This window comes from Streptomyces sp. NPDC053426, from assembly GCF_055585405.1.
Window position 1 is genome coordinate 7,688 of record NZ_JBVJKE010000013.1, and the last position, 57,014, is coordinate 64,701.

Annotated in this window: 53 protein-coding genes (1 of these 53 cut by a window edge); 41 read left to right on the forward strand and 12 right to left on the reverse strand. The window is 72.6% G+C overall.

Annotated features, from left to right (window positions below; all coding sequences use genetic code 11):
• Positions 1 to 448: 448 nt before the first annotated feature.
• A complete protein-coding gene (locus ACZ62B_RS25285) occupies positions 449 to 1,471 on the reverse strand; it encodes a LacI family DNA-binding transcriptional regulator (RefSeq protein ID WP_469692190.1) in 1,023 nt (340 codons plus the stop codon).
• 94 nt (positions 1,472 to 1,565) lie between these two features.
• Between ACZ62B_RS25285 and ACZ62B_RS25290 the strand changes: the two genes are divergently transcribed.
• The 17 genes from ACZ62B_RS25290 to ACZ62B_RS25370 all read left to right on the forward strand — a co-directional run bounded on the left by ACZ62B_RS25290 (position 1,566) and on the right by ACZ62B_RS25370 (position 18,643).
• On the forward strand, positions 1,566 to 2,825 hold the full coding sequence (locus tag ACZ62B_RS25290; protein ID WP_344560513.1) for an MFS transporter: 1,260 nt from the start codon (positions 1,566 to 1,568) through the stop codon (positions 2,823 to 2,825).
• Between the two features lie 9 nt (positions 2,826 to 2,834).
• Entirely contained in the window at positions 2,835 to 4,196 is a 1,362-nt protein-coding gene (gene pafA, locus ACZ62B_RS25295) for a Pup--protein ligase (RefSeq protein WP_004933460.1), read from the forward strand.
• A gap of 137 nt (positions 4,197 to 4,333) precedes the next feature.
• Complete coding sequence (locus ACZ62B_RS25300) at positions 4,334 to 5,335, forward strand: FKBP-type peptidyl-prolyl cis-trans isomerase (protein ID WP_344560514.1); 1,002 nt, start codon at positions 4,334 to 4,336, stop codon at positions 5,333 to 5,335.
• A gap of 61 nt (positions 5,336 to 5,396) precedes the next feature.
• Entirely contained in the window at positions 5,397 to 5,768 is a 372-nt protein-coding gene (locus tag ACZ62B_RS25305; RefSeq protein ID WP_030835713.1) for an FKBP-type peptidyl-prolyl cis-trans isomerase, read from the forward strand.
• 123 nt (positions 5,769 to 5,891) lie between these two features.
• The gene (locus ACZ62B_RS25310; protein WP_344560515.1) at positions 5,892 to 6,845 is read left to right on the forward strand and encodes a helix-turn-helix transcriptional regulator; all 954 of its coding nucleotides are present in this window, start codon (positions 5,892 to 5,894) and stop codon (positions 6,843 to 6,845) included.
• Between the two features lie 18 nt (positions 6,846 to 6,863).
• Positions 6,864 to 7,859: a helix-turn-helix transcriptional regulator gene (locus ACZ62B_RS25315; RefSeq protein ID WP_344560516.1), complete on the forward strand. Its 996-nt coding sequence runs from the start codon at positions 6,864 to 6,866 to the stop codon at positions 7,857 to 7,859.
• 41 nt (positions 7,860 to 7,900) lie between these two features.
• Positions 7,901 to 8,194 (forward strand): hypothetical protein, encoded by a 294-nt coding sequence (locus ACZ62B_RS25320; protein ID WP_030835703.1) that lies wholly within the window; start codon positions 7,901 to 7,903, stop codon positions 8,192 to 8,194.
• A gap of 10 nt (positions 8,195 to 8,204) precedes the next feature.
• Positions 8,205 to 8,399, forward strand: a complete 195-nt coding sequence (locus ACZ62B_RS25325) for a hypothetical protein (RefSeq protein ID WP_344560517.1) — start codon at positions 8,205 to 8,207, stop codon at positions 8,397 to 8,399.
• A gap of 234 nt (positions 8,400 to 8,633) precedes the next feature.
• Entirely contained in the window at positions 8,634 to 8,915 is a 282-nt protein-coding gene (gene tatA, locus ACZ62B_RS25330) for a Sec-independent protein translocase subunit TatA (protein ID WP_073933654.1), read from the forward strand.
• 92 nt (positions 8,916 to 9,007) lie between these two features.
• Positions 9,008 to 9,877 carry a twin-arginine translocase subunit TatC gene (tatC, locus tag ACZ62B_RS25335; protein WP_344560718.1) on the forward strand — a complete coding sequence of 290 codons (870 nt, stop codon included), beginning with the start codon at positions 9,008 to 9,010 and terminating at the stop codon, positions 9,875 to 9,877.
• 31 nt (positions 9,878 to 9,908) lie between these two features.
• Positions 9,909 to 10,799: a diacylglycerol kinase gene (locus ACZ62B_RS25340; protein WP_344560518.1), complete on the forward strand. Its 891-nt coding sequence runs from the start codon at positions 9,909 to 9,911 to the stop codon at positions 10,797 to 10,799.
• 7 nt (positions 10,800 to 10,806) lie between these two features.
• Complete coding sequence (locus ACZ62B_RS25345; protein ID WP_344560519.1) at positions 10,807 to 13,665, forward strand: DEAD/DEAH box helicase; 2,859 nt, start codon at positions 10,807 to 10,809, stop codon at positions 13,663 to 13,665.
• A 385-nt stretch (positions 13,666 to 14,050) separates the two neighbouring features.
• Complete coding sequence (locus ACZ62B_RS25350; protein WP_344560520.1) at positions 14,051 to 15,658, forward strand: ATP-binding protein; 1,608 nt, start codon at positions 14,051 to 14,053, stop codon at positions 15,656 to 15,658.
• A complete protein-coding gene (locus ACZ62B_RS25355) occupies positions 15,655 to 16,062 on the forward strand; it encodes a roadblock/LC7 domain-containing protein (RefSeq protein ID WP_030225334.1) in 408 nt (135 codons plus the stop codon). Before ACZ62B_RS25350 ends, ACZ62B_RS25355 begins: the two co-directional genes overlap by 4 nt.
• Positions 16,059 to 16,469: a DUF742 domain-containing protein gene (locus ACZ62B_RS25360; protein ID WP_073933659.1), complete on the forward strand. Its 411-nt coding sequence runs from the start codon at positions 16,059 to 16,061 to the stop codon at positions 16,467 to 16,469. The genes ACZ62B_RS25355 and ACZ62B_RS25360 overlap by 4 nt, the downstream gene beginning before the upstream one ends.
• Positions 16,450 to 17,070 carry a GTP-binding protein gene (locus tag ACZ62B_RS25365; protein ID WP_073933660.1) on the forward strand — a complete coding sequence of 207 codons (621 nt, stop codon included), beginning with the start codon at positions 16,450 to 16,452 and terminating at the stop codon, positions 17,068 to 17,070. Before ACZ62B_RS25360 ends, ACZ62B_RS25365 begins: the two co-directional genes overlap by 20 nt.
• A 55-nt stretch (positions 17,071 to 17,125) precedes the next feature.
• A complete protein-coding gene (locus ACZ62B_RS25370) occupies positions 17,126 to 18,643 on the forward strand; it encodes a cytochrome P450 (protein ID WP_344560521.1) in 1,518 nt (505 codons plus the stop codon).
• On the opposite strand, the gene ACZ62B_RS25375 is transcribed toward ACZ62B_RS25370, so the two are convergent.
• The 4 genes from ACZ62B_RS25375 to ACZ62B_RS25390 form a co-directional block, all read right to left on the reverse strand.
• On the reverse strand, positions 18,637 to 19,590 hold the full coding sequence (locus ACZ62B_RS25375; RefSeq protein WP_344560522.1) for an RluA family pseudouridine synthase: 954 nt from the start codon (positions 19,588 to 19,590) through the stop codon (positions 18,637 to 18,639). The two genes, ACZ62B_RS25370 and ACZ62B_RS25375, sit on opposite strands and share 7 nt — an antisense overlap.
• Positions 19,591 to 19,613: 23 nt before the next feature.
• The gene (locus ACZ62B_RS25380; RefSeq protein ID WP_344560523.1) at positions 19,614 to 19,883 is read right to left on the reverse strand and encodes a hypothetical protein; all 270 of its coding nucleotides are present in this window, start codon (positions 19,881 to 19,883) and stop codon (positions 19,614 to 19,616) included.
• Between the two features lie 655 nt (positions 19,884 to 20,538).
• Entirely contained in the window at positions 20,539 to 21,384 is an 846-nt protein-coding gene (locus ACZ62B_RS25385) for a siderophore-interacting protein (RefSeq protein ID WP_344560524.1), read from the reverse strand.
• A gap of 105 nt (positions 21,385 to 21,489) precedes the next feature.
• Positions 21,490 to 22,419, reverse strand: a complete 930-nt coding sequence (locus tag ACZ62B_RS25390) for a 5'-3' exonuclease (RefSeq protein ID WP_344560719.1) — start codon at positions 22,417 to 22,419, stop codon at positions 21,490 to 21,492.
• 345 nt (positions 22,420 to 22,764) lie between these two features.
• On the opposite strand from ACZ62B_RS25390, the gene ACZ62B_RS25395 reads away from it, so the two are divergent.
• The 4 genes from ACZ62B_RS25395 (at position 22,765) to ACZ62B_RS25410 (ending at position 28,152) form a co-directional block, all read left to right on the forward strand.
• The gene (locus tag ACZ62B_RS25395; protein ID WP_344560525.1) at positions 22,765 to 23,856 is read left to right on the forward strand and encodes a quaternary amine ABC transporter ATP-binding protein; all 1,092 of its coding nucleotides are present in this window, start codon (positions 22,765 to 22,767) and stop codon (positions 23,854 to 23,856) included.
• Positions 23,849 to 26,464, forward strand: coding sequence for an ABC transporter permease/substrate binding protein (locus tag ACZ62B_RS25400; RefSeq protein WP_468720316.1), 2,616 nt, complete (start codon positions 23,849 to 23,851; stop codon positions 26,462 to 26,464). The genes ACZ62B_RS25395 and ACZ62B_RS25400 overlap by 8 nt, the downstream gene beginning before the upstream one ends.
• Before the next feature lie 393 nt (positions 26,465 to 26,857).
• Positions 26,858 to 27,427, forward strand: coding sequence for a helix-turn-helix domain-containing protein (locus tag ACZ62B_RS25405; RefSeq protein ID WP_468720318.1), 570 nt, complete (start codon positions 26,858 to 26,860; stop codon positions 27,425 to 27,427).
• The gene (locus ACZ62B_RS25410; protein ID WP_468720320.1) at positions 27,424 to 28,152 is read left to right on the forward strand and encodes a helical backbone metal receptor; all 729 of its coding nucleotides are present in this window, start codon (positions 27,424 to 27,426) and stop codon (positions 28,150 to 28,152) included. Before ACZ62B_RS25405 ends, ACZ62B_RS25410 begins: the two co-directional genes overlap by 4 nt.
• Here the strand turns inward: ACZ62B_RS25410 and ACZ62B_RS25415 are convergent.
• On the reverse strand, positions 28,079 to 29,245 hold the full coding sequence (locus ACZ62B_RS25415) for a TDT family transporter (protein WP_344560529.1): 1,167 nt from the start codon (positions 29,243 to 29,245) through the stop codon (positions 28,079 to 28,081). The genes ACZ62B_RS25410 and ACZ62B_RS25415 overlap by 74 nt on opposite strands.
• 70 nt (positions 29,246 to 29,315) lie before the next feature.
• Here ACZ62B_RS25415 and ACZ62B_RS25420 point away from each other — a divergent pair, with 70 nt between their 5' ends.
• Positions 29,316 to 30,257, forward strand: a complete 942-nt coding sequence (locus tag ACZ62B_RS25420; protein WP_468720323.1) for a LysR family transcriptional regulator — start codon at positions 29,316 to 29,318, stop codon at positions 30,255 to 30,257.
• Between the two features lie 255 nt (positions 30,258 to 30,512).
• On the opposite strand, the gene ACZ62B_RS25425 is transcribed toward ACZ62B_RS25420, so the two are convergent.
• The 3 genes from ACZ62B_RS25425 to ACZ62B_RS25435 form a co-directional block, all read right to left on the reverse strand.
• Entirely contained in the window at positions 30,513 to 31,223 is a 711-nt protein-coding gene (locus ACZ62B_RS25425; RefSeq protein ID WP_344560531.1) for a gamma-glutamyl-gamma-aminobutyrate hydrolase family protein, read from the reverse strand.
• 21 nt (positions 31,224 to 31,244) lie between these two features.
• Entirely contained in the window at positions 31,245 to 32,690 is a 1,446-nt protein-coding gene (gene eat, locus ACZ62B_RS25430) for an ethanolamine permease (protein WP_344560532.1), read from the reverse strand.
• 141 nt (positions 32,691 to 32,831) lie between these two features.
• Positions 32,832 to 33,575, reverse strand: a complete 744-nt coding sequence (locus ACZ62B_RS25435) for a FadR/GntR family transcriptional regulator (RefSeq protein WP_468720327.1) — start codon at positions 33,573 to 33,575, stop codon at positions 32,832 to 32,834.
• Between the two features lie 106 nt (positions 33,576 to 33,681).
• On the opposite strand from ACZ62B_RS25435, the gene ACZ62B_RS25440 reads away from it, so the two are divergent.
• Genes ACZ62B_RS25440 through ACZ62B_RS25455 form a run of 4 tightly spaced genes read left to right on the forward strand, consistent with a single transcriptional unit; the run spans position 33,682 to position 38,145 of the window.
• Positions 33,682 to 35,052, forward strand: a complete 1,371-nt coding sequence (locus tag ACZ62B_RS25440) for a glutamine synthetase family protein (RefSeq protein ID WP_344560534.1) — start codon at positions 33,682 to 33,684, stop codon at positions 35,050 to 35,052.
• A gap of 8 nt (positions 35,053 to 35,060) precedes the next feature.
• Positions 35,061 to 36,434 (forward strand): aldehyde dehydrogenase family protein, encoded by a 1,374-nt coding sequence (locus ACZ62B_RS25445; RefSeq protein WP_468720329.1) that lies wholly within the window; start codon positions 35,061 to 35,063, stop codon positions 36,432 to 36,434.
• Positions 36,435 to 36,440: 6 nt separating this feature from the next.
• Positions 36,441 to 37,223, forward strand: a complete 783-nt coding sequence (locus ACZ62B_RS25450) for a 3-oxoacyl-ACP reductase (RefSeq protein WP_468720331.1) — start codon at positions 36,441 to 36,443, stop codon at positions 37,221 to 37,223.
• A 28-nt stretch (positions 37,224 to 37,251) separates the two neighbouring features.
• Complete coding sequence (locus ACZ62B_RS25455; protein ID WP_468887963.1) at positions 37,252 to 38,145, forward strand: DUF2510 domain-containing protein; 894 nt, start codon at positions 37,252 to 37,254, stop codon at positions 38,143 to 38,145.
• A gap of 4 nt (positions 38,146 to 38,149) precedes the next feature.
• Here the strand turns inward: ACZ62B_RS25455 and ACZ62B_RS25460 are convergent, their stop codons facing one another.
• Positions 38,150 to 39,352 carry an amino acid deaminase/aldolase gene (locus tag ACZ62B_RS25460; protein ID WP_468720333.1) on the reverse strand — a complete coding sequence of 401 codons (1,203 nt, stop codon included), beginning with the start codon at positions 39,350 to 39,352 and terminating at the stop codon, positions 38,150 to 38,152.
• Between the two features lie 944 nt (positions 39,353 to 40,296).
• On the opposite strand from ACZ62B_RS25460, the gene ACZ62B_RS25465 reads away from it, so the two are divergent.
• Positions 40,297 to 41,343 (forward strand): hypothetical protein, encoded by a 1,047-nt coding sequence (locus ACZ62B_RS25465; RefSeq protein WP_469692197.1) that lies wholly within the window; start codon positions 40,297 to 40,299, stop codon positions 41,341 to 41,343.
• A complete protein-coding gene (gene mycP / locus ACZ62B_RS25470) occupies positions 41,340 to 42,524 on the forward strand; it encodes a type VII secretion-associated serine protease mycosin (protein ID WP_468885575.1) in 1,185 nt (394 codons plus the stop codon). The genes ACZ62B_RS25465 and mycP overlap by 4 nt, the downstream gene beginning before the upstream one ends.
• Here mycP and ACZ62B_RS25475 read toward each other — a convergent pair.
• Positions 42,509 to 43,387, reverse strand: a complete 879-nt coding sequence (locus ACZ62B_RS25475; RefSeq protein ID WP_469692302.1) for a serine hydrolase — start codon at positions 43,385 to 43,387, stop codon at positions 42,509 to 42,511. The two genes, mycP and ACZ62B_RS25475, sit on opposite strands and share 16 nt — an antisense overlap.
• On the opposite strand from ACZ62B_RS25475, the gene ACZ62B_RS25480 reads away from it, so the two are divergent.
• Entirely contained in the window at positions 43,290 to 43,553 is a 264-nt protein-coding gene (locus tag ACZ62B_RS25480) for a hypothetical protein (protein WP_468887966.1), read from the forward strand. The genes ACZ62B_RS25475 and ACZ62B_RS25480 overlap by 98 nt on opposite strands.
• A 68-nt stretch (positions 43,554 to 43,621) precedes the next feature.
• Positions 43,622 to 44,401, forward strand: a complete 780-nt coding sequence (locus ACZ62B_RS25485) for an SseB family protein (protein ID WP_344560541.1) — start codon at positions 43,622 to 43,624, stop codon at positions 44,399 to 44,401.
• 4 nt (positions 44,402 to 44,405) lie between these two features.
• Here the strand turns inward: ACZ62B_RS25485 and ACZ62B_RS25490 are convergent, their stop codons facing one another.
• Positions 44,406 to 44,783, reverse strand: coding sequence for a DUF1844 domain-containing protein (locus tag ACZ62B_RS25490; RefSeq protein ID WP_385058675.1), 378 nt, complete (start codon positions 44,781 to 44,783; stop codon positions 44,406 to 44,408).
• 395 nt (positions 44,784 to 45,178) lie between these two features.
• Here ACZ62B_RS25490 and infC point away from each other — a divergent pair, with 395 nt between their 5' ends.
• From infC to ACZ62B_RS25545, 11 genes are all read left to right on the forward strand, one after another.
• On the forward strand, positions 45,179 to 45,820 hold the full coding sequence (infC, locus tag ACZ62B_RS25495) for a translation initiation factor IF-3 (RefSeq protein ID WP_073933682.1): 642 nt from the start codon (positions 45,179 to 45,181) through the stop codon (positions 45,818 to 45,820).
• A gap of 110 nt (positions 45,821 to 45,930) precedes the next feature.
• Positions 45,931 to 46,125 (forward strand): 50S ribosomal protein L35, encoded by a 195-nt coding sequence (gene rpmI / locus ACZ62B_RS25500; protein ID WP_004933563.1) that lies wholly within the window; start codon positions 45,931 to 45,933, stop codon positions 46,123 to 46,125.
• A gap of 97 nt (positions 46,126 to 46,222) precedes the next feature.
• Entirely contained in the window at positions 46,223 to 46,606 is a 384-nt protein-coding gene (rplT, locus tag ACZ62B_RS25505) for a 50S ribosomal protein L20 (RefSeq protein ID WP_004933571.1), read from the forward strand.
• A gap of 231 nt (positions 46,607 to 46,837) precedes the next feature.
• The gene (locus ACZ62B_RS25510; RefSeq protein WP_344560543.1) at positions 46,838 to 47,686 is read left to right on the forward strand and encodes a TrmH family RNA methyltransferase; all 849 of its coding nucleotides are present in this window, start codon (positions 46,838 to 46,840) and stop codon (positions 47,684 to 47,686) included.
• A 92-nt stretch (positions 47,687 to 47,778) separates the two neighbouring features.
• Complete coding sequence (locus ACZ62B_RS25515; RefSeq protein ID WP_344560544.1) at positions 47,779 to 48,915, forward strand: sensor histidine kinase; 1,137 nt, start codon at positions 47,779 to 47,781, stop codon at positions 48,913 to 48,915.
• 146 nt (positions 48,916 to 49,061) lie between these two features.
• On the forward strand, positions 49,062 to 50,183 hold the full coding sequence (gene pheS / locus ACZ62B_RS25520; RefSeq protein WP_344560545.1) for a phenylalanine--tRNA ligase subunit alpha: 1,122 nt from the start codon (positions 49,062 to 49,064) through the stop codon (positions 50,181 to 50,183).
• The gene (gene pheT / locus ACZ62B_RS25525) at positions 50,183 to 52,750 is read left to right on the forward strand and encodes a phenylalanine--tRNA ligase subunit beta (RefSeq protein WP_469692200.1); all 2,568 of its coding nucleotides are present in this window, start codon (positions 50,183 to 50,185) and stop codon (positions 52,748 to 52,750) included. Before pheS ends, pheT begins: the two co-directional genes overlap by 1 nt.
• Before the next feature lie 376 nt (positions 52,751 to 53,126).
• The gene (locus tag ACZ62B_RS25530; RefSeq protein WP_468887932.1) at positions 53,127 to 54,236 is read left to right on the forward strand and encodes a PP2C family protein-serine/threonine phosphatase; all 1,110 of its coding nucleotides are present in this window, start codon (positions 53,127 to 53,129) and stop codon (positions 54,234 to 54,236) included.
• Between the two features lie 261 nt (positions 54,237 to 54,497).
• Positions 54,498 to 55,838, forward strand: a complete 1,341-nt coding sequence (locus tag ACZ62B_RS25535) for a transcriptional regulator (RefSeq protein WP_469692202.1) — start codon at positions 54,498 to 54,500, stop codon at positions 55,836 to 55,838.
• A 145-nt stretch (positions 55,839 to 55,983) separates the two neighbouring features.
• Positions 55,984 to 56,529, forward strand: coding sequence for an NUDIX hydrolase (locus ACZ62B_RS25540; RefSeq protein ID WP_468720348.1), 546 nt, complete (start codon positions 55,984 to 55,986; stop codon positions 56,527 to 56,529).
• Positions 56,530 to 56,745: 216 nt separating this feature from the next.
• A protein-coding gene (locus ACZ62B_RS25545) for a GlcG/HbpS family heme-binding protein (protein WP_344560550.1) crosses the window boundary here: on the forward strand, positions 56,746 to 57,014 show its start. It continues 295 nt past the right edge of the window; only the first 269 of its 564 coding nucleotides appear in the window; the start codon lies at positions 56,746 to 56,748; its stop codon lies off the right edge, out of view.

A 57,014-nucleotide genomic window follows, 5' to 3' on the forward strand; every position in this document is an offset into this window, starting at 1 on the left:
TCCGCTGCCGCTGCCGCTGCCGCTGCCGCTGCCGCTGCCGCTGCCGCTGCCGCTGCCGCTGCCGCTGCCGCTGCCGCTGCCGCTGCCGCTGCCGCTGCCGCTCACCGTGGGCTGCCGCCAGCCGCCGTTCCCGCGGGCAGAGCCACACCCCCAGCCTTCTGCGGCCTGCCGCTGCCGCTCCTCCGCCCTCCGCGGGCAGTCGTGCCGCCACCCTCCGCCCTCCGCGGGCAGTCGTGCCGCTGGGGCGGCACGGGTGGGCGCGACGGCACCCCGTGAGCGCCGGGCCGCGCGAACACCCCCCGGCCCACAGCAACGCCGGGGCACCCCACACGGCGCCGGGCAGCGCAATCCCACCCCCGGCCGACACCAACGCCGGGCGCCCCGTAAGAAGCCGCCGGCTGCGCACCCCACCCCCGCTCAGCACCGACACAGCGGGCCGCCGCAGCCCTCAGTGGGGCGCCGGGGCCGTGGACCCCCGTACCACCAGCTCGACCGGGATGTCGCCCGCGGCGGGGGCGCGGCCCTCCAGGACCGCCAGCAACGCCTCCATCCCCCGCTCGCCGAAAAGCTCCGCGTCCAACCGCACCGTGGTCAGCTCCGGATCGATCGCGCTCGCGAGGGCCAGATCGTCCAGACCGGTGACGGACAGGTCCTCGGGGACACGCAGTCCCAGACGCCGCGCGGCCTTGTACGTGCCGGCCGCCAGATGGTCGTCGTCGCAGATCACGGCGGTGGGGCGGTCCGGCACCGCCGCCGCCCCAAAGAGCGCGGCCTCCGCGGACACATCCGCCCCCTTGATCGAGATCGGTGCCCGCGCCGTGCGCAACGACGTCCCCGGAACCTTCCGCAGCCGCGCCGCCAGTTCCCGTGCGCGCACCTCGAAGGTCCAGGACGCCACGTCCGCCGCCAGGTGCAGGAAGTGGCGGTGGCCCAGTGCCAGGAGGTGGTCGGTGACCTGGCGGACGCCGTCGGCGATGTCGAGGTTGACCGTGGCCGCGCCCACACTGCCCTCGGGGTCGCTGTCCAGCATCACCAGCGGCAGCGCCTCGCCGCGGATCGCGGTGAGGGCCTCCGCGGCCATGGAGGAGGCGATGACGCCGTCCAGGGCCGCCTGCGCGGACGCGAAGGGGTCGCGGGCGGGGCCGATGCCCTCGGGGGAGGGGTAGAGGACCACGCCGAAGCCGTGCCGGGAGGCCACCCGGGCGGCGCCGGTGTAGACGCCGGCGAAGAACTCCGTGGTGAGGGCGGGGACGACCAGGAGGACCGTACGGGTGCGGCCGAGGCGGAGGTTGCGGGCGGCCAGGTTGGGGCGGTAGCCCAGGGTGCGCGCGGCCTCGCGGACGCGTTCCGCCGTGGCCTCGGAGACCCGGCCGCGCCACTTGTCGCCGAGGACCAGGGAGACCGCGGCCTGGGAGACGCCGGCGGCCTGGGCGACGTCCCGGCTCGTGGGGCGGGTGCCGGCTCGGGGCATCGTCGGGCCGCTCCTTCGTCTGGACTGGTGAACAGCGGACATGGTACGTATGGAGTGCTTAGTTATACGTAAAACTTCCAGTGGAGGGGCCCGCATGGCCACGGGATACCTGGATATCCTCCGGGCACGGCACGCCACCCGGCTGCTCGTGGGCACGCTCGTGGGGCGGCTGCCCAACGCGACCGCCGCCATCGCGATCGTGCTGTTCGTGCGCGCGGAGGGCGGTACGTACAGCCTGGCCGGCGCGCTGGCGGCGGTGTACGGCGTCGCCAACGCCGTGGGGCAGCCGGTGCTGGGGCGGCTGGTGGACCTGCGCGGGCAGCCGCGGGTGCAGTTGCCGGCCGCGGTGCTGTCGGCGCTGGCGATGGCCGTGTTCGCCTTCGCGGGGACCGGGTCGCCCGCGGTGGCGTACGGCGCGGTGGCCGCTGCGGGGCTCTTCACGCCGCCCCTGGAGGGCGGGCTGCGCGCCCTGTGGTCCTCCGTGCTGTCCGAGGAGGACCACGTCCACCGGGCGTACGCCATGGACGCCGTGGCGCAGGAGGTGATGTTCACCGTCGGGCCGCTGCTGGTGACGGTGTGCGCCTCGTTGTGGTCGGCGCAGGCCGCGCTGCTCGTGCTGAACGTCATCGGGGTGCTGGGCGCCCTCTCCGTGGTCGTCTCGCCGCCCTCGCGTGCCTGGCGGTCGGCGCCGCGCGAGGCGCACTGGCTGGGCGCGCTGCGCTCGCCGGGGCTGCTCGCGCTGCTGGGCGCCTTCCTGGCCGTGGGGATGGCGCTGGGGTCCATCACCGTGGCGGCGGTGTCGTACGCGGACGAGCACGGCGGCGACCAGGTGTACGGCTGGCTGATGGCGGGGATCGGGCTGGGTGCGCTCATCGGGGGCATGGCGTACGGGGCGCGGCAGTGGGCCGGTGAGCCCGCGCGGCGACTCCAGGGGCTCGTGGCCCTTCTGGCGGTGTGTTACCTGCCGCTGATGCTGATGCCGGGCGCGGTGGCCATGACGTTGCTCATGGTGGTCGCCGGGCTCTTCCTGGCGCCGGCCATCGCTTGTGCTTTCGTGCTCGTGGACCGGCACGCGCCGCGCGGGACCGTCACGGAGGCGTTCTCCTGGCTGGTGACGACGTTCACCGTGGGCGCGTCGGTCGGAACGGGTCTCACCGGCCCGGTGGTCGAGGCGGGCGGGGCGCTGTGGGGGTTCGCCGTGCCGGGGGTCGCGGGTGGTGTGTCGCTGCTGGTTTTGGTCGCCACGGGGCGGGTACTGGCAGTTCCCGCCGGGAGGGCGGTGGTTGCGGCCCGTTCGGAAAATGATCCGAATCGTGCCGTCGAACCTCGTTTCAGGTCGGGGGATCGGGCGTAATGTTCCCTCATGGACCGCCGCATTTTCGGGCTGGAGAACGAGTACGGCGTCACGTGCACGTTCAGGGGACAGCGCCGCCTGTCGCCTGACGAGGTGGCGCGGTACCTCTTCCGCCGTGTCGTGTCATGGGGCCGAAGCAGCAATGTCTTTCTGCGGAACGGCGCCCGCCTCTATCTCGACGTGGGATCACATCCGGAATACGCGACGCCGGAATGTGACAACGTGACCGAACTGGTCACCCACGACAAGGCCGGCGAGCGCATTCTCGAAGGACTCCTGGTGGACGCCGAACGACGCCTGCACGAGGAGGGAATCGCGGGCGACGTCTACCTCTTCAAGAACAACACCGACTCCGCCGGCAACTCCTACGGCTGCCACGAGAATTACCTGGTGGCCCGGCACGGGGAGTTCTCGCGGCTCGCGGACATCCTCATTCCGTTCCTGGTCACGAGGCAGCTGCTCTGCGGTGCCGGCAAGGTGCTGCAGACGCCGCGCGGCGCCGTGTACTGCGTCAGCCAGCGGGCCGAGCACATCTGGGAGGGCGTCTCCTCGGCGACCACCCGCTCGCGGCCCATCATCAACACGCGCGACGAGCCGCACGCGGACGCCGAGCGCTACCGCCGGCTGCACGTCATCGTGGGCGACTCGAACATGTCCGAGACGACCATGCTGCTCAAGGTCGGCGCCACCGACCTGGTGCTGCGCATGATCGAGGCGGGCACCGTGATGCGCGACCTCACCCTGGAGAACCCGATCCGGGCGATCCGCGAGGTCAGCCACGACATCACGGGCCGGCGCAAGGTGCGCCTGGCCAGCGGCCGGGAGGCCTCCGCGCTGGAGGTGCAGCGCGAGTACTACGAGAAGGCGCTGGACTTCTGCGAGCGCCGGGGCATCCGCACCGGCACCGTCGAGCAGGTGCTGGAGCTGTGGGGCCGTACGCTGGACGCGATCGAGGCCGAGGACCTCGACCGTATCGGCACCGAGATCGACTGGGTCATGAAGTACAAGCTCCTCGAGCGGTACCGGGCCAAGCACAACATGACCATGTCGCATCCGCGGGTCGCGCAGATAGACCTCGCCTACCACGACATCCACCGCCGGCGGGGTCTGTACTACCTGCTGGAGAAAAAGGGACAAGCGGCCCGGATCTGCAACGATTTGAAGATCTTCGAGGGCAAGTCCGTTCCGCCGCAGACCACTCGGGCCCGGCTGCGGGGCGACTTCATCCGGCGGGCCCAGGAGCAGCGCCGCGACTTCACCGTCGACTGGGTGCACCTCAAGCTCAACGACCAGGCTCAGCGCACGGTGTTGTGCAAGGACCCGTTCCGCTCGGTGGACGAGCGGGTGGAGAAGCTGATCGCCGGAATGTGAGAGACGCGTTCCGCCGGGGGCCCCGAAATTCCCGGAACGTCACACGGGCGCCGTACGTTACACCGTGCGGCGCCCTTCTCACGCCGTAGAGTTGCGCGGACGCCATCCACAAGATCGATGATTACGAGGCCCCCACCGTGCGCCGACGCTCACTACTCATTGCCGTTCCCGCTGGACTGGTGACCCTCGCCGCGTGCGGCGACGACAAGTCCGACTCGGGCAAGGCCAGCGACAGCGCCTCGCCCTCGGCGCCCCAGACGTCCGCGGCGCCGCCGCCGAAGATCGTCGACGGGCCGCTGCCGGCGATCACGGCGGGCAAGGAGTTCGGCCAGAAGCCGACGGTCGCCAAGGGCAGCGGCGACCCCTCCAAGGACCTCGCGGTCAAGACGGTCATCGCGGGCGGCGGCAAGACGGTCGCGGAGAACGACTTCGTCGTGGCCCACTACCTGGGCCAGGTGTGGAGCACCGCGAAGGTGTTCGACAACTCCTACGACCGCAAGACCCCGCTGGCCATCCAGCTCGCCCAGGGCACCATCATCGACGGCTGGCGGTACGCGCTGACCGGCAAGAAGGCCGGCAGCCGCGTCCAGATGGCCGTCCCGCCCACCTGGGGTTACGGCGAGCAGGGCAATGAGCAGGCCGGCATCAAGGGCACCGACACGCTGGTGTTCGTGGTCGACATCCAGGACTCGTTCAACGCCAAGAGCTCCGCCAAGGGCACCGAGGTGGCGCAGGACGACAAGGACCTGCCCAAGGTCGGCACCAACACCGACGGCAAGGCCCCCTCCGTCGAGGTGCCCGACGCTGACGCCCCGAAGAAGCTCGTGTCGAGCTATGTCATCGAGGGCGACGGCGAGGAGGTCGGCGCCGAGAACAGCGTCCTCGTGCAGTACAAGGGCGTGCTGTGGGACGGCGGCAAGGAGTTCGACTCCACGTACGACCGGGGGCAGCTGACGTCGTTCTCGCTGCAGCAGGTCGTCAAGGGCTGGGCGCAGGGGCTGACCGGCAAGAAGGTCGGCAGCCGGGTCCTCATCGTCATCCCGCCGGAGCTGGGCTACGGCGACAATCCGCCGGAGGGCAGCGGCATCAAGAAGGACTCGACGCTGGTCTTCACGGTCGACATCCTCGCGAAGCTGTGACGCCGTGGGGATGTAAGACTGTGCGTGTTCGCCTTTCCGCAGACAAGCAGGAGCGTTAGACGTGAGCATCGACAAGCCCGAGATCGACTTCCCGGGCGGCGAGCCCCCGGCGGACCTCGAGATCAAGGACATCTGGGAGGGCGACGGCGAGGTGGCGCAGGCGGGCCAGACCGTCACCGTGCACTACGTCGGCGTGGCCTTCAGCACGGGCGAGGAGTTCGACGCCAGCTGGAACCGTGGCACCCCCTTCCGCTTCCCGCTGGGCGGCGGCCGGGTCATCAAGGGCTGGGACCAGGGCGTGCAGGGCATGAAGGTCGGCGGCCGCCGTCAGCTGACCATCCCCGCCCACCTCGCCTACGGCAACCAGAGCCCCACCCCGGCGATCAAGCCCGGTGAGACCCTGATCTTCGTGGTCGACCTGCTCGGCGTCTGATCCGACCGGAGCCGATCATCCGGGGCCCATGCCTGTCCGGGCGTGGGCCCTCGGCTTTCACCGCGCCACCTCGGGGCGGTACGGTCGTCGGTCGTAAGCACCATAGGGAGGCGAAGCGGGTCGATGGCCATTGCCAAGGCCGAGCGGCTGATGAATCTGGCGCTGTGTCTGCTCGGGACGCGCCGGCCCCTCAGCAAGCGTGAGCTGCGCGAGTCGATCGAGGCCTATCTCGAAGCGGGCTCCGACGACTCCTTCAACCGCATGTTCGAGCGCGACAAGGACGACCTGCGCGAACTCGGACTGGTCATCGAGACCGTGGAGAACCTCGACGGCGAGGTCGGCTACCTGGCCCGCCGCGACAGCAACCGGCTGCCGCCCATCACCCTCGACGCCGAGGAGGCCGCCGCCCTCGGGCTCGCCGCCAAGGTGTGGCAGCAGGCCCGGCTCGCCGGAGCGGCCAGCGGCGCCCTGCAGAAGCTGCGCGCGGCCGGTCTGCCCGAGGACGTCGACCCGTACGGCGCCCATGGCGCGCTGGAGCCGCGCATCCCGGTGCACGAGGCCGCGTTCGAGCCGCTGATGCTGGCCTGCCGCGACCGTCGGCCGGTCGTCTTCGACTACCGCAAGGCCAACGCCGCCCAGCCCGGACAGCGGCACGTCGAACCGTGGGCGCTGGAGTGCTGGCGCGGCCACTGGTACCTGGCCGGCTGGGACCGCGACCGGGGCGCCGAGCGGGTCTTCCGGCTCTCCCGGATCACCGGGAAGGTGCGCTCGCGCGGCGGCCGGTTCACCGTCCCGGTGCCGGACGTCGTCACCGTGCGGGAGACCGTGGCGAGCTGGGCGGGGGAGACCGCCGACCGCTCGGCGCGGATCCGGCTGCGCTCCGACGCCGGTTACCCCCTTCGGGCGAAGGCCACCGTGGTACGGGAACTCGGCGACGGCTGGGACGAGTTGGAGATTCCGTACGGGCACGGCCTGGACGCCTGGCTGGTGGAGTTCGGGCCCGATGTGGTGGTCCTGGAGCCCGCCGAGCTGCGGGCCGACGTGATGGACCGGCTGCGTGCCGTGGCCAAGGGCTGAGGGGGAGCGGAGAAGGACGTGGCAGGCAAACCGGTCAGGCCCGTGAACGCCATCGACCAGACCCGGCGGATGCTCTCCCTGGTGACGTATCTGCGGGAGCGTCCCGGCGCGCGGATCGAGGACGTGGCGCGCGCCTTCGGGATCACCGAGGACGAGCTGGTCTCCGACCTCGATGTGCTGCCCATGTGCGGCACCAGCTTCCGCGGCGGCGATCTGCTGGACATCGACACCGACGGTGAGCGCATCTGGTGGCACAACCCGGCCGCCCTCGGCGCGGAGGCGGCCGAGCCGCTGCGGCTCGCCGCCGACGAGGCCACCGCGCTGCTGGTCGCCGCCCGCGCCGTGGCCACGCTGCCGGGGCTGCGCGAGGGCGACCGGCAGGCGCTGCTGCGGGCCACCGCCAAGGTGGAGGCCTCGGCCGGCGAGGCGGCCGGCGCCAGCGCCCGGCTGTCGGTGACCTTCGAGTCCGAGGGCGGCGTCTTCGCGGACGTCGACCGGGCCATCGCCGAGCGCCGCAGACTGTGGATCCGCTACTACTCGCCCGCGCGCGACGAGGTCACCGAGCGGGAGATCGACCCCATCCGCCTGGTCAGCGTCGGACACACGTATGTCGAGGCCTGGTGCCGGCGCTCCGAGGCGCGCCGCACCTTCCGGCTCGACCGGGTCGCCGAGATCCGCATCCTCGACGAGCCGTCCGCGCCGCCCGAGGTCGAGCTGCGGGACCTGTCGGAGGCGCTGGTGCAGCCCGCGGCCGAGGATCCCGAGGTCGTGGTCGAGGTCGGGCCGGGCGGTCGCTGGGTCGCCGAGTACTACCCGCACGACAGCGCGGACGAGCTTCCCGACGGCGGGCTGCGTATCACTCTGCGCACGCCCGACCCGGCCTCGCTCAGACGGCTGGCCCTGCGGCTCGGCCGCGACGGCCGCATCGTCGAGCCGCGCGCGCTGGCCGACAGCGCCCGGCAGGCGGCCCGCGAGGCGCTGGCGGCGTACGACGGGGTCGAGGCGGCCGGATGACCGGGGCCGCACGGACAGGACGACAGGCAGGAGCGAGGGCTTTGAGCGAGTCGGCGACGTCCGGTGCGCGGACCATGACGGCGGCGTCCGCGTTCGCGGGGATGAGAAGCGTGGCCCCGGTGATGTTCCGGGCGGGCTGCCCGGACTGCCGGGAGCGCTTCGAGCTCGCCGCGAGCGCGCTGCGCCTGGCCATCGGCGCCAGCAGCCGCACCACGTTCTACTCCTTCACCTGCCCCGAGTGCGGGGCGGCCGTCCGCAAGCCGGCGGGGGAGCGGATCGTGGAGCTGCTCACCGGCGGCGGGGTCCGGACGCTGCGGCTCCACTCGACCGTCTAGGCTCGCCCTCATGTTCTGGCCGATGTTCGCGATTGCCGTGGGGTTCCTGGGTCTGCTGGTGCTCGGGGTGTTCGCCGTCAAGGTCTTCGTCGAGGCGGAACGGCTCGGCAGGCAGGTCACGGACTCGGCCCGCCGCATCAGCCGCGCCGCGGAGGACCTGGAACACGCGGCGACCAGCACGGCCCGCTCCGCCGAATCCCTTTGAACGGTCCCGGCCACTCCCCGTGCGGCTTCGCCCTGTCACCTTGCGGGTCCCGGCAGGTACGCTGCTGATCGCGGCCCGGAGAACGAGGCCCGGACCGCGGACGGGAGTACGCACGGGGATTGCCGGACGTTTACCCCAGGGCGTTACGATCGCTGTCAGCGCCGTCGTTCGGACACCTGTCCGACCGGTCGGACAGCCACCCACCCACCCGCCTCGGTGAGAAGGTAAAGACTTATGGGACGGCTCGGACCCACCGAGATCATTCTGATCCTCGTCGTCATCATCCTGCTGTTCGGCGCGAAGAAGCTCCCGGACATGGCGCGGTCGCTCGGCAAGTCCGCCCGCATCCTCAAGAGCGAGGCCAAGGCGATGAAGGACGACAACAAGTCCGCCGCCCCCGCCGACCCGCCGGCCACCGGCGAGCAGCCCCCGGCGCAGCGCACCATCCAGGCCGCCCCCGGCGACGTGACCAGCTCCCGCCCGGTCACGGAGCCGACGGACACGACCAAGCGCTGACGCAGGGCCGGTGAACTCCGGCCCGCCGCACGAGATGGGAACGTGGGTTGCTCAAGTCTGCCCGCAAGCAGGAGAGGGATCCCGAGGGGCGGATGCCCCTCGTGGAACACCTGCGTGAGCTGCGCAACCGGCTCGCCAAGGCCGTCGTCGCGATCGTCGTGGTGATGATCGTGGCCGCGTTCTACAGCGAGCAGCTCATGCAGTTCCTCGCGGAGCCGGTGCCCAAATGCGAGGACCTGGCGAACAGCGACGGTGGTAACTGCGCCATCGTCTCCTTCAACACGCTGACGTCGCCGTTCACCACGACGATCAAGGTGAGCCTCATGGCCGGCCTGATCGTCTCCAGCCCTGTGTGGCTCTACCAGCTCTGGGCCTTCGTCGCCCCCGGGCTGCACAAGCACGAGAAGAAGTACACCTACTACTTCGTCTCGGCCGCGGTTCCGCTGTTCGTCGGCGGCGCCTACCTGTCGTACGTCATCCTCCCCGTCAGCATCAAGGTGCTGCTCAGCCTCACCCCCGGGGGATCGGCCAACATCCTCTCGCTCGACGAGGTCCTCGACTTCACCATCAGGATGGTGCTGGTCTTCGGCCTGGCCTTCGAGCTCCCCCTGCTGCTCATCATGCTGAACCTCGTCGGCATCGTCTCCGGCCGCCGCATGATGGGCTGGTGGCGCGGTGTCGTCATGGGCGTCTTCGTCTTCGGCGCGGTCGCGACGCCCACCACCGACCCGGTGGGGATGATCGCGCTCTCCGGGCCCATCGTCGTCCTCTACTTCGTCGCCGTGGCGTTCTCGCTGCTCAACGACAAACGGCGTGCCCGCAGGGAATCCCAGGGCCCCGCCGACGACGAGGCATCCGAGCTGGATCTCACCCCGGAGGACATCGATCCGGTGGAGCCCGTGGCGGCCCTGCCCGAGCAGGCGTCCAAGGACCGGGTCAACGGTTATGACGACGTGACCTGAGGGCCGCCTCGCAGCTCATAGGGTCATCCCCGTGACCAGCGAGATCACCCTCTTCGTCAACCCCACCGCGGGCCGCGGCCGGGGCGCCCGCGCGGCGCGGCCGGCCGCTTCCGCGTTCCGGGACGCCGGCTTCTCGGTGCGGACCGTGCTCGGTGACGATCCCCGGGACGCCTTGGACCGGGCGCGCGCCGCCGTCGAGGAGGGCACCGGCGCCCTGATCGCCGTCGGCGGCGACGGGATGGCGAACCTCGCCCTGCAGGCCGTCGTCGGCACCGGCACCCCCTTCGGACTGGTCGCCGCCGGAACCGGCAACGACTTCGCCCGCGCCCTCGGCATGCCCCTGCGGGAACCGGCCGCGGCCGGCCGGATGATCGCAGACGCCCTCAAGTGCGGCCGGGTCCGCGACATCGACCTCGGCCGGGTCGGCGACCGCTGGTTCGGCGCCGTACTCGCCTCCGGCTTCGACTCGCGGGTCAACGACCGGGGCAACCGGATGCGGCTGCCCCTCGGCCGCTTGAAGTACGACGTCGCGATGGTCGCCGAGCTGGCCGCCTTCCGCCCGCTGCCCTACCGGATCACCCTGGACGGCGGCGAGGTCCGCGAGGTCGAGGCGACGCTGGTCGCCGTCGGCAACGGGCCGTCGTACGGCGGCGGCATGCGGATCTGCCCCGGAGCCGATCTCACCGACGGGCTGTTCGACATCACGGTGGTCGGCGAGTGCAGCCGGGCCACGCTGCTGCGGGTGTTCCCGAGGGTGTACCGGGGCACGCACGTCGGCCATCCCGCGATCACCGTGCTGCGGGCGGCGAGCGTGGAGCTGGCCGCCGAGGAGGTCACCGGGTACGCGGACGGGGAGCCGGTGGGGCCGCTGCCGCTCACCGCGCGCTGCGTGCCGGGCGCGCTGCGGGTCGTGGGCCCCTGAACGGATAATGATCGTCCTGTTGTCGGTGCGGCCCGGTACGCTCGAAAGCACGATGACAGAGGACCTCTCACCGGCCGAGCGGTACGCGGCGGCGCGCAGGCGCGCTGCCGAGCAGGCCACCGCGCTCGCCTCCTTCCGCGAGATGTACGACTTCGGCCTCGACCCCTTCCAGATCGAGGCCTGCCAGGCGCTCGAAGCGGGGAAGGGCGTGCTGGTGGCCGCGCCCACCGGCTCCGGCAAGACGATCGTCGGCGAGTTCGCCGTCCACCTCGCCCTCCAGCAGGGCAAGAAGTGCTTCTACACGACACCCATCAAGGCGCTGTCGAACCAGAAGTACGCCGACCTGTGCCGCCGCTACGGCACGGAGAAGGTGGGCCTGCTCACCGGCGACAACAGCGTCAACTCCGACGCCCCGGTGGTCGTGATGACCACCGAGGTGCTGCGGAACATGCTCTACGCCGGATCGCAGACCCTCCTCGGCCTCGGCTACGTGGTGATGGACGAGGTGCACTACCTCTCCGACCGCTTCCGCGGCGCCGTCTGGGAGGAAGTGATCATCCACCTCCCCGAGTCGGTGACCCTGGTGTCACTCTCGGCGACGGTGTCGAACGCGGAGGAGTTCGGCGACTGGCTGGACACCGTCCGCGGCGACACCCAGGTGATCGTCTCCGAGCACCGGCCCGTGCCGCTGTTCCAGCACGTGCTCGCGGGACGCCGGATATACGACCTGTTCGAGGAGGGGGAGGGCCGCAAGAAGGCCGTCAACCCGGACCTCACGCGCATGGCCCGCCTGGAGGCGAGCCGCCCGTCCTGGGGCGACCGCAGGCGCGGGCGGGGCAACATGCGCGAGGCCGACCGGGAGCGCGAGCGCCGGCAGCGCTCGCGGGTGTGGACGCCGAGCCGGCCCGAGGTCATCGAGCGGCTCGACGCCGAGGGCCTGCTGCCCGCGATCACCTTCATCTTCAGCCGCGCCGCCTGCGAGGCCGCCGTCCAGCAGTGCCTGTACGCGGGCCTCAGGCTCAACGACGAGGAGGCGCGGGCCGCGGTCCGCGCCCTGGTCGAGGAGCGCACGGCCTCCATCCCGGCCGAGGACCTGCACGTCCTGGGCTACTACGAGTGGCTGGAGGGCCTGGAGCGCGGCATCGCGGCCCATCACGCGGGCATGCTGCCGACGTTCAAGGAGGTCGTCGAGGAGCTGTTCGTACGCGGTCTGGTGAAGGCCGTGTTCGCGACCGAGACCCTCGCGCTCGGCATCAATATGCCCGCCCGCTCGGTGGTCCTGGAGAAGCTCGTCAAGTGGAACGGCGAGCAGCACGCCGACATCACCCCCGGCGAGTACACCCAGCTGACCGGCCGGGCCGGCCGGCGCGGCATCGACGTCGAGGGCCACGCGGTCGTGCTGTGGCAGCGCGCCATGAACCCCGAGCACCTGGCGGGACTGGCCGGCACGCGCACGTATCCGCTGCGCTCCAGCTTCCGGCCGTCGTACAACATGGCGGTCAACCTGGTCGAGCAGTTCGGCCGGCACCGCTCGCGCGAGCTCCTCGAGACGTCCTTCGCGCAGTTCCAGGCGGACAAGTCGGTCGTGGGCATCTCCCGGCAGGTGCAGCGCAACGAGGAGGGTCTCGAGGGCTACAAGGACTCCATGACCTGCCACCTCGGCGACTTCGAGGAGTACGCGCGGCTGCGCCGGGAGCTGAAGGACCGGGAGAACGAGCTGGCCCGGCAGGGCGCGGCGCAGCGCCGCGCGGAGGCCGCCGTCGCGCTGGAGAAGCTCAAGCCCGGCGACATCATCCACGTGCCCACCGGAAAGTACGCGGGGCTGGCGCTGGTCCTCGATCCGGGGCTGCCGGCGGGCCGTTCCAACGGCCACCGCGGCTACGAGTACGCCGACGGCCCGCGCCCGCTGGTGCTGACCGCGGAGCGGCAGGTGAAGCGGCTGGCGTCGATGGACTTCCCGGTGCCGGTGGAGGCGCTGGAGCGGATGCGGATCCCGAAGTCCTTCAACGCGCGGTCCCCGCAGTCCCGCCGGGACCTCGCCTCCGCGCTGCGCACCAAGGCCGGGCACATCACGCCGGACCGGCACCGCAAGAAGCGCTCCCAGGCGGTCGACGACCGGGAGATCGCGCGGCTGCGCAAGGCGCTGCGGGCGCACCCGTGCCACGGCTGCCAGGACCGTGAGGACCACGCCCGCTGGGCCGAGCGCTACCACCGGCTGCTGCGCGACACCTCGCAGCTGGAGCGCCGTATCGAGGGCCGGACGAACACCATCGCCCGCACCTTCGACCGGATCGTCGCGCTGCTGACCGAGATGGACTATCTGCGCGGCGACGAGGTCACCGAGCACGGCAAGCGGCTGGCCCGGCTGTACGGCGAACTGGACCTGCTGGCCAGCGAATGCCTGCGCGAGGGCGTATGGGAGGGGCTGGCCCCCGCCGAACTCGCCGCGTGCGTGTCGGCGTTGGTGTACGAGGCCCGGGCCGCCGACGACGCGATGGCGCCCAAGCTGCCGTCGGGCAGGGCGAAGGCGGCGCTCGGCGAGATGGTCCGCATCTGGGGCCGGCTGGACGCCCTGGAGGAGGACTTCCGGATCAGCCAGACGGAGGGCGTGGGCCAGCGCGAGCCCGACCTCGGCTTCGCCTGGGCCGCCTACATGTGGGCGTCCGGCAAGGGCCTGGACGAGGTGCTGCGCGAGGCGGAGATGCCGGCCGGCGACTTCGTGCGCTGGTGCAAGCAGGTCATCGACGTGCTGGGCCAGATCTCGGCCGCCGCGCCGTCCGTCGAGGGTTCGACGGTCGCCAGGAACGCCCGCAAGGCGGTCGACGGACTGCTGCGCGGCGTGGTCGCCTACTCGTCCGTGGGCTGACCGCCCGGCCCGAGAGCCTCGAAGAAGCCCGGTGCGCCCCGTGCGCGCCGGGCTTCTGCCTTCCGCGCGCCCTCACCGGAGGCGTCACGGCCCGGTTCCATGGGCAGGATCAGGGAGCCGGGGGCGCTCCCTCACCCGTGACGGTGAGTGGTTTTCGTACGCCTGAGCGCGGTGACGGATGGTGTTCGAGCGGCCGCACCGCGTGTAAACGACCTGAGCGTACTCCTGTCCCAGGGGCCATTTCCGGCACTCGCCGAATATGACATGGCGATGATCCTGCCGGACTAAGCTCGCCCGCAGCGCACCGAGTTGAGATGAATTCGTGCGCTTGTTCCCCTATGTGCACGTTCCCCGGCCGTCAGTCGATTCGTTTCAGAGGGCTCACATGGCGAGTGTCCAACTTCCCTACACGCGTGTGCTGTTGTTGCCGGCCATAGTGATGGCCGCGGCGACCGGAGCCGCCGTCGCCCTGGTGACGGAGCCCGCCCGGATCGCCGTCGGCGTGTGCGGCGCCGTCGCGACCCTGCTGGTGACCGCCGCCGCGGCCGAGGCGGTGCGCCGCGGCCGGATCCTGCGCGAGGCGCGGGCCGAGCACGACCGTCACCGTGCGTACCTGGAGTCCCGGATCGCCGCCCACGACACGGAGACGGACCACTTCATCAACCAGGTCGCCCCCGCGGCCCTGAACCACCTGCACAGCGGGAACGACCCCCATGAGGTGCTGCGCGACCTGCCCCGGCTCAACCCGGCCTGGCGCGACCTGCCCGAGTACCAGCTCCGGATGCTGCGGACGATGCTCAAGATCATCGACGACGAGGAGAACCTGCGCGACTCCGCCCAGCGCTCCTTCGTCAGCATCGCCCGCCGCGTCCAGGCGATCGTCCACCAGCAGGCCAAGGAACTCCGCGAGATGGAGGAGGACCACGGCCGCAACCCCGAGGTCTTCGACGACCTGCTGCGCATCGACCACGGCACCGCGCTGATCGGCCGCCTCGCCGACTCCATCTCCGTCCTCGGCGGCGGCCGTCCCGGACGCCAGTGGCCCAAGCCCGTCGCGCTCTACAGCGTGCTGCGCGGCGCCATGTCCCGCATCCTCGAGTACCGCCGCATCGACCTGAAGTCGATCGCCAAGATCAACATCAAGGGCATCTACGTCGAGCCGGTCATCCACGCCGCCGCCGAGATCCTCGACAACGCCACCCGCTACTCGCCGCCGACCTCCAAGGTGAGCGTCACCGCCACCGAGGTGCAGACCGGCGTCGCCATCGAGATCGAGGACGCCGGCGTCAGCCTCGACGAGCAGGCCCGCGCCCGTATCGAGGGCATCCTCGAACAGGCCCAGAAGGGCACCGACCTCCAGGAGATCGGGGAGAACCCGCGCCTCGGCCTCGCCGTCGTCGGCCGCCTCTGCACCGCGTTCAACATGCAGGTCTCGCTGCGCGCCTCCGCGTACGGCGGCGTCCGCGCCGTCCTCGTCGTGCCCAGCGAGATGATCACCGACGAGCCCGGCGTGGGCCTCGCCCACGGCATCGGGGCGACCTCCGTGCCCCGCCCGGTCGACGCCCTGCCGGGCCCGGAGCGCACGCCCAAGAAGCGGCGCCCCACCAGCCCCCGCATCCCCGCCACCGTCTCCATGGAGGACGACGTCCCCGAGGTCACCGAGTGGACCGCGGGCGGACTGCCGCAGCGCCGCAGCCGGGTGAAGACCCCGCTGGCCCAGCGGTACGCCGAGCAGGCGGCCGCCGAGCGGGCCGAGCGGGAGGCCAAGGAGCGGGGCGAGGAGTACCACGACATCTGGGCCAGGCCCGAGCCCGAGAAGAAGCAGGACGACCGCGAACCCGGGCTGTGGGTCGACGCCTTCTGGGAGGGCATGCGCAAGGGCCTCGACCCGGGCGTCCCCACCACCGACTTCACCCGGAACCCGACCGCCTACCTGCATCTCATCAACGAACCGGCCCGCACCGAGGCCGATGACGAGGGGGACCTCAAGTGATCCAGCAACGAGCCAACTTCGACTGGATGCTCAAGGAGCTCGCCGACGGCGTACCCGGCGTCGAGATGATCGTGGTGCTCTCCGCCGACGGCCTGCGCATCGCCCGCTACGGCGGCGAGCCGGACGCCGCCGACCGGGTCGCCGCGGCCTGCGCGGGCGTACAGAGCCTCGCCGGAGCCGTCGCCCAGGAACTCCCGTACGGCAACGGCGAGATGAAGATGGTGCTCATCGAGATCAACGAGGGCTACTTCTATCTGATGGCGGCCGGCGCCAACGCCTATCTCGCGGTGCTCTCCGACATGACCTGCGAGCCGGGCCGCATGGGCGGCATGATGCGCGACCTCGTCGTCCGCATCGGCGCCCATCTGACCAGTCCGCCCCGACGGAACGGGCAGACCGTATGACTCCTCCGCAACGCCAGAGGCGCTTCCCCCAGGACGGCCCCCCTCCGCAGCCGGCCGCACCGGCCGGGAAGGAGGGCGAGGGCGGCAACCCGGAGCGGCTGTACGTCGTCACCGGACCGGACGGCGAACGGGCCGACCTCGATCTCGTCACGCTGATCGTGGCCGGCTCCCCGGACCCCCCGCCCTCCGCCACCCCCGAGCAGGCGGCGCTGCTCCGGCTCTGTGCCGCCCCCCTGTCCGTGGCCGAACTGTCGGCCTATCTCAACCTGCCGTTCAGTGTGGTGACCGTGCTGCTCACCGAGATGCTGGCGGCGGAACTGGTCCAGGCGCGTTTCCCGATCGTCCGCAAGGCGCTGCCCGACCGTTCCCTTCTCGAAGCGGTGATGCATGGACTTCAAAGGCTCTGAGACCATCCCGGGCCCCCGTGCCGAGGACCAGTTGCCGCACACGGCACAGGCCGCGGTGAAGATCGTGATCGTGGGCGGATTCGGGGTCGGCAAGACGACCATGGTCGGCTCGGTCAGCGAGATCAAACCGCTGACCACCGAGGAGACCATGACGCAGGCCGGCGTCGGGGTCGACGACAACTTCGGTTCCGCGTCCAAGACGGCCACCACGGTCGCCATGGACTTCGGCCGCATCAAGATCACGGACCAGCTGGTGCTGTACCTGTTCGGCACCCCCGGCCAGGAGCGCTTCTGGTTCCTGTGGAACGGGCTGTTCGAGGGCGCGCTCGGCGCGGTCGTGCTGGTCGACACCCGCCGCCTCGAAGTCAGCTTCGACGTCATGGGGCGGCTGGAGGAGCGCGGCGTGCCGTTCGTCGTCGCGGTCAACTCCTTCCCCGACGCCCCGCGTTACCCCATCGAGGACCTGCGGTCCGCCCTCGACCTGTCCGAACAGATCCCGATCATGGAGTGCGACGTGCGGCGCCGCGCCTCCAGCCGTGACGTGCTGATGACCCTGATGCGGTTCCTGCACTCGCTCGCCATGACGGGCTCGCTCACCTGACCCCCGGGACCCCTCTCCCGCACCGGCCCCCGCTTTCCCCCTCGGAGCGACCACTGTGACGCCTGAACCCACCTCCCTGACGGGAGACTCCCCGACCGGAACGGACGCCCCCCGGCCCGGCCCGCCCCCCGGCTGCCCCGCGCACGGCAAGGGCCCCGGCGGGCTGAGCCGGCTGCACGAGTCGGAGGACCTGAAGAAGCTGTACGAGGAACTGCGGGCCGAACACGGTCCGGTGGCGCCCGCGCTGGTCCACGACGACGTGCCGGTGTGGGTGGTCCTCGGCCACGCCGAGAACCAGCAACTGGTGCGCACTCCCGCGCAGTACTGCAAGGACAGCCGCATCTGGTCCGCGCTCGGAGAAGGACTGGTCAAGCCCGACCATCCGCTGATGCCGCACATCGCCTGGCAGCCGATGTGCGCCCACGCCGAGGGCGACGAGCACCGGCGGCTGCGCGGCGCCATCGACGCCGCCGTGGCGGCCACCGACTTCCGCGGTCTGCGCCGGCACGTCAACCGCAGCGTCCAGCGCGTCGTCAACCGGTTCTGCGAGGCGGGCGAGGCCGAGCTGGTCGGCCAGTACGCCGAGCACCTGCCGATGGCCGTGATGTGCCACGTCCTCGGCATGCCCGAGGAGTACGACGACCGGATGGTCGAGGCCGCCCGCGACATGATCAGGGGCACCGAGACCGCGATCGCCAGCAACGCCTACGTCATGGAGGCCCTGGAACGCCTCACGGCCCGCAGCCGGGCCCAGCCGCTGGACGACTTCACCGGCCACCTCATCAGGCACCCGGCCGGACTCACCGACGAGGAGGTCGCCCAGCACCTCCGAGTGGTGCTCATCGCCGCCTACGAGACCACCGCCAACCTCCTCGCCAACGTGCTGCGCCAGGTGCTGATCGACCCGCGTTTCCGCTCCCAGCTCAACGGCGGCCAGATGACCGTGCCCCAGGCGGTGGAACAACTGCTCTGGGACGAACCGCCGTTCAGCACCATCTTCGCCTACTTCGCCAAGCAGGACACGGAGCTCGGCGGGCAGCGCATCCGCAAGGGCGACGGACTGGTCTTCGCACCCGCGCCGGCCAACGTCGACCCCCGTGTGCGCCCCGACCCGACCGCCGACATGAAGGGCAACCGCTCGCACCTCGCCTTCGGCGGCGGCACGCACGAGTGCCCCGGCCAGGACATCGGCCGCGTGATCGCCGAAGTCGGTGTCGACGCGCTGCTCATGCGGCTGCCCGACGTCGAACTGAGCATCGAGGAGGAGCGGTTGACCTTCACCGAGTCCCTCGCCTCGCGGCATCTCGTGGAGCTGCCCGTCCACTTCACGCCCCGGCCGCAGCAGGACGTGACGCAGCGGCCCAGCCACGAGAACGACGCGCCCCCGCAGCAGGACTGGCACATCGGCGTGACCCGGCCGGCGGCCACCGTGCCTTCTGCGTCTCCCGCGCTGCCCGAGCCGAGCGTCGAGCCGCCCGTGCCGCACCCCGCGCCGGTGCCGCCGCCGGTGGCGGAACCCGCCCCGCCGCGGGGCGCCTGGCAGCGCTTCCTGCGCTGGTGGCGCGGTTACTGACCGGCCGCCCAGTCCTCGTACGAGGACCATGCCGCGAGCATCCGGCCGCTGGTGAACCGGTGCTCCACGCCCGTCACCGGATCGGTGAACTCCAGCCTCCGCGCCAGCAGTTGCAGCGGACGCCGGAAGTCACCGGCCGGGACGGGGGCGGCCACCCCGGGATACAGCGGATCGCCGAGGATCGGCACGCCCAGGGCGTTCATGTGCACCCGTAGCTGATGGGTCTGCCCGGTGCCGGGCACCAGCCGGTACCGGCCGAGGCCGTCGGCCCGGTGGGCGGCGAGTTCGACGCGGGTGACCGCGTTCGGCTCGCCCTCGACCTCTTCGGCGGTCAGTACCCCGCGCTCCTTCACGATCCGGCTGCGTACGGTCCGGGGCAGGTCCAGCGCCGGGTCGTACGGGGCGACGGCCTCGTACTCCTTGTGCACCAGACGGTCGCGGAACAGCGTCTGGTAGGCCCCGCGCTCCTCGGGCCGCACCGTGAACAGCACCAGGCCCGCGGTGAGCCGGTCCAGGCGGTGAGCGGCGCCCAGCTCCGGGACGCCCAGCTCACGGCGGAGCCGGGCGAGCGCGGTCTGGGCGACGTGGCTGCCGCGCGGGGTGGTGGCCAGGAAGTGGGGCTTGTCGACGACGACGACGTGCTCGTCCCGGTGGACGACCTCCAGCGGGAACGGCACCGGCACCTCGGCGGGCAGCTCACGGTGGAACCACACGAACATGCCGGGCGCGTACGGGGCGTCCGCCGGTACGGACCGTCCGTCCGCCCCGACGATCAGGCCCGCGGCGAACATCCCGTCCACGACTCCGGGGCCGGCGGCCGACAGCCGCTGTACCAGGTGCTCCCGCACCGTGGCCCACCGTTGCCCGGCGGGCAGCCGGACCCGCACCGGGTCCACACCGTCGCGCTGCGGCAGGGGGGAGGGCGGGGTCGGCCGTCTGCGTCTCACACCGGGCAAGCGTACGGGGCCGCTCAGTCGTGGTTCCCGGTCGCCCGTTTCAACTCCGCCTCGATCTCGTGGAGCGGTCTGCCCTCGGTCCGGGCGTACTCGGTCACCGCGAGGCGGACGTCACGGGCGAGGTCGCGCCAGGCCCGCCAGGCGGTCTCCCAGGTGGTGGTCTGGTGCTCGCTCCACTTGGTCCGGGTGGGCGGGCCGTAGGCGTCCCGCAGTTGCCGGACCCGGGAGTGGGCCTCGTCCGCGGCGCGCTGTTTGGCCACGAGTTCGTCGAAGGTGTGTGCCACGCGGCCGGATCCTGGGGCAGTGTCCCGCCTCCGGCCGGCCCGCCACGCCGCCGGTCATGGCCCGACGGGCCGTGGTTCACCTGATCAGCCCGTCCGGGCGGGTGGGCGGGGGCGGCCCCGGTGCTTTGTGGGGTGCCCCGCGTTGACGGGGTTGCGGCCCCGGTGTGGGTGTGGGCCGGGGGGTGTTCGCGCGGCCCGGCGCTTGCGGGGTGCCGTCGCGCCCACCCGTGCCGCCCTGCGGCACGATTGCCCGCGGATCGCGGAGGGCGGCTGCCCGCGGATCGCGGCGCGCAGGCGCGTACGGTCCGGGGCGCGTGCCACGGTGGGCGCACCGCAGTCGCCCGCGGCGGGAAGGGGACGGGGCGGGGGTGGCCGCCCGCAGCGGCTGGCGCGTCCGCACCCCGCACCCCTCCAAGGAACGCAGTCGCGCCAGTCCGAGGACGGACACCCCCGACGCGGCCCCGACCCACCCACCCACCGTGGGCGCTACGCACGCCCCCACCGGACCGAAAGCGGCGCCGCAGGCACAAGACCCGCACCCCCACCGGGCCGAAAGCGGCGCCGCAGGCATAAAACCCGAGCCCTCACCGGACCGAAAGCGGCGCCGCAGGTGTCCCACCCACCGGACCGGCACCGTGACCGTGCGGTCACAAGGTCAGGCGGAGGTCTCCGCGCCTTCCTGTTCGGCCTCGATGCGGGCGTTCCAGTCGCGCTTGGAGGCCTGCCAGCCGTCCTCGTTGTGGCCGAGGCGCCAGTAACCGGAGATCGACAGGTCCTCGCGCGGAATGCCGCGCTCGACCCGCAGCAGACGGCGCAGCTCCTTCACGAAGTGGGCCTCGCCGTGGACGAAGGCGTGCACCCGCCCCTCCGGGAAGTCGAGGCTCCGGACGGCCTCCACCAGGGCCTCGCCGACCGGCCGGTCACCGCGGTGCAGCCAGCGGACCTCCACGTCGGAGTCGATCTTCTGCTCCTCGTCGGGACCGGAGATCTCCACGAAGGCGAACGCCCTGGCGCCGTGCGGCAGCGCCTCCAGCGAGCGGGCGATCGCGGGCAGCGCGCTCTCGTCGCCGACGAGCAGGTGCCAGTCGGCGGCCGGGTCGGGCGCGTAGGCGCCGCCGGGACCCATGAACCGGACGACCTCGCCCGGCCGGACGTTCGCCGCCCAGGGGCCGGCCAGGCCCTCGTCGCCGTGGACCACGAAGTCCAGGGTCAGCTCACGGTGCTCGGCGTCCCACTGGCGCACCGTGTACGTCCGGGTCACCGGCCACTGCTCGCGCGGGAACTCCTCACGGATGCGCTGGAGGTCGAAGGGCTCCGGATACGTCGCCCCCGCGGCCGGGAACAGCAGCTTGACGTAGTGATCGGTGCAAGTGTCCGCCGAGAAAGCGGAGAGCCCCTCACCACCGAGCACCACGCGCTGCATGTGCGGGGTCAGCCGCTCGGTGCGGACGACCTCGGCGGTGTGCGGCGCGCGTGGTGCGCGTACCGGTCGCTCTGCCATGAGGAGCCTCCCAGCTGTCACAGTTAGGTTTACCTAAGTTAGCACCTCGATCTCGGTCGACGCCTCGTCGGCGGACACCTCGTCCGGTTCAGCGATGTGTACGGCTCACGCCGAGAGGGTCGTCAGCAGGCGTTGCAGCGAGCCGCCCAGACCCCAGCGGGCGGCCAGGGACTCCACCCCGGCCGGATCGCGCGGCCCGTGCGGCAGCGCCGTGTCGACGTCCGGGAGCGGGACGTCGTCCGCGACCCGGACGACCTTGGGGGCGACCGCGAGATACGGCCGCGCCTCGTCCAGACGCTTGCGCTGCGACGGCGTGAGCTTGGCCCGCGGGTCGTCCACGGCCGCCAGGATCCCGGCCAGGTCGCCGAACCCGTCCAGCAGCTTGGCCGCCGTCTTCTCCCCGATGCCCGGCACGCCCGGCAGGCCGTCGCTCGGATCACCGCGCAGCAGCGCCAGGTCCGCGTACCCCCTGCCGTCCACCCCATACTTCTCGCGCAGCACGGCCTCGTCGGTGACCTGGAGCGTGCCGACGCCCTTCAGCGGATACAGCACGCGCACCCCGCGCGCGTCGTCCACCAGCTGGTAGAGGTCGCGGTCGCCGGTGACGATGTCGACCGGTCCGCCGGCCCGGCCGGTGAACGTGCCGATCACGTCGTCCGCCTCGTACCCGGCGACCCCCACCCGCGCGATGCCCACCGCGTCGAGCACGCTCTCGATGACCGGAACCTGCGGGGACAGCGTGTCGGGCACCTCCTCCTCGTCCGGGCCCGCCGCGCGCTCCTCGGCGACGCGGTGCGCCTTGTAGGAGGGGATCAGTTCCACCCGCCACTTCGGGCGCCAGTCGGCGTCCATGCAGGCGACCAGGTGGTCGGGGCGGTGGTCCTTGACCAGGCGGTCGATGAAGTCGAGCAGTCCGCGCACGGCGTTCACCGGGGTGCCGTCCGGGGCCCTGACGGAGTCCGGGACGCCGAAGTAGGCGCGGAAGTACAGGGAAGCGGTGTCTAGGAGCATGAGTCGTCCGGTCACGGACCGCATCATGCCGTACGTCGCTGACAGCGCGGGTGCGTTGGTGCGGGCCGGGGGTGGGTCTCCACAGCCCAACGTTCACGGGGTGCCGTCGCGCCCACCCGTGCCGCCCTGGGGGTACCTCCCAGGCCCTTGAGGCACTGGGGGAGGCATGACTGCCCACAGTTGCGTCATACGCAACAAACTGCGTTCTGCGCGACCTGTGTGAGGCGTCACACGAAAACGTTTGCCCTGTGCAAAACCGGGGAGGCGCGGCCACGGAGCGATGCCGGTTACAGATTCAACTGTTGTGGGCCGCGTGAGCCGCCCGCCTGGCATCGCTTCCGCCATTTGCCGTCGAGACAAGAGGTACGCGTGTCATCCAGGCTTGAGGCCGAGCATCTGTTCAAGGTGTTCGGCAGACGACCGGACCAGGCGGTCGAACGACTGCGCAAGAAGGAAGCCGACCGGGAGGAGCTGCGCTCCGACGGCACCACCGCCGCCGTCATCGACGCCTCGTTCACCGTGGAGCCGGGCGAGATCTTCGTCGTCATGGGACTGTCGGGCTCCGGCAAGTCCACCCTGCTGCGCATGCTGAACGGCCTGCTGGAGCCCACCGCCGGACACGTGCGCTTCGACGGCCAGGACCTGACCGCGCTGCCCGACCGGGAGCTGCGCCGGGTCCGCTCCAAGAAGATCAGCATGGTCTTCCAGCACTTCGCGCTGTTCCCGCACCGCAGCGTCCGCGACAACGCCGCCTACGGTCTTGAAGTGCAGGGCGTGCCCCGCGCCGAGCGCGAACGCCGCGCCGACGAGGCGCTCGCCCTGTGCGGCCTGGCCGGCTGGGAGAAGTCGTGGCCGGACGAGCTGTCGGGCGGCATGCAGCAGCGCGTGGGTCTCGCCCGCGCGCTCGCCACCGACGCCGACCTGCTGCTGATGGACGAGTCCTTCAGCGCCCTCGACCCGCTGATCCGCCGCGACATGCAGGACCAGCTCCTCGAACTGCAGAAGACCCTGAAGAAGACGATCGTCTTCATCACCCACGACCTCAACGAGGCCATGCGCCTGGGCGACCGGATCGCGGTGATGCGCGACGGCCGCATCGTGCAGATCGGCACCGCGCAGGACATCCTGATCCGTCCCGCCAACGACTACGTCGCCTCCTTCACCCAGGACGTCGACCGCTCCCGCGTGCTCACCGCCGGCGCCGTGATGGACCGCGAGGTGCGCGGCGACGAGGCCGACTGCGGCTGCGAGACCGCGACGCCCGACACGCCGTTCACCGACCTGTGCGCGATCAGCGCCCGCGTACCGCACCCCGTGGCGGTGCTGGACAAGGAGGGCGCGCTCGTCGGGGTCGTGCCCCGGCAGCGCCTCGTCGGCTTCCTCGGCGACGAGGAGTCCGACCCCGGGGTCTGCGACACCCCGCGCGACAAGGGCGGCGAGAAGGTGATGGCCCGTGCCTAGGATTCCGCTCGGCGACTGGGTCAACAGCGCCGTCGACTGGCTGCTCGCCAACGTCACCTGGCTGTTCGACTTCTTCAAGACCGTCTTCACCGGCGCCTACGACGGTGTCAACGCCGTCCTCCAGGCCCCCGAACCGCTGATCCTCTGCGGCATCTTCGCGGTCATCGCCTTCTGGCTGCGCGGCACCTTCGCCGGTGTCCTCACCTTCTTCGGCTTCGCCTTCCTCGACTCCATGGAGTTGTGGGAGGACTCGATGGTGACGCTGGCGCTGGTCATCGTCGCCACCGTCATCGCGCTGGTCATATCGGTGCCGGTGGGCATCTGGGCGGCCCGCTCGGACCGGGTCAGCGCCGTGGTCCGGCCGGTCCTGGACTTCATGCAGACGCTGCCCGCGATGATCTACCTCATCCCGGCGATCCTGTTCTTCGGGACCGGCTCCGCCCCGGGCATCGTCGCCACCCTGATCTTCGCGCTCGCCCCGGGCGTGCGCATGACCGAGCTGGGCATCCGCCAGGTCGACAAGGAACTGGTCGAGGCGGCCGAGGCGTTCGGCACCACGCCCCGCAACACCCTGCTGCGGGTGCAGCTTCCGTTGGCGCTGCCCACGGTGATGGCGGGCGTCAACCAGGTCATCATGCTCGGCCTGTCCATGGCCGCGATCGCCGGCATGGTCGGCACCGGCGGACTCGGCGGCGCGGTCATCGAGGCCATCGGGCAGCTCAACATCGGCCTCGGCGCCGAGTCCGGCATCGCCATCGTCATCCTGGCGATCTACCTGGACCGCATGACCAGCGCCCTGGGCACCCAGGTCTCCCCGCTCGGCCGGCGCGCCGCCGCCAAGGCACGCTCCGCGCAGGGGCTGAAGATCTGGTCCTACCGGCCCCGCCCGCAGGTCGCCGTGATCGGTGTCGTCGTCCTCGCCCTGGTCGCGGGCGGCATGGGGATCTTCGGCGGCAGCGGCTCCAAGACCACCACCGCCGGCGACGAGAAGGTCGGCGACGGCAAGAAGATCACCATCGGCTACATCCCCTGGGACGAGGGCGTCGCCTCCACCTTCCTGTGGAAGGAGATCCTGGAGCGGCGCGGTTTCGAGGTCGAGGCCAAGCAGTTCGAGGCCGGCCCGCTCTACACCGCCCTCGCGCAGGGCAACATCGACTTCCAGACGGACGCCTGGCTGCCCACCACCCACGAGGCGTACTGGAAGAAGTACGGTGAGCGGCTCGACGACCTCGGCTCCTGGTACGGCGAGACGTCACTGGAGCTGACCGTCCCGTCGTACATGGAGGACGTCGACAGCCTGGAGGACCTCAAGGGCAAGGCCGACCTCTTCGACGGGGAGATCACCGGCATCGAGTCCAGCGCCGGCATGATGGGCCTGCTCAAGAGCAAGGTCCTCAAGGAGTACGGCCTGGACGAGGAGTACAAGGTCGTCGACAGCTCCACCCCGGCGATGCTGGCCGAGCTCAAGCGGGCCTACAGCAAGAAGGAACCGGTCGTCGTCACGCTCTGGTCGCCGCACTGGGCGTACAGCGACTACGACCTGAAGAAGCTGGAGGACCCCAAGGGAAGCTGGGGCAAGGGCGACGGCGTGCACACGGTGTCGCGCAAGGGCTTCGCCGGTGACAACCCGCTCGTCGGGAAGTGGCTGAAGGACTTCTCGATGACCGAGGAGGAACTCACCGGTCTGGAAGCCGAGATCAACAAGGCCGGCAAGGGCAGGCAGCAGGACGCCGTCCGCACCTGGCTGAAGGCCAACCCGGGCGTGGTCGACAAGCTGGCCCCGGTCGAGTCCGGTTCCGGTGACACCCCCGCCGAGGCGAAGCGGCCGCTGGACGTGGCCTGGTTCCCCTGGGACGAGGACATCGCCGTCACCTACCTGTGGAAGAACGTCCTGGAGCGTCGCGGCTACACGCTGAACCTCAAGCAGATGGAGGTCGGCCCGGTCTACACCGGCCTCGCCTCCGGTGACCTCGACCTCAACTTCGACGCCTGGCTGCCGTACGCGCAGAAGAACTACTGGGACAAGAGCAAGGACGACCTCACCGACCTGGGCACCTGGTACGAGCCCACCTCGCTGGAGATCGCCGTCCCCTCGTACGTCAAGGACGTCGAGTCCCTGGAGGACCTCAAGGGCAAGGCCGACCTGTTCGACGGGCGGATCATCGGCATCGAGCCCGGCACCGGCGAGATGCAGCTGCTCAAGAACGAGGTCATGCCGGGCTACGGCCTGGAGGACGAGTACGAGGTCGTCGACGGCTCCACGCCGGCGATGCTGGCCGAGCTCAAGCGGGCCCTCGCCAAGAAGGAGCCGATCGCGGTCACCCTGTGGTCGCCGCACTGGGCCTACAGCGAGTACGAGCTGACCAAGCTGAAGGACCCCAAGAAGGCCTTCGGCGAGGGCAACACGATCCGCACCATCGCGAGCAAGAAGTTCCCCGAGCAGTACCCCGAGCTCACGAAGTGGATCAAGGGCTGGCACATGAGCGAGGACGAGCTGGGCAGCCTGGAGGCCGAGATCAAGAACCGCGGCCAGGGCCACGAGGAGGAGGCCGTCGCCGCCTGGCTGAAGGAGCACCCGGACATGGTGGAGCGGATGACCCCGCGGTAGACGACCCCGCGGTAGACGACCTCGCAGGAGACGCCTCCGCGGTAACCGCCGTACCGGCCGCCCCTCGGGCATGTCCGGAACCGGGCGGGAACACGGTAGGAATCCGGACAACCACGCAGCGCGACGCCCTCCCCGGACCTCCTGGTGACCTTCCGCCGTGCGAGGGGAACAATGGCGGGAACACCCCTTATCGCGCGCGGGAGGGACCGGGGGACCCGCGGGGCGGCTGGCGTGAACTGGCGGGTCGGCGCCGGTCACGTGTGACGGCGACGTGACAGGCGCCTGAAACGGTTTGCCGAACATGCGTAGGGTGCAGACAACCCACGAGAAGGAGTGCGCCGGGTCCGCGGCGCACGGGGTGCGGGACGATCGGCGGAGGAGGGAGCCGGAGCGATGGGCGACCACAAGGAACAGCCCCTGCGGGTGGGCGCGGCCGTGCGGCGGCGACGCCGTGCGCTGGACCTCACCCTCGCCGTCGTGGCCGAGCGCAGCGGCCTGTCGGTCCCGTTCCTCAGCCAGATCGAGAACGAGCGGGCGCGTCCCAGCCAGAGCTCCCTGGAGAAGGTCGCCGACGCCCTGCGCACCACCGCCGTGGAGCTCCTCGCCGCCGCCGACCCCGCGTGCAGCGTGGACGTCGTCCGCGCCGAGGGCGCCGAGCCGTGGACGGAACCGCGGGTGCGCTCCCTGGTGCGCGGCCACCACCAGATGCACGCCTCCGAGTTCACCGGCGACCATGACGCCGGCCGTGAACTCCAGTTCCGCAACGACCAGTTGATGTACGTGGCGGACGGCGCGGTGGAGATCGAGGCGGAGGGCCGCGCGTACCGCCTCGGCCGCGGCGACACCCTGTACCTCACCGGAGGCGTCCGGCACCGCTGGCGGGCCACGGTCCCGGAGACACGGCTGCTGGTCGTCGCCGTCGCCGAGCACATCGAGGCGCTGCGGGACAAGCCCCGCCGATGAGTCCCGCCAGGGTCGTCTCCCTCGTCCCCTCGCTGACGGAGGCCGTGGCGCTCTCCGCCCCCGACGCCCTGGCCGGCGCCACCGACTGGTGCACGCACCCGGCCGGTCTGGACGTCGTACGCGTCGGCGGCACGAAGAACCCGAAGGTGGACCGGATCGTCGCGCTCGCCCCCGATCTGGTGATCGCCAACGAGGAGGAGAACCGCGAGAGCGACCTGGCGGCCCTGCGCGCGGCGGGCCTCGACGTGCTGGTGACGGAGGTGCGGACGCTGCCCCAGGCCTTCCGCGAACTGGACCGGGTGCTCACGGCGTGCGGGGTACGGGCCCGCCCCCGCTGGCTGGACGAGGCCGAGGCGGCCTGGGCGGCGCCGCCCGCGCCCACCGAGCGCCGCACGGCGGTCGTGCCCGTCTGGCGGCGCCCCTGGATGGTGCTGGGCCGGGACACCTTCGCGGGCGACCTGCTCTCCCGCCTCGGCGTCGACCACCTCTACGCGGACCACCCGGAGCGCTATCCGCGCGTCCCGCTCGACGCGCTGCGCGCGGCGGGCCCCGATGTGGTGGTCCTCCCCGACGAGCCCTACCGCTTCACCGCCGACGACGGCCCGGAGGCCTTCCCCGGCCTGCCCTGCGCCCTCGTCGACGGCCGGCACCTCACCTGGTACGGGCCGTCGCTGACCGGGGCGCCGGCGGTACTGGGGCGGGCCCTGCGAGCAGCGCGCCGCTGAACAGCCCGCGCGCCGTGCACCAGGCGGCGGTGGCCCAGGCACCGGCCAGCAGGGCGTACAGGGCGAGCGCCAGTACGTCGTAGGCGAGCAGCCCGGTGTGCGAGGCGAGGGCCCCGGCGCCGGTGACACAGGTGCCCACCGGGAACGTGAACGACCACCACGTCATCGCGAAGCGCATGCCCCGCCGCCACGCCCGTACGACATGCGCGGCGGCGAGGCAGAGCCACAGCAGCGCGAACCCCGTGACGGGCACCCCGTACAGGACGGCGAGCACGCGGAAGCCCTCGTCGTACGGCGCCGGTACGACCCCCGGGGCGATGTCCGAGAAGGCGCCGACGGCGGTCGTGGACTGGCCGAGCGGTCCGAGCACCAGGAACAGCGACGGGGTGAGCGGGAGGGGCAGCGGACCGTGGGTGATCAGCCGGCCGAAGACCAGCGGCAGCGTCATCAGGGTGGCGAGGAGACTGACCCCGAACAGCGCGACACAGGCGAGCAGCAGGGTGGCGCGGGGCTGGCCCTCCGGGAGGTGCGGCACCAGGCGGGGCCCGAGCGCGGCGGACACCATGGGCGCGACCAGCGGCAGCAGCCAGACGGGCGTCGCCTCCCGCGCCGTCACCCGGTGGCGTACGGCCATGAGGTACGGGACGGCCACGGCGGCGGCCAGCCCGACGGCCGTACCGGCGGTGAACAGCACGGCGTCGAGGACGACGGCCGCGCGCAGCCCGATCCAGTCCCGCCCGACGGTCAGGGCGCCGCCGCCGACGGCCAGCAGGGCCATGGAGAGACAGCCGTAGAAGGGCGCCACGGCGGGGTCGAGGAGGTGGGCGCGGGCCCGGTCGCGGTGGTGGGCCCAGTGCAGGGCGCGGGCGGCGAGCAGGACCGCCAGGAGGGCGAGGGACAGCGCCCAGACGGTGGTGAGCGCGGGGCGCGGGACGGGCACGTGCGCGGGGAGCGCGGCGCCCGCTCCGGCGACGATGGCGGTGCCCATCACGCAGGCGTACCAGTTGGGTCCGAGGTGACGGACGGCGGCGGCGCGCGGGGGCCGTGCGGTGGCACGGGGGAGGGGTGGCAGGGGCCGGATCGCGGTGACCATGGTCATACGGTCGGGCCGGCGGACCACCGCCACCAGGGAGCACCCCTCTATGGCGGCATAAGCTGGGCTTATGAGCACAACGGATGACCACGACCATCCGGGGTACCGCTCCGCGAGCCCGGGGTCCCTGGCTCACCGGGTGCCGGACCTCGGGGCGCTGGAGCTGCTGCTGGCGGTGGCGCGGCTGGGGAGCCTGGGCGGGGCGGCGCGGGAGCTGGGCATCACCCAGCCCGCCGCCAGCAGCCGGATCCGGTCGATGGAACGGCAGCTCGGGGTGGCACTCGTCGACCGCTCGCCGCGCGGGTCGCGGCTGACCGACGCGGGGGCGCTGGTCACCGACTGGGCGCGGCGGATCGTGGAGGCGGCGGAGGCCTTCGACGCGGGCGCGCAGGCGCTGCGGGACCGCAGGGACTCACGGCTGCGGGTGGCGGCGAGCATGACGATCGCCGAGTACCTGCTGCCGGGATGGCTGCTCGCGCTGCGCGCGGACCGGCCGGACACGGCGGTGTCGCTGCTGGCCGGGAACTCGGCGGCGGTGGCGGAGCGGCTGCTGGCGGGGGAGGCGGACGTGGGGTTCGTGGAGGGGCTCACGGTGTCGGCGGGGCTGGATTCCGCGGTGATCGCCCATGACCGGCTGATCGTGGTCGCGGCGCCGTCGCACGCGTGGGCCCGCCGGCGGCGGCCGATCGCGGCGGAGGAGTTGGCGAGTACGCCGTTGATCCTGCGGGAGAAGGGGTCGGGGACGCGGCAGGTGCTGGACGCGGCGCTGGGAGGGTTGGCCCGGCCGCTGATCGAGCTCTCCTCCACGACCGCCGTCAAGGCAGCTGCCGTCGGCGGCGCCGGACCGGCGGTGCTCAGCGAACTCGCGGTGGGGGAGGAGCTGGCGATGCGGCGACTGGTCCGTATCCCGGTGAACGGTATTGCCCTGGCCCGCGACCTGCGTGCGGTGTGGCCCACGGGGCATCGGCCGACCGGGCCGGCGCGGGATCTGTTGTCGCTGACGCGAGGGTGAGCGGCGGGCGTTTGCCGGGTGCTCCCCGTTGTGACTGAGCGGGGGTGGGTCGCGCTGCCCGGCGCTTGCGGGGTGCCTCCCCCACTCTCGGCTCCTCCCCCACTCTCGGCTTCGCTCGAGCGGGAGGGACCCCCATGAGCGGGAGGTACCCCCATCGCCCACCCGTGCCGCTGGGGCACCTCCCAGGCCTTTAAGGCACTGGGGGAGGCACGATTGCCCGCGGAGGCGCGGAGGGCGCGGCACGGCTGCCCGCGGTTACGGCGGCGAGGGCTGCCCGCGGAGTGCGGAGGCCGCTGTGGTCAGGGCTTGCATGACGCGTAGGTCGTTTCCCATCTCCGGGTGCCATTGGACGCCCAGAGTCCAAGGGGATGTTGCGAGTTCGATCGCCTCCACCGTGCCGTCCTCCGCGTACGCCGACGGGATCAGGTTCGTGCCCAGGCGGTCCACCGACTGGTGGTGGTAGGTGGGGACGGAGGTCTGTTCCGGGGCGATGCCGGCGTAGAGCGTGCCGGGGACCGGCTTGACCGGGTGGCGGCCGAAGGTGCCCGGCACCTCCGCGTGGCCGTCGATGTGCTGGACCAGGGTGCCGCCCAGGGCGACGTTCAGGAGCTGCATGCCCCGGCAGATGCCCAGCAGCGGGATCCGGCGGTCCAGGGCCGCCTCGATCAGGGCGAGTTCCCAGGCGTCCCGCGCCCGGGCGGGCGGTCCCGTGCGCGGGCCGGGCTCGGCGCCGTAGTGGACGGGTTCCACGTCCGGGCCGCCCGCGACGACCAGGCCGTCGAGCCGGGCCACGGTCGCCGCCGCCCGCTGCGGCGCGTCCGGCGGGAGCATCGCGGCCAGTCCGCCCGCCCGCTGCACCAGCCGCGGATAGCCGGCCGGCAGCAGCACGGCGTCCAGTCGCCACACTCCCCAGCGCACACCGGACTCCGCGTACGTGCTGATGCCGATGAGTGGCCTGGCCGTCATGCCGATCACCTTTCCCGCACCTCAGTCCCGTGACAACTCTGCCTCGGCCGCCGCCAGCGCCGCGAATTCCTCCTCCGGCGCCTTCGCCACCAGGTGCTTGCGGCTGTAGAGACCGAAGTACGCCACGGCCACGATGTAGACCGCCAGCGCGATGAACGCCGCCGTCACGTCCACCAGGAACGTCGCCACCAGCGCCGCACAGGCCAGCACCAGCGCCACCGACGAGGTGAGCACCCCGCCCGGCGTGCGGTACGGCCGCGGCAGCTCCGGCTCCCGGCGGCGCAGCACGATGTGCGAGAGGGACATCAGCGCGTACGAGATCGTCGCGCCGAAGACGGCGATGTTCAGCATGCGCGCGCCGTTGCCCGTCCCGGCGGCCAGCGCGAAGCCGATCGCGCCCGGCACCAGCAGACCGAGGTAGGGCGCCCTGCGGCCGCTGGTGAGGGAGAGGAACTTCGGCAGGTAGCCCGCGCGGGACAGCGCGAAGAGCTGGCGCGAACCGGCGTAGATCAGCGAGAAGAACGACGCGACCAGTCCCGCGAGGCCCGCGTAGTTCACGATCCGGCTCAGCGCCGTCGCCTCGCCGTCCGGCTGGAGCGCCTCCACCAGCGGGTTGCCCGCGTCCTGGACCGCCGCCGAGCCGCGCGCCCCGGCCGCCGCGAAGAAGGTCACCACGGCCAGCACCACCAGGATGCCCATGGACCAGCGGATCGCCCTCGGCAGCGTACGGGCCGGTTCCCTGGTCTCCTCGGCGGCCAGCGGTACGCCCTCCACGCCCAGGAAGAACCACATGCCGAACGGGAACGCCGCCCAGATGCCCAGCAGCCCCATCGGCAGCCAGGAGTTCGCGCCGAACGCCGAGGAGTCCACCGGGATGTCGTCCAGCGAGGAGGCGTCGAACTCGGGCAGCGCCCCCAGCGCGAACACCACCAGCGCCGCCACCGCGATGCCCGTGACGACGAAGCTGAAGCGCAGCGCCTCGCCCACGCCCCACAGATGGATGCCGATGAAGACGATGAAGCAGGCCAGGTACACCGGCCAGCCGGACTCCAGGCCGAACAGGCCCAGCGACTCGACGTAGTCGCCGATGAAGATGGAGATCGCGGCGGGCGCGAGGACGTACTCGATGAGGATCGCGGTCCCGGTGAGGAAGCCGCCCCACGGTCCGAGCGCCCGGCGGGCGAAGCCGTAGCCGCCGCCGGCCGTGGGCAGGACCGACGACAGCTCGGCCAGGGCGAAGACCATGCAGGTGTACATGGCGCCCATCAGCACCATGGCGATCGCCAGGCCGCCGAAGCCGCCCTCGGCCAGGCCGAAGTTCCAGCCCGAGTAGTCGCCGGACACGACGTAGGCGACGCCGAGGCCGGTCAGCAGCAGCCAGCCGGCGCTGCCGCGGCGCAGCTTCCTGCGTTCGAGGTAGTCGTCCGGCTCACCGGCCGGTTCACGGGACGCGGATGGAAGGCTCACAAGGCGACTCCCCAGGAGGCGGCGACGGCAGGGGGCAATGGAACGGATCCAGACCTTTGTGGGCCCATACCTTCGTGGCGCGGACGCCGCGAGCGCAAGCCCCGTGCGTCAAACCGCGGTGAACCCGCTTCCGTCACGCCCTCACGCCAGGAACCCCCGCAGCAGCGCCGCCGTCCCCGCGCAGTGCTCGCGCGTCATCTCCCTCGCCCCGTCCGCGTCCCCCTCCAGCACCGCCTCGACCAGTGCCGCGTGCTGCCGCTGCGAGTGCTCCAGGTTGCGCACCAGCAGCGGGATGCAGTCCAGCAGGTCGTTCACCGTCGCCCGTACCGCCGCGTACTGCGCGGTCAGCGTCGGCGAGCCGCACAGCTCCGCCAGGGTGAGGTGGAACAGCGTGTCCAGGCGCCGGTAGTCGCTCAGCGGCGCCTCCTGCGTGCCGGACAGCGCCGCGCGCAGCCGCGCCGCCTGCTCCTCCGTCAGCCCGTGCGCCGCGCACAGCCCCGCCGCGCCCACCTCCAGCACCTCCCGGAAGCGCAGCACGTCCTCGATGTCGACCTCGGCGATCCGCCGCCGCAGCTCCTCCTCGCCGGTGTCCGTCGGGCGGGGCAGCACGAACGTTCCGCCGTACCGGCCGCGCCGCGACTCCACCAGGCCCTGGTCCTGGAGCACCTTCAGCACCTCGCGCAGCGTCACCCGGCTGATCCCCAGCCGCTCCGCCAGCTCCCGCTCGGCCGGCAGCCGCTCCCCGCCCGCCACCAGGCCCAGCCGCACCACCTGGAGGATCTGCTCCAGCGCCTCCTCGAAGCCGTTGCCCGCGCGGACCTGCCGCAGCACCGGCGCCAGGCGGTCCCCGACCGCGCCGACCGCACCGACCGCATCTTCCGGCATCCGGCCGTGCCCCCTTCCCAAGCAATGGTTCTCGGCAATACCTTATGGCTCCCGGCCCGAGCGAAGAAGACCGTAGAAGCCCGCAGAAGCCCGAGGAGGCTCTCCCGTGGCAGACCGCACACCCCCGCTCACCGTCGAGGAGCTGCACGCCCTCGTCGCCGGCGGTGAGATCGATACCGTCGTCCTGGCCTTCCCCGACATGCAGGGGCGGCTCCAGGGCAAGCGGTTCGCCGCGCGCTTCTTCCTCGACGAGGTGCTCCGGCACGGCACCGAGGGCTGCGACTACCTGCTCGCCGTCGACGCCGACATGAACACCGTCGACGGCTACGCCATGTCCTCCTGGGAGACCGGCTACGGCGACTTCGCCATGTACCCCGACCTCGACACCCTGCGCCGGGTGCCCTGGAACGAGGGCACCGCCCTGGTCGTCGCCGACCTCGCCTGGGCCGACGGCTCCCCGGTCGTCGCCGCCCCCCGGCAGATACTGCGCCGCCAGCTGGACCGCCTCGCCGCCCTCGGCTACACCGCCCAGGTCGGCACCGAGCTGGAGTTCATCGTCTTCAAGGACACCTACGAACAGGCCTGGGACGCCGGCTACCGCGGGCTCACCCCCGCCAACCAGTACAACGTCGACTACTCGGTGCTCGGCACCGGCCGCATCGAACCCCTGCTGCGCCGCATCCGCAACGAGATGGCCGCCGCCGGACTCACCGTCGAGTCCGCCAAGGGCGAGTGCAACCCCGGCCAGCACGAGATCGCCTTCCGCTACGACGAGGCCCTGGTCACCTGCGACCAGCACGCCGTCTACAAGACCGGCGCCAAGGAGATCGCCGCCCAGGAGGGCGTCTCGATCACCTTCATGGCCAAGTACAACGAGCGCGAGGGCAACTCCTGCCACATCCACCTCTCCCTCGCGGACGCGGCCGGCGGCAGCGCCATGCCGGACTCCGCCGAGGAGCCGGACGCCATGTCCGAGGTCATGCGCCACTTCCTCGCCGGGCAGCTCGCCGCGCTCCGCGAGTTCTCCCTGCTCTACGCCCCGCACATCAACTCCTACAAGCGGTTCCAGCCGGGCTCCTTCGCCCCGACCGCCGTCGCCTGGGGCCGCGACAACCGCACCTGCGCGCTGCGCGTGGTCGGCCACGGCCGCTCCCTGCGCTTCGAGAACCGGCTGCCCGGCGGCGACGTCAACCCGCACCTCGCCGTGGCCGGCATGGTCGCGGCCGGGCTGTACGGCATCGAGCAGAAACTGGAGCTGCCCGAGCCCTGCCCCGGCAACGCCTACACCGCCGGCTTCGAGCACGTCCCCACCACCCTGCGCGAGGCCGCCGAGCTGTGGGAGAACAGCGCGATCGCCAAGGCGGCCTTCGGCGACGAGGTCGTCGCGCACTACCGCAACATGGCGCGCGTCGAGACCGACGCCTTCGACGCCGCGGTCACCGACTGGGAGCTGCGCCGCTCCTTCGAACGCATGTGAGGCCCTCCTTGTCCGACCAGCCCCATGAGCTCCAGGTCCACAACCCCGCGACCGAGGAGGTGATCGCCACCGTCCCGGCCGCCGGCCCCGCCGACGTCGACGCCGCCGTCGTACGCGCCGCCCGCGCGCAGACCGCGTGGGCCGCCCTCGCGCCCGGTGACCGGGCCCGGCTGCTGCGCCGGTTCGCCGCCACGGTCGACGGGCACATCGAGGAACTGGCCCGCCTGGAGGTCCGCGAGGCCGGCCACACCCTCGGCAACGCCCGCTGGGAGGCGGGCAACGTCCGCGACCTGCTCGACTACGCGGCCGGGGGAGTGGAGCGCCTCACCGGCCGCCAGATCCCGGTCCCGGGCGGGGTGAACGTCACCTTCCTCGAACCGCTCGGCGTCGTCGGCGTCATCGCCCCCTGGAACTTCCCCATGCCCATCGCGGCCTGGGGCACCGCACCCGCCCTCGCCGCCGGCAACGCGGTGCTCCTCAAACCCGCCGAGACCACCCCCCTCACCGCTCTCCGCCTCGCCGGACTCGCCCTGGAGGCGGGCCTGCCCGAGGGCCTGTTCCAGGTGCTCCCCGGACACGGTCCCGTCGCCGGGAACGCCCTCGTCGAGCACCCCGGCGTCGCCAAGATCGTGTTCACCGGGTCGACCGCCGTGGGCAAGCGGGTGTGGGCCAAGGGCGCGGACCGCCTCAAGCGCGTCACCCTCGAACTCGGCGGCAAGAGCCCCAACATCGTCTTCGCCGACGCCGACCTGGAGGCCGCCGCGGCCGCCGCCCCCATGTCCTTCCTCGACAACGCCGGCCAGGACTGCTGCGCCCGCACCCGCATCCTCGTCGAGCGTTCCGCGCACGACCGGTTCCTGGAGCTGCTCGCCCCGGCGATCGAGGCGGTCCGGGTGGGCGACCCGGCCGACGAGAACGTGGACATGGGCCCGCTGATCTCCGCCGGCCAGCTCGCCCGCGTCCGCTCCTACGTCACCGACGACCTCGACGGCATCCGCGGCAAGGCCCCCGAGGGGCCCGGCCACTGGTTCCCGCCCACCGTCCTCACCGGCGTCGGCCCGCGGTCCCGCGTCGCCGTCGAGGAGGTGTTCGGCCCCGTCGCCGTCGTCCTCCCCTTCGACGACGAGGCCGACGCCGTACGCCTGGCCAACGCCACCGACTACGGCCTCTCGGGCTCGGTCTGGACCCGGGACGTCGGCCGCGCCCTGCGCGTCTCCCGGGCGGTCCGCGCCGGAAACCTCTCCGTCAACTCCCACTCCAGCGTCCGCTACTGGACCCCCTTCGGCGGGTTCAAGCAGTCCGGCGTCGGCCGCGAGCTCGGCCCCGACGCGCTGACCGCCTTCACCGAAACCAAGAACGTCTTCATCAGCACGGAGGCCTGAGGGCACATGAGCGAAGAGAACATCTGCCGCCGACTGGCCGGCCGCACCGCCGTCGTCACCGGAGCCGGCAGCGGCATCGGCCTCGCCACCGCCCGCCGGCTCGCCTCCGAGGGCGCGCACGTCGTCTGCGGCGACGTGGACGAGGCACGCGGCAAGGCCGCGGCCGAGGAGACCGGCGGCACCTTCGTGAACGTCGACGTCACCGACCCCGAGCAGGTCGAGGCGCTGTTCAGGACCGCGTACGACACCTACGGCAGCGTCGACGTCGCCTTCAACAACGCCGGGATCTCCCCGCCCGACGACGACTCCATCCTGGAGACGGGGCTGGACGCCTGGAAGCGCGTCCAGGAGGTCAACCTGACCTCCGTCTACCTGTGCTGCAAGGCCGCCATCCCCTACATGCGGCGCCAGGGCAAGGGCTCCATCATCAACACCGCGTCCTTCGTGGCCCGGATGGGCGCGGCGACCTCGCAGATCTCGTACACCGCCTCCAAGGGCGGAGTCCTCGCCATGTCCCGGGAACTCGGCGTGCAGTTCGCCCGCGAGGGCATTCGCGTCAACGCCCTGTGCCCCGGCCCGGTCAACACCCCGCTCCTGCGGGAACTGTTCGCCAAGGACCCCGAGCGCGCCGCCCGCCGTCTGGTGCACATCCCGCTCGGCCGGTTCGCCGAGGCCGAGGAGATCGCCGCCGCCGTCGCCTTCCTGGCCAGCGACGACTCCTCCTTCGTCAACGCCACCGACTTCCTGGTGGACGGCGGGATCTCGGGGGCGTACGTCACACCGCTGTAGCGCTCGTCGTTACAGTGCCCGGATGAGCATGACGCCCCCGCCCGGCTGGTACCGCGACCCGCACGCCCCGCACCTGGAACGCTGGTGGGACGGCACGGCCTGGACCGAGCACCGGCGCACGCCCGGGGCTCCCGCCGTGCCGCCGGCCCCGCCCACCGGCGGCACCGGCCGCACGAAGGCGGTCGCGCTCACCACCGCCGGGGCCGTGCTGGTCGCGGCGGTCGTCACCGGCGCGGTGCTCCTCGGCGGGGACGACGGCGACCCGGAGACGCGCACCGGTCCGACGGCCACCACGTCCGTCCCCGGGCCCCCGTCGCCGTCACCGTCCGGGTCCGAGTCGCCCGCCGGTGACCCGGACGTCGTCGAGGACCAGCTCAACGGGATCACCTTCCCGCTCCTCGACGGCTGGGTCCGGCCCGAGAACGTGCCCCAGGACGACGTCGTCATGACCACCGACGGCACCTACGACTGCCCCGGCGACGGCACCGTCTGCCGGCACGGCCTCGTCATCTCCCGCACCGTCACCGGGAACGACGAGACCTCACCCGAGGCGCTCGCCAAGGAGGACATCTCCGACGCGGCCGACGCGGCCTTCGACAAGGACACCCTCGGCCAACGCCCCTACGGCGGCCTGGAGTCCCACGAGCTCGTGAAGTCCGGCCCGGTCGCGGTGGCGGGCCGCGCCGGGTACCTCGTGCGCTGGCGCGTCACCACCGCCAAGGGGCCCGGCGGCTACGTGCAGTCACTGGTGTTCCCCTCCAGCGTCGGCACCGGCTCCCCGGTCCTCGTCCGCTACGTCTTCGACGCCGGGGAGGACGGCCCGCCCCCGGCCGACATGGACCGCATCACCGAGGGCATCCGCTCGGTCGACGACACGGCCTCCGGCGGCGGCGTCGGCAGCAGCATCGGCCCGGCGGACTGAGCCGCTACAGGAACGTGTGGCCCTCGCCCCGGTACGTCGGCACGGTCGCCGTCACCGCGTCGCCCTCCACCAGGTGCAGCGCGTCGAACCGTTCGCACAGCTCGCCCGCCTTGGCGTGCCGGAACCACACCTTGTCGCCGATCAGCAGATCGTCGGCGGGCGAGCCCAGCAGCGGCGTCTGCACCTCGCCGGCCCCCTCCTGCGGGTCGTACTTCAGCCCTTCCGGCAGATACGGCACCGGCAGCCGGTCCGCACCGGCCGCGCCCGACGCCGGATAGCCCCCGCCCAGCACCGTCACCACGCCGACACCGGGCCGCCGTACCACGGGCAGGGCGAACAGGGCCGCCGGACGCCCGCTGAACGACGTGTAGTTGTCGAACAGACGCGGCACGTACAGCCCCGAACCGGCCGCGATCTCGGTGACCGCGTCCTCCGCGGCGGTGTGCTGCACACTGCCCGTGCCGCCGCCGTTGACGAACTCCAGATCCGGTACGACCTCCCGCACCGCCCGCACCACCGCGGCCCGCCGCTCGGCGAGTTCACGGCGCGCGGCGGCCTGCATCAGCCGCACCGCCCGCGACCGCAGCGGCCGCCCGGCCACCGCGTCGCCGACACCGGCCACATGACCCTCGTACGCCATGATCCCGACGAGCTCGAAGCCGGGCCGCCGGGCCACCGCGCGCGCGAACCCGGCGACCCGGTCGGGGGAGTGCAGCGGGGAACGCCGGGCGCCGATCCGCACCCGCCCGCCGAACAGCTTCAGGGACGTGTCCAACTCCAGGCACACACGCACCACTTCGTCGCCGCCCGCGCGGGAGGCGTCGATCAGGTCGAGCTGCGCCGGATCGTCGACCATGACCGTGACGGCGGCGGCGAGCTTGGGATCGGCGGCGAGCTCCGCGTAGCGGGCGCGGTCGGCGGAGGGGTAGGCCAGCAGGACGTCGTCGAAACCGGAGCGGGCCAGCCACAGGGACTCGGCGAGCGTGAACGACATGACGCCCGCGAAACCGTCCCGGGCCAGGACCCGTTCGAGCAGCGCGCGGCAGCGTACGGACTTGCTCGCGACCCGGACCGGCTTCCCGCCGGCCCTGCGGACCAGATCGTCCGCGTTGGCGTCGAAGGCCTCCAGGTCCACGATCGCGAAGGGGGCGTCGAGGTGGGCGGTGGCCCGGTCGTAACGGGCCCGGTCGGCGGCGCGCGCAGTCATGAGCGCAGCCTGCCAGACGGGATTACCGCACGGTAGGGGATGTTCCGGGCAGATGCCGCGGCCGTGCGGACTGGTTCCCGTCCGACGCGGACCACGCCGTAGAGTGACGCGCACGCACGACGGCGGAGCGGCGCCGGACGGAGGTCCGGGCCGGGATGACGCGTCGTCCGTGCGGGTATCTCTACCCGGGACGAGTCCGTGCCGGGCGGGCACGACGAAACGGGGGGTGCATGAGCACGGAAGCGCGCCGCGCCTCCCACCCCCCACGCCCCACCGTCCCCCCACGCCCCGCGCACCCGCCGAGGCCGCCGGAGCCCGCCACGGACGAGCGGGAGGGCCAGGAGCACCCGGCCCGCCCGGAGGCCGGTGCCCCCCGGGACCACACCTCCGGCGGCTCCGGCCTCTTCACCCCCCGCGAACCGGCCCGCACGGACACCGACGGCCCCCGTGGGGAGACCTCGCACGGCGCGGGCGCGTTCGACCCCACGCGTCCGCCGACGGGCCGTCCCGCCGGTACGGACGCCGGTGACGCGAGCGCGCCCCGTGGGCGCACCGCGGGTGGTTCCGGTGGGTTCGGGGCTCGTGAGTCGGCGGGTCCGTCGGCGGGGGTTTCCGCCGGTGCGGACGCCGGTGGTGCGGGTGTGCCTCGTGGGCGCACCGTGGGTGGTTCCGGTGGGTTCGGGTCCCGTGAACCCGCGCGTTCGTCGGCGGGGGATGCCGGGCCGCCGCGTTCTCCGGGCCTCGGGGACGGCGTGCCCGCCGGTACGGACCCCGTCGCGCCCCCGCCTCCGCGTGCTTCCGCCCGCTTCCCCGACACACCGCCGACCGCAGGCCAGAGGGCCGGCTCACCCTCCGTACCGCCGCAGCCCACCCGCCGGCCCACCGCGGGTGGCACGGCCACGCCTCCCGAAACCCCCTCGGAGACCACCACCCGCCTGCGCGTCGTGCCGGAGGCACGGCCGGGCTCCGGCGGCGCGGACCGTGCCGGAGCGGGCTCGGCGTACGCGCCGGCCCGCCCCGCGTGGCGGCCCGGCGCCGGCGAGGCGGCCCCGGACGCGCGGCCGGGCACCGGTCGAGAGCGCCGCCCCGGGACGGACCCGGAGGGCGCTCCCGATCCCGCGCTCTCCTGGAGCGCCCCCATGGCGCCGGGCGGTACGCCCGGAGCGGGGCGGCCCGTGGTGTCGTTCGGGGAGCCCGAGGGGTACGACGAGGGCGCGCGGCCCCGGCCGCTCGGGCGGCGGGGGCGGTCACAGGCCGTCGCGGCCGCCGCCTGTCTCGTCCTCGGGACGGGACTCATCGGCGGTGCCGTCACCGGAAGCTGGCTCGCCGGGGACTCCGACGGGCCGGGCGCCCGAAGCGGCTTCGCCGCGGCCCGGGACATGTGGCACGACGTCCCGGTCGACCAGCTGTTCCCGCCCACCCTTCAGGGCAAGGGCGCGGGCCCCGGCGGCGCCGACCGGACCTGGACCCGTATCGCCGTGGCCCCCGACAGCGGCTGCGAGGACGCCTTCGACGCCCTGCTCCGCAAGGTCCTCGCCCCCGTCGGCTGCGAGCGCCTGCTGCGCGCCACCTACACCGACGCCACCCAGAGCCACGTCACCACCGTCGGCCTGCTCTTCACCAAGGCCGACGCCGCCGCCATGACCTCCCTCGCCCGCCGCTTCGACACCGAACGCCTGGACCGCCGTGCCGACCTGATGCCCCTGCCGTACGCCGCGAAGGGCACCGCAGCCGCGGACTTCGGCGCCGAACAGCGCGCCACCTGGACGGTCTCCGTCCTCACGGACGCCCCCGTCGTCGTCTACGCCGTCTCCGGCTGGGCCGACGGCCGCACCGTCGACACCCCGCAACCCGCCGAGGACGCCATGGAGTCCGGAGCCACCACCGCCCCCGCTCAGTCAGGCCTCGGCCACGAGGCCCAGGGCCTCGCCGACCGCGTCGAACGCGGCCTGCGCAAGAAGGCCGGCACCGTCACGGAGCAGCCGTCATGAGGCCCGTCACCGGCCGGCGCCCCGCCGCGGCGGCACTCGGCGGCCTCCTCGCCACCGCCCTCGTGCTCGTCCCCGCCACCACCGCGCACGCCGACGGCATCCGCGCCCGGCAGTGGTCCCTGGAGGCCATGCACACCGAGGAGGCGTGGCGGACCACGAAGGGCGCGGGCGTCACCGTCGCCGTCCTGGACACCGGCGTCGAGGCCGACCACCCCGACCTCGACGGCAACGTCCTCGCCGGCAAGGACCTCGTCGGCTTCGGCGCGAGCGAGGGCGACCGCGCCTGGGCCCGCCACGGCACCGCCATGGCCGGCATCATCGCCGGCCACGGGCACGGCCCAGGCAACGCCGACGGCGTCATGGGCATCGCGCCCGAGGCGAAGATCCTCCCCGTCCGCGTGATCCTGGAGGACGGCGACGACTCCCGCGCCAAGGCCCGCAAGACCCGCGGCAACGCCCTCGCCGAGGGCATCCGCTGGGCCGCCGACAACGGCGCCGACGTCATCAACCTCTCCCTCGGCGACGACTCCGCCTCCGCGCACCCCGAACCCGGCGAGGACCAGGCCATCCAGTACGCCCTGCGCAAGGGCGTGACCGTCGTCGCCTCCGCCGGGAACGGCGGCGAGAAGGGCGACCACGTCTCCTACCCGGCCGCCTACCCGGGCGTCATCGCCGCCACCGCCGTCGACCGCTACGGCACCCGCGCCCCGTTCTCCACCCGCCGCTGGTACGCCACGGTCAGCGCCCCCGGCGTCGACGTGATCATCGCCGACCCCGACCACAAGTACTACGAGGGCTGGGGCACCAGCGCCGCCGCCGCGTTCGTCTCCGGCGCCGTCGCCCTGGTCAAGGCGGCCCACCCGGACCTGGCCCCGGCCCAGATCAAGCGGCTCCTGGAGGACACCGCCCGCAACGCCCCCGCCGACGGCCGCGACGACTCCCGCGGCTTCGGCTTCATCGACCCGGCCGCCGCGATCGAGGCCGCGTCCCGGCTCGAGCCGGAGGGCCTGAAGTCGGCGGCGTACGGCGACAAGTACTTCGGCCCCGGCCCGGACACCGCCGGCTCCGACGACGACACCGCCGACTGGGCGGCCCCCCTGGCGGGCGGCGCGGGCGGTGTGCTGCTGGTCGCCGCGGTGGTCCTGTGGCGCGGCCGCCGCGCCCGCTACGACGAGGGCTGAGCCCCGGCCGCGTCACCCGCGGTGTCATCGGTGCCCTCGGTGAACACGGACACCGCCGCCCGCGCCGCGGCCTCGACCAGCGCGATCCCCTCCTCCTGGGTCGCGCTGCCCCGCGACAGCACCGCCACCAGACAGCCGTGGCCGCCCGCCGTCACCCACCCGATGCTGTTGATCACCCACAGCCCGGTGGTGCTCCGCCGCAGCCAGCCGTTCTTCAACGCCCATTGCGCACCGTCGGCCGCCGCGGACACCCCCCACCGCTGCCCCACGGCGATCCGCTCCATCAGCTCCCGCACATACGCCCGTGAGGCGTCGTCCAGTCGTGAGCCCTCCGCGTCGAACACCTGCCGCAGCAGCGTGATCTGGTCGGCGGCCGTGGTCTGCGTCAGCCCCCACAGCGGGCCGTCCCCGCCCGTCGTCCCCGTCAGCCCGAACCGCTCGTTCGCGGCGTCGAGCCCGTCCGCCGCCCCGATCGCCCGCCACAGCGCCGACGTGGAGTCGTTGTCACTGTTCTCGATCATGGCGGCGGCGTACGTCCTCTCCTCGGCGGTCAGCGTCCGCCCCGCGTCCTGCGCCCGGAGCAGCAGCGCCGCCAGGACGTCGACCTTGACGATGCTCGCCGTGTCGAAGGCGCCCCCTCCGTACGAGGCGCTCTCCCCGGAGTCCGGATCGAGCACCGCCACCGACACCTCGGCGCCGTCCGCCACGCCCACCGGCTCCATGGCCGCCGCCAGCGACGCGTCCCGGTCCACCGCCGCTTCCGTCATGCTCTCCACCACCGCTTCCTCCCCTTCGGTCGCCCGCGAGGCCGACGAGGATACGGTTCCCGCCGCCCGCGGGTGCGCCCACGAGGTCATGTACATCGCCCCCGCCGCCGTACCGCACCCGACGGCGGCCAGGGCGAGGGCGAGGGAGAGCAGGGCACGGCGCCGGGACCGGCGGGCACGACGGCGCCGCCGCGGTCTGCTGGAGGAGTCCATGGCCGCGATGGTCGAGGCGGTGGCTGTGCGGACCGTCGGACGGAGCTGAGAGCCGGCTCAGATCTCGGTGAGAGGCCGGTGAGGAACACCGTCCACCCCCCGATAGGGTCGGTGACCGTGGCGAACAAGAACATTCCCGACTCCCCGTTCCGCGACGACGACGGCACCGCCGACCCCCGGCTGAGCGCCGCGCTCGCCGCCTGGGCCGAGGACGGCAACGCCGTCGGCCCCGTCCTGGAGGCGCTCAAGGGCGCCCGGCTGCTCGTCCCGGTCGTGGCCATCCTCGGCGAGGTCGAGGAGGACGATGAGGAGGGGTGCGAAGCTCCTTGGAAGGGTGGTGGCGGGCGACGGGAGGGCGGGCTGCGCCGCGAGAAGACCAGCGACATGGCCGTACCGACCCTGAAGGCCGGCGGGCGCACCGCCCTGCCCGCCTTCACGTCCACCGAGTCGCTCGCCCGCTGGGACCCGGCGGCCCGCCCCGTCGCCGTACCGCTGCACCAGGCCCTGCAGGCCGCCGCGCACGAGAAGGCGGACACGGTGATCCTGGACATGTCGGGCCCGGTGCCCTTCGAACTGACCGGCCCCGCGCTGCTCGCCCTCGCCGAGGGCCGCACCAGCACCGCCCCGCTCGCCGACCCGGCCGTCGTCGAGGCCGTACGGGCCGCCGTCGCCGCGGAGCCCGCCGTGCTGCGCGCCCACCTCGGGCCGGGCCAGGCCGACGGCACCCTCGCCCTCGTCCTCGACCCCGCCGCGCCCGCCGCCGAGGCCGCCCGCGCCGTGGCCCGGCGGCTGGCCGCCGACGAGACACTGAGGGCCCGCCTGGTGCGCGGCCTCGACCTGGCAGTCCTGCCGGCCGGGACCACACCTCCGGGCGAGCCCCTGTACGTACGTCCCTGACTGCCTAGCCGTAGAGCGGTCCGGTGTACTTCTCACCCGGGCCCTGGCCGGTCTCGTCCGGGACCAGGGAGGCCTCGCGGAACGCGAGCTGGAGCGACTTCAGACCGTCGCGCAGCGGCGCCGCGTGGAACGAGCTGATCTCCGTCGCGGAGGCGTCCAGCAGACCGGCCAGCGCGTGCACCAGCTTGCGGGCCTCGTCCAGGTCCTTGAACTTGTCGCCCTCCTCGGTCAGACCGAGCTTCACGGCGGCGGCGCTCATCAGGTTGACGGCGACCGTCACGATCACCTCGACCGCCGGGACCTCCGCGATGTCGCGGGCCATGGCGTCGAAGTCGGGGTTGCCGGGGGTCTCGGGGGTGTCCGAGGGGGAGGTGTCACTCATGCCCCACACGATAGGCGCAGCGGGGCGCCCCCCTGACGCCAGGAGGCGGGAGACGGCCGGTTGGTGCACCTCACCGGGAGCTGCTAACCTTGTGTAACGACCGGTCGGACCCGTATGCCTCACGGCCCGCGAGCCCGGCCCACAAGTGGAGGCTTCGAACTCCCACCTGGCCGCCCTCAGGGCGGCGGGTCACCGGTCAGGCGGTCCCGTCCCCGAGGCGGCGGTCCGCCCGAAAGCGCGCCCCGCGGTCCCCGTGGCGGTGCTCCGGTAGTTCGAGGAGCCCCGCCTGTGATCGTCCGGGGCATTTTTTCTGCTTCGGCGCGGTTAGGTCTTACGCATACAGACGTTACGCGGCTGTCCGCCAGACCGTCGCGTGGTGCTACCGAGGAGGATCCATCAGCGCCGAGCCCCGCATCAACGACCGGATTCGCGTTCCCGAGGTGCGACTTGTCGGTCCCAGCGGCGAGCAGGTCGGGATTGTCCCGCTTGCCAAGGCCCTGGAGCTTGCGCAGGAGTACGACCTCGATCTCGTCGAGGTCGCGGCGAACGCCCGTCCGCCCGTGTGCAAGCTCATGGACTACGGGAAGTTCAAGTACGAGTCGGCCATGAAGGCCCGTGAGGCGCGCAAGAACCAGGCGCACACGGTCATCAAGGAGATGAAGCTCCGGCCGAAGATCGACCCGCACGACTATGACACCAAGAAGGGTCACGTCGTCCGGTTCCTCAAGCAGGGCGACAAGGTCAAGATCACGATCATGTTCCGTGGTCGCGAGCAGTCCCGGCCGGAGCTCGGCTACCGACTGCTGCAGCGTCTCGCGGAGGACGTCCAGGACCTCGGTTTCGTGGAGTCGAACCCGAAGCAGGACGGCCGCAACATGATCATGGTTCTCGGTCCGCACAAGAAGAAGACCGAGGCGATGGCCGAGGCCCGCCAGGCGCAGGAAGCCCGCAAGGCGGAGGCGAAGGCCAACCCCGGCAAGTCGCAGAACGCCGCGGACGCCGAGGCCCAGCCGGCCGAGGAGCCTGCCGAGGCGTGACTCCCGGGGGCGCGAGCCCCAGGAAGCAACCGAAACAAGTACGACGCTCCACCGTGCCCGGTTCTCATGACCGGGCATCGGAGCGCCACCGACGAGGAGAGAACGGCGCTATGCCGAAGAACAAGTCGCACAGCGGTGCCAGCAAGCGCTTCAAGGTCACCGGCTCCGGCAAGGTGCTCCGTGAGCGCGCCGGCAAGCGCCACCTGCTCGAGCACAAGTCGTCCCGCGTGACGCGTCGCCTCACCGGCAACGCCGAGATGGCCCCGGGCGACGCCGCGAAGATCAAGAAGCTTCTCGGCAAGTGACGTACGGGCGCCGCTGAGCGCCGTACGGCAGGACCGGGACCCAATCGATACCGGGTCGTGTGAGGACAACCACGGCCCCGCTACAAGGAGTTAACAAGTGGCACGCGTCAAGCGGGCAGTCAACGCCCACAAGAAGCGCCGGGCGATCCTCGAGCAGGCCTCCGGCTACCGCGGTCAGCGCTCGCGCCTGTACCGCAAGGCCAAGGAGCAGGTCACCCACTCGCTGGTCTACAACTACAACGACCGCAAGAAGCGCAAGGGTGACTTCCGCCAGCTGTGGATCCAGCGCATCAACGCCGCTGCCCGCGCCAACGGCATCACGTACAACCGCTTCATCCAGGGCCTGAAGGCCGCGAACGTCGAGGTCGACCGCAAGATCCTCGCGGAGCTGGCCGTCAACGACGCGACCGCCTTCGCGGCGCTGGTCGAGGTCGCGCAGAAGGCGCTGCCGGCGGACGTGAACGCGCCCAAGGCCGCGTGACGCTGCGCCGGCTTTGAGCCGACGTGACTGCAGGACCCGCAGGCTTGAAGCTTGCGGGTCCTGCTGTTGCGCGGTGGCGCGGCGAACCGTGCGACTGCGGGTGCGTCGGGGCTGGTCGCGCAGTTCCCCGCGCCCCTGGGTGCTCGCAGCCCCGTCGGCTGCGCAGTCCCGTCGCTGCGCGCACTCACCCGGAAACGTGCTGTGCGTCGAGATCTCCCGAAGGTGAAGAAGATGGTCCCCGTCAGCCCCGAGCTGATCTCCCCCCGTTCCCACCGCGTCGCCGCCGCCCGGCGGCTCGGTAGGCGGAACTTCCGGGGGAAGGAGCGGCTGTTCCTCGCCGAGGGGCCGCAGGCCGTGCGGGAGGCCGCCGCCCACGGGGACACGCTCGTCGAGCTGTTCGCCACCGTCGAGGCCGCCGAGCGGTACGCCGACATCATCGGGGCGGCCCGCGACGCGGGCGCGCGGATCCACCTCGCCTCCGAGGACGTCATCGCCGACATCTCCACCACCGTCACCCCCCAGGGGCTCGTCGGGGTGTGCCGGTTCCTGGACACGCCGTTCCAGGAGATCCTCGCCGCCCGGCCGAAGCTCGTCGCCGTCCTCGCGCACGTGCGCGACCCCGGGAACGCCGGCACCGTGCTGCGCTGCGCCGACGCCGCCGGAGCCGAGGCCGTCGTCCTCACCGACGCCTCCGTCGACCTGTACAACCCCAAGGCCGTACGCGCCTCCGTCGGCTCCCTGTTCCACCTGCCCGTCGCCGTCGGCGTCCCCGTCGAACAGGCCGTGAGCGGACTGCGGGACGCGGGCGTGCGGCTGCTCGCCGCCGACGGCGCCGGGGACCGGGACCTCGACGACGAGCTCGACAAGGGCACCATGGGCGGGCCCACCGCCTGGGTCTTCGGCAACGAGGCCTGGGGCCTGCCCGAGGAGACCCGCGCCCTCACCGACGCCGTCGTCCGCGTCCCCATCCACGGAAAGGCGGAGAGCCTGAACCTCGCCACCGCCGCCGCCGTATGTCTCTACGCGTCGGCACGTGCACAGCGCGCCGCCGGAGGGTGCCGCTCCGTCACCGGGAACTAGTAGGGTGACCAGCTCGGGGACCCTCCCCCAGGCTCTCGGCAGGGCTCGAGCACGGGGCGCCCCGAGGACGTTCCGAGAGGTGGGGTACGGGGATGAGCGTCGGCACGAGCAGCGCACCGGGCGCACGGCGGGCGGCGCGCCCGCCCGCGCCCCGGCCCGGTGATCTCGCCGAACTCGGCATCGACCCCGACCAGCTGCCCGACGGACTCGTCGTCGCCGACGAGCACGGGCGGGTGATCTGCTTCAACGCGGCGGCCGCCCGCATCACGGCCGTCCCCGCCGAGCAGGCCCTCGGACAGCCACTGGAGACCGCCCTGCCGTTAGAGGACCTGGAGGGCCGCCGCTGGTGGCAGCTCACCGACCCCTACGGCGGCCTCGCCATCCGCGTCCGCCAGCCCGAACGCAACCTGCTGCTCCCCGGCGGCCGGGAAGTCCTCGTCTCCGCCCGCTACGTCCGCGCCGAACCCACCGGCCCCGTCCGCCGCGTCGTCGTCACCCTGCGCGACACCGAGGCCCGGCGCCGCACCGAGCGCAGCCACGCCGAGCTGATCGCCACCGTCGCCCACGAACTGCGCTCCCCGCTCACCTCCGTCAAGGGCTTCACCGCCACCCTGCTCGCCAAGTGGGAACGGTTCACCGACGACCAGAAACGGCTGATGCTGGAGACCGTCGACGCCGACGCCGACCGGGTCACCCGGCTCATCGCCGAGCTGCTCGACATATCCCGCATCGACTCCGGACGCCTGGAGGTGCGCCGCCAGCCCGTCGACATCGGGGCCGCCGTCGGACGGCACATCCAGGCCTACGTCGCCGCCGGACAACAGGCCGACCGCTTCCTGCTCCGCGTGCAGCACCCGCTGCCCGACCTGTGGGCCGACCCCGACAAGGTCGACCAGGTGCTCAGCAACCTGCTGGAAAATGCGGTGCGGCACGGCGAGGGAACCGTCACGATTGACATCACGCCCTCGGCGTCCCCCCGCGAACGGGAGGACACCGGCACGTCGGTCACGGTGAGCGACGAGGGGCCCGGCATTCCGGAGGAGTCCATGAACCGCGTCTTCACCCGCTTCTGGCGGGGCAGCAAGCGCGGCGGGACGGGCCTCGGGCTGTACATCGTCAAGGGCATCGTCGAGGCCCACGGCGGCACCATCACGGTCGGACGCGCCCCCGGCGGCGGCGCACAGTTCCGATTTACGTTGCCCGTGGCGGCACCGGCGTATCTCACCTGAGACGTCCGAAGGCCCCACGGGCGCATTCGCGTTCCCTCACCCCGTTAGACTCGGCCTTTGGCACCTTTGTGTCCCAAAAACCTGGACGCACCGTCCACGAGTCGGTACGGGGACCATCAGCCAGCCAATCGGAAGCACGGGAAGAGATGTCGGCACCCAATAAGTCGTACGACCCTGTCGAGGTCGAGGCGTTGAAACCGGAAGAGATCGAGCGCATGCGGGACGAGGCGCTCGCCGCCTTCGCCGCCGCGGACTCCCTCGACGCGCTCCAGGAGGCCAAGGTCGCCCACACCGGCGGCACCTCCCCGCTGTCGCTGGCCAACCGCGAGATCGGCGCCCTGCCGCCGCACGCCAAGGCCGAGGCGGGCAAACGCGTCGGCCAGGCGCGCGGTGCCGTGAACAAGGCCCTCGCCGCCCGCCAGGCCGAACTCGAGGCCGAGCGCGACGCGCGCGTCCTGGTCGAGGAGGCCGTGGACGTCACGCTGCCCTACGACCGCGTCCCGGCCGGCGCCCGCCACCCGCTCACCACGCTGTCGGAGCGCATCGAGGACATCTTCGTGGCCATGGGCTACGAGGTCGCCGAGGGCCCCCAGGTCGAGGCCGAGTGGTTCAACTTCGACGCCCTCAACATCGGCCCGGACCACCCGGCCCGCGGCGAGGCCGACACCTTCTTCGTGCAGGGCCCCGAGGGCGGCACCGAGTCCGGTGTCGTGCTGCGCACCCACACCTCGCCCGTGCAGATCCGCTCCCTGCTCGACCGGGAGCTGCCGGTCTACGTGATCTGCCCCGGCCGCGTGTACCGCACCGACGAGCTGGACGCCACGCACACCCCCGTCTTCCACCAGGTCGAGCTGCTCGCCGTGGACGAGGGCCTGACCATGGCGGACCTCAAGGGCACCCTGGACCACATGGTCCAGTCGCTGTTCGGCGCGGAGATGAAGACCCGGCTGCGGCCGAACTTCTTCCCCTTCACCGAGCCGAGCGCCGAGATGGACATGCTCTGCTACGTCTGCAAGGGCGCGTCCGTCGGCAACCCCGACCGTCCCTGCCGCACCTGCTCCAGCGAGGGCTGGATCGAGCTGGGCGGCTGCGGCATGGTCAACCCGCGGGTGCTCACCGCCTGCGGCGTCGACCCCGAGAAGTACAGCGGCTTCGCCTTCGGGTTCGGCATCGAGCGGATGCTGATGTTCCGCCACAACGTCGAGGACATGCGAGACATGGTCGAGGGTGACGTCCGGTTCACCCGGCCGTTCGGGATGGAGATCTGATGCGGATCCCGCTTTCTTGGCTGCGGGAGTACGTCGACCTGCCGGCGACGGAGACCGGCCGTGACGTACAGGCCAAGCTCATTTCGGCCGGTCTCGAGGTCGAGACCGTCGAGCACCTCGGCGCCGACCTCAAGGGCCCCCTCGTCGTCGGCCAGGTGCTGACCATCGAGGAGCTGGAGGGCTTCAAGAAGCCGATCCGCTTCTGCACCGTCGACGTGGGCCGGGCCAACGGCACGGGCGAGCCCCAGGAGATCGTCTGCGGCGCCCGCAACTTCGCCGTCGGCGACAAGGTCGTCGTGGTCCTCCCCGGCGCCACCCTGCCGGGCGGCTTCTCGATCTCCGCCCGCAAGACCTACGGCAAGACCTCCCACGGCATGATCTGCTCCGCCGACGAGCTGGGCATGGGCGACGACGGCACGCACGGCATCATCGTGCTGCCGCCGGAGACCGAGGTCGGCAAGGACGCCATCGAGCTCCTGGAACTGGTCGACGAGGTCCTGGACATCGCCGTCACCGCCAACCGCGGCGACTGCCTGTCCATCCGCGGCGTCGCCCGCGAGACCGCCATCGCCTACGGCCTGCCGCTGCGCGACCCGGCCCTGCTCGACGTGCCGGGACCGAACGCCTTCGGCTACCCGGTGAAGGTCGACGACCCGGCCGGCTGCGACCGCTTCACCGCCCGCACGGTGACCGGCCTCAGCCCCGAGGCGCGCTCCCCGATCTGGCTGAAGCGCCGGCTGCAGAAGGTCGGCATGCGCCCGATCTCGCTCGCCGTCGACGTCACCAACTACGTGATGATGGAGCTCGGCCAGCCGCTGCACGCCTACGACCGTTCCCTGGTCCAGGGCACCATCGGCGTACGCCGGGCCGAGGAGGGCGAGAAGATCGTCACCCTCGACGGCGTCGAGCGGAAGCTGCACGCCGAGGACCTCGTCATCACCGACGACCGCGGCCCCATCGGCCTCGCCGGTGTCATGGGCGGCGCCGACACGGAGATCGCCGACCACGACGACCTCGAGAAGTCGACCGGCGACGTGGTGATCGAGGCCGCCCACTTCGACCAGGTCTCCATCGCGCGCACCGCCCGCCGCCACAAGCTGTCCTCCGAGGCGTCCCGCCGCTTCGAGCGCGGCGTCGACCCGCAGGCCGCCGCCGCTGCCGCGCAGCGCACCGTCGACCTGCTGGTGCTGCTCGCCGGCGGCACCGCCGAGGCCGGTGTCACCGAGGTCATCGCCCCGACCGCGCCCCACACCATCACCGCCCCCGCCGACCACCCGGACAAGGTCGCGGGTGTGACGTACGGCCGTGAGACCGTCGTGCGCCGCCTCCAGGAGGTCGGCTGCGACGTCTATGGAAGTTCTGCCGCGTGGAACGCGTCGTTGGGGGGTGGTGGTCGGGCGACGGGCGGGAAGGACGAGCTGATCGTCACCGTGCCGTCCTGGCGGCCCGACCTCACCGACGCCAACGACCTGGCCGAAGAGGTCATCCGCCTGGAGGGCTACGAGAACCTGCCCTCCACGCTGCCCAAGCCGCCGGCCGGCCGCGGCCTGACCGCCCGCCAGCGCCTGCACCGCCGGATCGGCCGGGCCCTGGCCGGGGCCGGTTACGTCGAGGCGCTGAACTACCCGTTCGTCAGCGAGCAGATCTTCGACCAGCTCGGCCTGGAGGCCGACGACCCGGCCCGCCGCGTCGTCAAGCTGGTCAACCCGCTCAGCGACGAGGAGCCCGCGCTGCGGACCTCGCTGCTGCCGGGCCTGCTCGGCGCGCTGCGCCGCAACGACGGCCGGGGCTCGCACGACCTCGCGCTGTTCGAGACCGGCCTGGTCTTCCGGCCGCGCGAGGAGCAGCGGGTCGCCGCGAACCTGCCCGTCGACCGGCGTCCCAGCGAGGCCGACGTCGCCGCGCTGGACGCCGCGCTGCCCGACCAGCCGCGGCACGTCGCCGTCGTGCTGACCGGCGCCCGCGAGCAGGCCGGCTGGTGGGGCAAGGGCCGCGCGGCCGACTGGGCCGACACGGTCGAGGCCGCCCGGACCGTCGCCCGTGAGGCCGGCGCCGAACTGGGCGTCCGCAAGGGCCAGTACGGCCCGTGGCACCCGGGCCGCTGCGCCGAGCTGACCGTCACGGTCGACGGCGAGGACCGGATCATCGGCCACGCCGGCGAGCTGCACCCGCGCGTCCTGAAGGCCCTGGGCCTGCCCGCGCGAAGCTGCGCGATGGAGCTGGACCTGGACGCCCTGGAGCAGGTCGGCGACGACATCCCGCAGGCGCCGGGCATCTCCACCTTCCCGGTCGCCACGCAGGACGTCGCGCTGGTCGTCGACGCGTTCGTGCCCGCCTCGGACGTCGAGGCGGCACTGCGCGAGGGCGCCGGTGAACTGCTGGAGTCCATCCGCCTGTTCGACGTGTACGAGAACGCCGAACAGCTCGGCGAGGGCCGCAAGTCCCTGGCCTACGCACTCCGCTTCCGAGCGACCGACCGCACCCTGACCGTCGACGAGGCCTCGGCGGCCCGGGAATCGGCGGTCACCCTGGCGAGCGACCGCACCGGAGCAGTCCTGAGGGGCTGACACCCCTTCCAGCCCGCCCGGCCCGATCAGCCCAATCAGCCCGTCCGGCGTTTGAGGACAAAGGGGGGTCTGGGGGCGCAGCCCCCAGGGACGGGACGGGAAGGGGCGGCGGGGGCGAAAAATCCCCACAGCCGCCCGCGGGGACAACCGCACAGAGCCCGGCCCGTAGGGGGCCGACAACCACCGGAAACGGGGGGTGCGGGAGGCGCAAAGCGCACCTCCCGCACCCCCCGCCCCCCTTTCCCCACCAGTCACCTCACTCATTCGGGTGACTATCCGGGTCGATACGTCCGGATCAGGCCACACGGTCGACAGAATCAGACCGGCCTCTCGAGGCCGGTCTGCGCTGTCCGGGCCTATATGGGGGGCCATCGGCATGATCCGCTTCAAGCCCGGGGCTCCCCGCAGGGTGCCACCCCGGTTCCTGTCCTCACGGGTACCCACCCTCGCGGTGCCCACCGCCCTGGGCGCCACCGCGGTCGCCTACCGGCTGACCTGCCCGCTCGCCCACGACGAAGCCCTCGGCGCCCGCCTCGTCAGCAGCGCCGTGATGTGCGCGATCGTCACCGGCCTGGTGATGCACGTCCGGCACCGACTGCTGCGCGAACTGCGGCTGGCCCGCCGGGCCGCGGAGGCCGCGCAGAGCGCGCTGCTGCGGCCCCCGCCCCCACGGGTCGACGGCCTGGCCGCCGCCGCGGTCCACCTCTCCGCCGACCCCGGAGCCCGGATCGGCGGCGACCTGTACGAGGTGGTCGCCACCGAGCACGGCGTACGGGCCGTCATCGGTGACGTCCGCGGCCACGGGCTCGGAGCCGTGACGACCGTCGCCGCCGTCCTCGGCAGCTTCCGCGAGGCCGTCCACGACGAGGCCGAACTCGCCGGTGTGCTGCGCCGGCTGGAGCGGGCGATGGACCGGCACCTGCGGGAGCGGGCCCACGGCGGACACGGCCCGGCGGGCGCCGCCCAGGGTGTCCCGCCCGGCGAGGAGTTCGTCACCGTCCTGCTGCTGGAGATCCTTCCGGACGGGGGAGTACGGGCCCTGAACTGCGGCCACCCCTGGCCGTATCTGCTGACCGGCGCACGGGCCGAACCGCTCGCCCGCACCGATCCGCTCCCGCCGCTCGGCCCGTTCCCGCTGCCGCCCGAACTCCCCGCCGTGCCCTGCGGACCCCTGCTGCCCGGCGACGCGCTCGTCCTGCACACGGACGGAGCCGAGGAGGCACGGGACGCCGAGGGCCGGTTCTTCCCGCTGCGGGACGTCCTCACCGAGGCCGCACGCGAACACCCGCTCACACCCCGCTCGGTGCTGCGCACGGTCCTCACGGCTCTGCTGCGGCACACCGTCGGCCCGCCGAAGGACGACGTGGCCCTGCTGATCCTGAGGAACGAGCGGCATGTGGGAGGCACCCCCACGGAACCGCGCGCCACCACACGGCCGACCACCACGCAACCGCACCCGACGACCCACCTCCAGTCCCCGGCGTGACCGACGCGACCGGCGGTGCCACGCCGTCCGTCCCGCCACGGAGTGTCGGGCAGGCAGCAGGGCGGACGGCGTGGAAACGGGCCGCCGCACTGTACGAGGGGGAGCCGGCGGCCCGGCCGGCCTCTTTCGAGGCAGTTCAGTCAACCGGTCGGACACGGTCGGCGACAGTGCGCGCACACTGCGGATTCGAGCACTCCGTTCACACCCCGTGTGAACGCGCAGCCACTACTCTGTCCGGCACCGAGCCACCGGGGGGCCCGAATGCAGCCCAATTCTCTGCTCGACGCGATCCTGGACGAGGCCGGGATCTCGCACGCGGGCCTGGCCGCGCACGTCAACCAGGCCGGACGGGCGCGTGGTGTGTCGCTCCGCTACGAGCACACCGCCGTGGCGCGCTGGCTGAAGGGGCAGCGGCCCCGGGGACAGGTGCCCGACCTGATCTGCGAGGTGCTCGCCGCCCGGCTGCACCGCCAGGTCACCCTCGACGACATCGGCCTCGGCGTGCCCGGCGAGCCGTCCGCCCCGCACACCGGCTCGTTCTGCGGGTTCGTCGAGCGGGCCACCGCGCTGTGGCGCTCCGACCAGCAGCGCCGCCCGCACATACTCGGCGCCCCCGCCGTCACCGGCACGCCCGCCGTCATGCCCGTATGGGAGTGGGAGAACCCGCCCGAGGACGTGGACGTCTCCCGTGGCGGACGGCACCGGGTCACCCCCGGCGACCTCGACATGCTGCGCGCCGCCCGCACCCACTACGAGCAGATGTACCGCAAGGCGGGCGGCGTCGCGACCCGCGCCCGGATCGTCGGCTTCCTCAACGCCGAGGCCGCCCCGCTGCTGCGCGGCCGCTACACCGACGCCACCGGCCGCCAGCTCCACCGGGCCACCGGCGGCCTGGTGGCGGTCGCCGGCATCTGCGCGTACGACTCCGACGCGCACGGCCTCGCCCAGCGCTACTTCCACCAGGCGCTGCGGCTGGCGAAGGCCAGCGGGGACCGGGGGCTCGGCGCCTATGTGATCGCGCTGCTCGTCAACCAGTCGCTGCACATGCGGGAGTACCGGCAGGCCGTCGCCTTCGCGGAGGCCGCGCTGCGCGCCGCCGGCACCGACATCACCCCGGCCCTCGCCTCCGACCTGTACGCGATGCAGGCCAAGGCGTACGCGCACCTCGGCGACGGCAGCAGCGCGCTGTCCCGCATCCGGCGGGCCGAGCGGGCCGCCGAGCGGATCCGGCGCGGAACCGAACCCGACGAGACCGGCTATGTCCAGCCCGGCCTGGTCAACGTCCAGGTGGCGGAGGCGCTGCTCAGCCTCGGCGAGCTGGCGGCGGCCGGGGAGCACGCGGCGGCGGCCGTGGACAACCCCGCGCACGACCGGGGCCGGGTGCACCGGCTGGCCATGCTGAGCACCATCGAACTGCGCCAGGGCAACGCCGACAAGGCGGTGGCCATCGCGGTGCAGATGGCCGAGCAGGCCAGGGGGATGGAGTCGCAGCGGCTGCGGGACAGACTGCGCGAGGTGCGCGAGCACCTCGTCCGCAGCGGCTGCGCGGGCACCGCCGAGGCGGCCGAACTCATCGACGGGGCACTGCGCGTACCGCTGTAGCACGGGTGCGGTTCAAGGCTCCCCGTGCCCGGCCGCGCGCCTCCGCCGCGCCCGCCGCTGCGCCACGGGCTGCCTCCCGTGCGCCTGCCTGCCGGACCGCCGCTGCTGCGATATTGCCCCCTACCCGTCGGAAGGTGGCAGAACCGTGCAGTGGACGAAGCAGAACGAACAAACCGTGTACTCGAATCGCTGGTTCAGCGTCAATCTCGCGGATGTCGAACTGCCGGACGGCCGGCATCTCGACCACTTCCTCATCCGGCTGCGGCCCGTCGCCGTGGCCACGGTGGTCAACGAGGCCAACGAGGTCCTCCTGCTGTGGCGCCACCGCTTCATCACCGACAGCTGGGGGTGGGAGCTCGCGGCCGGAGTGGTCGAGGACGGCGAGGACATCGCCGGGGCCGCCGCGCGGGAACTGGAGGAGGAGACCGGCTGGCGGCCGGGACCGCTGCACCACCTCATGACCGTGGAACCCTCCAACGGCCTCACCGACGCCCGGCACCACGTCTACTGGTCCGACGAGGGCGAGTACGTCGGACACCCCGTGGACGACTTCGAGTCGGACCGCCGGGAGTGGGTGCCCCTGAAAGTGGTCCCCGACCTGGTCGCCGCCGGCGAGGTCCCGGCCTCCGGCATGGCGGCGGCGTTACTCCTGCTGCACCACCTCAGGCTCGGCCAGGACGGCAGGCCCTGACCCCGGGGGTCGTCCGATCGGATGACCCGGGTGTCAGCCGCCCGGCGCGTCGCGTCCAGCCGGTACGTCGAGGGGACGGTACCGGCCCCGGGCCGAGGATGGATCCCAGAGCGGGACGGCGGGAACCGCCCGCCACCGAGCCCGTCGGGATTCCGCCACACGCACCGGCGACCGACGTCCCGGCCCCCTTCACCATCCATTGGAGACCGACCACTCATGAAGCACGTCAAGAGGGTTTCGAAGCGCACCCGCGTCATCACCGGCACGTCCCTCGCCGCGGCCGTGGCCCTGGGGGGCTTCGGCGCCTACTCGGCGAGCGCGTCGGACGACACGCGGACCGTCGCCGCCGCGCAGGCCGCAGGCGTCAAGGGCAACACCACCACCACGACCACCCACCTGACGATCGACGCCGCCTCGAAGGCCGCGCAGGCCGCGCTCGACGCCGCCGAGAAGGAGGGCCAGAGGGTGACCGTCGCCGTCGTCGA

Bases quoted from the DNA above. Each gene is read 5' to 3' on its own strand.
- ACZ62B_RS25475 (WP_469692302.1), bottom strand. From the start codon at position 43,387: ATGTACATGACCTCGTGGGCGCACCCGCGGGCGGCGGGAACCGTATCC.
- mycP (WP_468885575.1), top strand. From the start codon at position 41,340: ATGAGGCCCGTCACCGGCCGGCGCCCCGCCGCGGCGGCACTCGGCGGC.
- ACZ62B_RS25390 (WP_344560719.1), bottom strand. From the start codon at position 22,419: ATGCGGTCCGTGACCGGACGACTCATGCTCCTAGACACCGCTTCCCTG.
- ACZ62B_RS25460 (WP_468720333.1), bottom strand. From the start codon at position 39,352: ATGACTGCGCGCGCCGCCGACCGGGCCCGTTACGACCGGGCCACCGCC.
- ACZ62B_RS25345 (WP_344560519.1), top strand. From the start codon at position 10,807: ATGATCGTCCTGTTGTCGGTGCGGCCCGGTACGCTCGAAAGCACGATG.
- tatC (WP_344560718.1), top strand. From the start codon at position 9,008: ATGCCCCTCGTGGAACACCTGCGTGAGCTGCGCAACCGGCTCGCCAAG.
- ACZ62B_RS25455 (WP_468887963.1), top strand. From the start codon at position 37,252: ATGACGCCCCCGCCCGGCTGGTACCGCGACCCGCACGCCCCGCACCTG.
- ACZ62B_RS25290 (WP_344560513.1), top strand. From the start codon at position 1,566: ATGGCCACGGGATACCTGGATATCCTCCGGGCACGGCACGCCACCCGG.
- ACZ62B_RS25450 (WP_468720331.1), top strand. From the start codon at position 36,441: ATGAGCGAAGAGAACATCTGCCGCCGACTGGCCGGCCGCACCGCCGTC.
- pheT (WP_469692200.1), top strand. From the start codon at position 50,183: ATGCGGATCCCGCTTTCTTGGCTGCGGGAGTACGTCGACCTGCCGGCG.
- ACZ62B_RS25325 (WP_344560517.1), top strand. From the start codon at position 8,205: ATGTTCTGGCCGATGTTCGCGATTGCCGTGGGGTTCCTGGGTCTGCTG.
- ACZ62B_RS25425 (WP_344560531.1), bottom strand. From the start codon at position 31,223: ATGACGGCCAGGCCACTCATCGGCATCAGCACGTACGCGGAGTCCGGT.
- ACZ62B_RS25515 (WP_344560544.1), top strand. From the start codon at position 47,779: ATGAGCGTCGGCACGAGCAGCGCACCGGGCGCACGGCGGGCGGCGCGC.
- ACZ62B_RS25420 (WP_468720323.1), top strand. From the start codon at position 29,316: ATGAGCACAACGGATGACCACGACCATCCGGGGTACCGCTCCGCGAGC.
- ACZ62B_RS25535 (WP_469692202.1), top strand. From the start codon at position 54,498: ATGCAGCCCAATTCTCTGCTCGACGCGATCCTGGACGAGGCCGGGATC.
- ACZ62B_RS25435 (WP_468720327.1), bottom strand. From the start codon at position 33,575: ATGCCGGAAGATGCGGTCGGTGCGGTCGGCGCGGTCGGGGACCGCCTG.
- ACZ62B_RS25405 (WP_468720318.1), top strand. From the start codon at position 26,858: ATGGGCGACCACAAGGAACAGCCCCTGCGGGTGGGCGCGGCCGTGCGG.
- ACZ62B_RS25530 (WP_468887932.1), top strand. From the start codon at position 53,127: ATGATCCGCTTCAAGCCCGGGGCTCCCCGCAGGGTGCCACCCCGGTTC.
- ACZ62B_RS25510 (WP_344560543.1), top strand. From the start codon at position 46,838: ATGGTCCCCGTCAGCCCCGAGCTGATCTCCCCCCGTTCCCACCGCGTC.
- ACZ62B_RS25490 (WP_385058675.1), bottom strand. From the start codon at position 44,783: ATGAGTGACACCTCCCCCTCGGACACCCCCGAGACCCCCGGCAACCCC.
- tatA (WP_073933654.1), top strand. From the start codon at position 8,634: ATGGGACGGCTCGGACCCACCGAGATCATTCTGATCCTCGTCGTCATC.
- ACZ62B_RS25365 (WP_073933660.1), top strand. From the start codon at position 16,450: ATGGACTTCAAAGGCTCTGAGACCATCCCGGGCCCCCGTGCCGAGGAC.
- pafA (WP_004933460.1), top strand. From the start codon at position 2,835: ATGGACCGCCGCATTTTCGGGCTGGAGAACGAGTACGGCGTCACGTGC.
- ACZ62B_RS25360 (WP_073933659.1), top strand. From the start codon at position 16,059: ATGACTCCTCCGCAACGCCAGAGGCGCTTCCCCCAGGACGGCCCCCCT.
- ACZ62B_RS25410 (WP_468720320.1), top strand. From the start codon at position 27,424: ATGAGTCCCGCCAGGGTCGTCTCCCTCGTCCCCTCGCTGACGGAGGCC.
- ACZ62B_RS25350 (WP_344560520.1), top strand. From the start codon at position 14,051: ATGGCGAGTGTCCAACTTCCCTACACGCGTGTGCTGTTGTTGCCGGCC.
- ACZ62B_RS25480 (WP_468887966.1), top strand. From the start codon at position 43,290: ATGCTCTCCACCACCGCTTCCTCCCCTTCGGTCGCCCGCGAGGCCGAC.
- pheS (WP_344560545.1), top strand. From the start codon at position 49,062: ATGTCGGCACCCAATAAGTCGTACGACCCTGTCGAGGTCGAGGCGTTG.
- ACZ62B_RS25385 (WP_344560524.1), bottom strand. From the start codon at position 21,384: ATGGCAGAGCGACCGGTACGCGCACCACGCGCGCCGCACACCGCCGAG.
- ACZ62B_RS25415 (WP_344560529.1), bottom strand. From the start codon at position 29,245: ATGGTCACCGCGATCCGGCCCCTGCCACCCCTCCCCCGTGCCACCGCA.
- rpmI (WP_004933563.1), top strand. From the start codon at position 45,931: ATGCCGAAGAACAAGTCGCACAGCGGTGCCAGCAAGCGCTTCAAGGTC.
- ACZ62B_RS25310 (WP_344560515.1), top strand. From the start codon at position 5,892: ATGGCCATTGCCAAGGCCGAGCGGCTGATGAATCTGGCGCTGTGTCTG.
- ACZ62B_RS25285 (WP_469692190.1), bottom strand. From the start codon at position 1,471: ATGCCCCGAGCCGGCACCCGCCCCACGAGCCGGGACGTCGCCCAGGCC.